We start from the raw sequence: 57671 nt of genomic DNA, 5'->3' as shown, positions 1-57671 counted from the left end.
CCGCGCGCACCGCCGCGGCTGTTGCCACCGCATCGGCATCAGCCGCCGCAATATAGGGCAGGCCGGGGGTCGGGGCCGTGCGCTCCAGCACCCGCAGGTCACCCGCGAAAGCGTCATGGCTTTCGATCAGCCGCCAAGACACCGCATCCAGCGCCGCGATATCCGCGCGCCCCTCGGCCACGGCTAGGGCCGAGGCGCGGTGACCGTGGCTTTGGCTACGCTCTGCAAACCAAAAGCCCCGCGCCCGGCAATGCGCGTAGGGGGCGGCATAGCCTGATTGCGAGAACGTCTGGTTGTAGGTGAAGCGCGCCGCGTGGAAATCGGAAATTGTTTCACGGGGATCATTGGCGCGAACCACGAAAACGCTGTTGTAATACCCCGGCGGGCAGCCTGCGACGCCAAAGTCCGGCGTGCCGATCAGCGTGACACGGTCGTGCAGCCACAGGCGGTAAGGCATCCCGCAGGTCTGGGAGAGGGTGAGGTCCGGCGCGGTCCAGACGGCGAATTCCTCGGCATCATTGCTCAGCCTTTCCGGGGCCGGGGTGCCCTGCGCGCGCAGGGCGTCACGGATCATGGCCCAGAAGCGCCCTGTCGCCTCGGCGGTCTCTGGGCGCAGGTACATCATCAGGCTGGCGATCATCGGCGGCTCCGCTTGGGGTGTCCCTGTTTAGGCCGCGCCGCCGCGCGGTGGCAAGCGTCGGTTCCCCGCCGATCCTCCGCCGCGCGGGGAAAATCCGGTGACTCATTGTGGGGCCGCGGTTATGCTGCCGCCAAACGCCAGCAGAGCGTCAGGGGCAGCTTGATATGATTAATCTTTCCAGCGTCATGGCCCGCAGGGCGCGGTTTCTGAACCGCTGGCACGCTTGGCGTGCGACCCGGGGCCGGGGGCGGGTCGTCGCGTTCACCTCCTCGCCCGAGCCGCGCACCATCGGCTCTTTCGCGCGGGGGCGGCAGTTGATGGCGGGCAATTACCTCTTTGCCGGCAGCCTGCTGACCGCGCCGCAAACCGCCATGTGGGACCTGACCCCGCCTGACCCCGCCTTTGCCGCGGAGCTGCACGGTTTTGCGTGGCTCGATGACCTCGCTGCCGTGGGCGATGCGCGGGCGCGGGGGGCGGCGCAGGCGTGGCTTTGGGGCTGGATCGACCGTTTCGGGCGCGGGCAGGGGCCGGGCTGGACTCCGGCGCTGACCGGGCGGCGGCTGATCCGTTGGATCAACCACGCGCTTTTCCTGTTGCGCGGGACCGAGGCCGAGCAGAGCGACGCCTTCTACCGATCCCTCGAACGGCAGACCCGGTTCCTGTCGAAACGATGGCGCGGGGCGGCCCCCGGCCTGCCGCGTTTTGAGGCGCTGGCCGGGCTGATCTATGCCAGCCTGTCGCTTGAGGGGCTGGCCGAACTGGCCGATCCGGCGGTCAAGGCCCTCGCCCGGGAATGCGCCAGCCAGATCGATGCCGAGGGGGGGCTGCCCACGCGCAATCCCGAGGAACTGCTGGCCGTCTTCACCCTGCTGACATGGGCCGCCGCCGCGCTGAGCGATGCGGGCCGCAGCACGCCCAAGGAGCATCTGACCGCGATCGAGCGGATCGCGCCGACCCTGCGCAGCCTGCGCCATGCGGATGGAGCGTTGGCGCGGTTTCACGGCGGCGGGCGCGGCATGGAGGGCTGGCTGGACCACGCGCTGGCGGCGGCCAAGGTCAAGACACGGCAGCCCGATGGGCTGGCCATGGGCTTTGCAAGACTGTCCGCAGGCCGCACCAGCGTGATCGTCGATGCGGCAGCCCCGCCAAGCGGTGCGGCCTCGACCAACGCCCATGCCTCGACATTGGCATTCGAGCTGACCTCGGGGCGGCGGCCCTTGGTGGTGAATTGCGGCTCCGGCGCGTCTTTCGGGCTGGAGTGGCGGCGGGCGGGGCGCGCCACGCCGTCGCATTCGGCCCTGTCGCTCGTCGGCCATTCCAGCGCGCGACTGGCGGAGCCTGATCCGCATAGCGGGGCGGAGGCGTTGATCGCGGGCCCGCGCCACGTGCCCGTCGAGATCGGTGAGGCGGCGGATGGGCTGCGTTTCGAAGGCGCGCATGACGCCTATCTGCGCAGCCACGGTCTGACCCATGCGCGGCGGCTGGAGCTGACCGCAGACGGGCGCGGCCTTTCGGGGGAGGATATGTTGCTGGCGATAGAGGGGGCGGAGAAGCGGCGCTTTGACAAAGTGCTGAACGCGGCCCAGTCAAAGGGGGTCGCCTTCGACATCCGGTTTCACCTGCACCCGGATGTGGATGCCACGCTGGACCTTGGCGGGGCTGCGATCTCAATGGCGCTGAAAAGCGGGGAGATTTGGGTGTTTCGCCATGACGGCACGCATAATCTGTCTTTGGAACCGGGGGTTTACCTTGAGACAACCCGCCTGAAACCACGCGCCGCGCAGCAGATCGTGCTCTCGGGCTATGCCATGAACTATGCCACGCGGGTGCGCTGGTCGTTGTCAAAAGCGCAGGAAACTGCGATTGGCGTGCGAGATTTGTCGATCGACGATCCCTATGCTGATGAAGACTGACCAAGGAACCAGCCCCATGCCCGACCTCTATCCCATCAAACGCGCCCTGCTTTCCGTATCCGACAAGACCGGTCTTTTGGACCTTGGCAAAGCTTTGGCGGCGCGGGGCGTGGAACTGCTCAGCACCGGCGGCACCGCGAAAGCGCTGCGCGACGCGGGGCTGGAGGTTCTGGATGTGGCCGATGTGACCGGCTTTCCCGAGATGATGGACGGGCGCGTGAAAACGCTGCACCCGGTCGTGCATGGCGGTCTGCTGGCCCTGCGCGACAATGACGAACACGTCGCCGCGATGAACGAGCACAACATCGGCGCGATCGATCTGGTGGTGGTGAACCTCTACCCCTTCGAGGAAACCGTAGCCAAGGGCGCGGAATATGCCGAGGTGATCGAGAACATCGACATCGGCGGCCCGGCGATGATCCGCTCGGCGGCCAAGAACCACGGTTTTGTCAACGTGGTGGTGGATGTGGAGGATTACGCCGAGGTCATCGCGGAGCTGGAGGCCAACGACGGCCAGACCACTTACGCCCTGCGCCAGCGTCTGGCCCAGACCGCCTATGCCCGCACCGCCGCCTATGACACCGCCGTCAGCACATGGATGGCGGCGCAGGTCGCGGCCACGCCGCGCCGTCGCACCTTCGGCGGCACGCTGGCCCAGACCCTGCGTTATGGCGAGAACCCGCATCAGCAGGCGGCCTTCTACACCGATGGCTCGAACGCCCCCGGTCTGGCCAACGCGGTGCAGCATCAGGGCAAGGAACTGTCCTATAACAACATCAACGACACCGACGCGGCCTTCGCGCTGGTTAGCGAATTCGACCCCAAGGACGGCCCCGCCTGCGCCATCATCAAACATGCCAACCCCTGTGGCGTGGCGCGCGGAGAGACCCTGCTCGAGGCCTATAAACGGGCCTTCGACTGTGACCGCACCTCGGCCTTCGGCGGCATCATCGCGTTGAACCAGCCGCTGGACGGGCCAACGGCAGAGGCCATCGCCGCGATCTTTACCGAAGTCGTCATCGCGCCGGGTGCGGACGAGGATGCCAAGCGCATCTTCGCCGCCAAGAAAAACCTGCGCCTGCTGACCACCGAAGGCCTCGCCGATCCGACCGCCGCCGAACTGGCGGTGCGTCAGGTCTCGGGCGGCTTCCTTGTGCAGGACAAGGACGTGGGCCGCATCACGCGCGATGATCTGAAAGTCGTGACCAAGCGCAAGCCCTCTGACCAGGAACTGGACGACATGCTCTTTGCCTGGACCGTGGCCAAACACGTCAAGTCCAACGCCATCATCTACGTCAAGGACGGCGCCACCGTGGGCGTCGGCGCGGGCCAGATGAGCCGCGTGGACAGCACCCGCATCGCCGCGCGCAAGGCCCAAGACATGGCCGAGGTGATGGAGATCGACGCCCCCCTGACGCAAGGCTCGGTCGTGGCCTCCGATGCTTTCTTCCCCTTCGCGGACGGCCTGATCACCGCCGCCGAGGCCGGTGCCACGGCGCTGATCCAGCCCGGCGGCTCGATGCGGGACGACGAGGTGATCGCGGCGGCGGATGAGGCGGGGCTTGCCATGGTCTTCACCGGCATGCGCCACTTCCGGCACTAAACGAAGGGGAGCCCCATGCGGACATTCGGCATCGCGGCCTTCGTGGCCTTTCTGATCGACCAGATCAGCAAATATGTGGTCATTCACATGATGGAACTGGCGCGTGTCCGCTCCATCGACGTGCTGCCGCCGGTGCTGAATTTCCGCTACGGGGAAAACCGGGGCATCAACTTTGGCCTTGGCGGCGACATGAGCCAATGGGTGCTGATCGTGGTGGCGCTGGTGATCTGCGCGGGCGTCACCCTATGGCTCTGGCGCAGCCCGCATGGGCGTTGGGCGCAGCTGAGCGGTGGCCTGCTGGTCGGCGGGGCGCTGGCGAATGTGGCGGACCGGTTGATCTACGGCTATGTGCTCGATTTCCTGAACAACTCCTGCTGCGGCATCAACAACCCTTTCGTCTACAACTTGGCGGATGTCTTTATCTTTGCCGGGGCCGTGGGGCTGATCCTCTTTACCGGAGAGCCGAAAAGCGCGCCCAAACGCCGGGGCAAAAAAGGTCAGTGACATTGCCCGCTTGCCTGCGATATTGAACAAGCAGACCCCGAAAGGAGACACCATGCGCCGCATTGCCCTCATCAGCTTGATCCCGCTGGCCCTCGCCGCCTGCAGCAATCAGGGCCTTCGCGATTTGCATCCGACTTCTGAAGGGCCTGATGAGTTCCTGATCCAACCGGTCAAGCCGCTGGAGCGTCCCGACAACCTGAACACCCTACCCACGCCGGCGCCGGGGCAGGCGAACCTGACCGACCGCTCGGCGGTGGCCGAAGGGGTGGCGGCATTCGGCGGGCGTTTGGATACCTCTGCTGGCATCCCGGCGGGGGATGCAGCACTGGTTCAACATGCAAGCCGGATGGGCGTGCAGCCCGGCATCCGCGCCAGCTTGGCCGAGGCCGACGCGGAATTCCGCAAGCGCAAGGGCCGTTTCACCCAATTCCGTATCGTGCCGGTTGATCGCTACGGCCAAGCCTACAAGCGCATGATCCTCGACGCCCATAGCGAGGCGGAGCGCTGGCGCAGGGCAGGCGGGCGCACGCCGTCCTACCCGCCGCAGGACACACGTTTTCGCTAGGCTTCTTGAAAGTAGCGCCAGACCGCGTAGGTAATGCGAAAGGCGATATATTTCGAGGTAAGCAATGATCCGACTGCCTATGATGGCGGCCCTGGTGGCAACGCTTTTCACAGCCCCCGCCGCGCAGGCGGGGCAGACCGAGAACGAAGCGGTCACCCATTTCACCCTTGATAACGGCATGGAGGTCGTGGTCGTCGAAGACCACCGCGCCCCGGTCGTGCAGCAGATGGTCTGGTACCGCGCAGGTTCGGCGGATGAGCCCAAAGGCGCCTCCGGCGTGGCGCATTTCCTTGAGCATTTGCTGTTCAAGGCCACCGATAAGCTGGAAGCGGGCGAATTTTCCGCCACGGTGGCGGCCAACGGCGGGCGCGACAACGCTTTCACCAGCTACGATTACACCGCCTATTACCAGCGCGTCGCGGCGGACCGCCTTGGCCTGATGATGGAGATGGAGGCCGACCGGATGAAGAACATCCGTTTGACCCCCGAAAACATCGAAACCGAACGCGATGTGATCCTCGAAGAACGCAACCAGCGGACCGAGAATAACCCCGCCGCGCTGTTCAGCGAACAAATCAACGCCGCGCAATATCTCAACCACCGCTACGGCGTGCCGATCATCGGCTGGAAACATGAGATGGAGGAGTTGGACCTCGAAGATGCGCTGTCGTTCTATGAACTCTACTACTCGCCCAATAACGCGATCCTCGTGGTCTCGGGCGATGTGTTGCCCGAAGAAGTGCGCGAACTGGCCGAGGCCACTTATGGCCAAATCCCCGCCAACCCCGCCTTGCCGGAACGTCTGCGCACCGAAGAGCCGCCCCAGATCGCCGAGCGTCGGTTGATCTACAAAGACGCTCGCGTGGCCCAGCCCTATGTCCGCCGCTCCTACCTTGCGCAGGAACGCGACAGCGGCGAACAGGAGGAAGCGGCGGCGCTCTTGCTGCTTAGCGAATTGCTGGGCGGCGGCACCACGTCCTACCTTGCCGAGAAACTGCAATTCGACACGCCAATCGCCAATTACACCGGCGCCTTCTACAAGGCCGACACGCTGGACGACACGACCTTTGACCTTGTCGTGCTGCCCGTGCCCGGCGTCAGCCTGCAACAGGCCGAAGAGGCGCTGGACGAGGCGCTCGCGCAGTTTATGGAGACCGGTGTCGACCCGGAACACCTCGAACGTCTCAAGGCGCAGTTGCGTGCCGATCAAATCTACGCCCGCGACGACGCGGACCGCGTGGCGCACCGCTATGGTTCGGCCCTCGCCATCGGCCTCACGGTCGAAGACGTGCAGGCATGGCCCGATGTGCTCCAGGCCGTCACCGCCGAGGACATCATGCAGGCCGCCCGCGACCTGTTCGACAAACGCGCATCGGTCACCGGCTGGCTGATGAAGGAGGACGCGCAATGAGACTGATCTACGCCCTGATCCTGACGGTAATTGCCGCACTCCCCGCCCGTGCCGAGGTCGATATTCAAGAGGTGACCAGCCCCGGCGGCATCACCGCTTGGTTGGTTGAGGAGCCTTCGATCCCCTTCGTGGCATTGGAAATCCGTTTCCGTGGCGGCGCGTCTCTCGATGCCCCCGGCAAACGCGGCGCGATCAACCTGATGACCGGCCTCTTGGAAGAAGGGGCAGGCGAGATGGACGCCCGCGCCTTCAGCCGCGCGACCGAAGTACTGGCCACGAACCTCAGCTTTGATGTCTCGGACGATGCGCTTTCCGTGTCCGCACGTTTCCTGACCGAGAACCGCGCGCCCTCGATCGACCTTCTGCGCGCAGCCCTTCAGGAGCCGCGTTTTGACGAAGATGCCATTGAGCGGGTGCGCGGCCAAGTGATTTCGAACATCCAGTCGAACCAGAAAGACCCCAACAAAATCGCCCAACAGACCTTTGACCGGATCGCCTTTGGGGATCACCCCTATGGCAGTTCGCTGAATGGCACGTTGGAAAGCGTCGCGGGCCTGACCCGTGACGATCTGCTCGCCGCGCATCGCGCGGTGCTGGCGCGGGACCGCATCATCGTCGGCGCGGTGGGCGACATCACGCCCGAGGAATTGGGCCAGATGCTCGACAAGCTCTTGGGGGGGCTGCCCGCCGAAGGTGCGCCGATGCCGCCCCGGGCCGAGGTCGATATCCCCAGTGGCACCACGGTGGTCGATTTCGCGACGCCGCAGTCCGTCGCGCTCTTTGGTCAGCCCGGCCTCGCGCAGGACGATCCCGATTGGTTCACCGCGACGGTGCTGAACCATGTCCTCGGCGGCGGCGGTTTCGAATCCCGGCTGATGACCGAGGTGCGCGAGAAACGTGGCCTGACCTACGGCGTCTATTCCTACCTCGCCCCGCGTGATCTGGCCGAGACCTATCTCGGCTCCGTCAGCTCGTCCAATGACCGCATCGCCGAAGCGATTGAGGTGATCCGCGCCGAATGGGCCAAGGCCGCCGCCGAAGGCATCACGCAAGAGGAACTGGAGGCCGCCAAAACCTATATCACCGGCGCCTATCCGCTGCGCTTCGATGGGAATACGCCCATCGCCAACATCCTCGTCGGGATGCAGATGCTGGGCCTGCCGACCGACTATATCGCCACCCGCAACGACAGGGTCGAGGCGGTCACGCTCGAAGACGTCAAACGCGTCGCCGCCGAGCTGTTGGAGCCCGAGAACCTGCATTTCGTTGTCGTCGGCCAGCCCGAAGGGCTAGAGGCCGCAGACACAGCGCAGGAATGAAAAAAGCGCCGCTCCCGAAAGGGGGCGGCGCTTCTGCATAGGCCGGGCGGTGGGCGTTATTCGCCGTAAGGCACCCAGATGTTCTTGACCTCGGTCGCGGCCTGCAGGAAGTCGCGCCCCGCGCCCTCGGCCCCGAACCAATCCCGCGCCGTGCCGTGGTTGACCCAGCTGCGTTTGATGTTGCTCGCGGCCCCTTTCTCCACAATGCCGGAAAGCGCCGCGGCGCCGAAGGACCAGACCGCATCCACATCCATATGACGCGCCATCGCCTCGGCCAAATCCGCCTGCGGCCCGGTCAGGATATTCACCACGCCCGCGGGCACGTCCGATGTCTCAAGCACCTGAACGAAGTCCGTCGCCGCCAGCGGGAAGGGTTCGGAGGCCGAAAGGATCACCCGGTTGCCCATGGCGATGGCGGGGGCCATGCAAGAGATCAGTCCCAGCAAAGGCGCCTCGGCAGGACAAAGCGCGCCGATCACACCCACGGGTTCCTTCATCGCCAGCGCCACGCCACGGATCGGCACGCCGTGCACCTGACCGTCGTATTTGTCGGCCCAAGCGGCATAGGTGAAAAGCCGGTCAATGGCCGCATCGACCTCCCTATGGCCCGTCTTTGTGCCCTGCATCGCATCGAGACGTGCTGCGAATTCATCGCCCCGTGCCGAAAGGTTCTCGGCAATGTAGTACAGGATCTGCGCCCGCAGATGGCCGGTGGTTTTCGACCAGCCCTTCGCCGCATGCGCCGCCTCGACTGCATTGCGCAGGTCCTTGCGATTGGCGAGGCTCACATGCCCCAACAGCCCGCCGGATTTGCCCCAGACCGGCGCGGAATAGCCCCCATCGGGCCGCGCCTGCTTGCCACCGATATAGAGCTTCGCAGTCCGGTCGATCCCGTCCTCCGGCGCGCCCTCACCTGAGAAAGCTTCGATCTCCTTCAAAGGCTTCCGCGCCGTCTTGGGCTTGGTATAGCCCGCCAGACCTTCCCAACCGCCCTCGCGGCCAAAGCCGCTTTCGCGCTTGCCGCCGAAACCGGCTGCGGCATCCATCATATTGGTGCCATTGACCCAAACGATCCCGGTCTCCAGCTTCGGTGCGATGTCGAGGGCGAGGTTCACATTCTCGGTCCAGACCGTCGCCGCCAGACCGTAGCGCGTGTTGTTGGCCAGCTGCACCGCCTCGCCGGGCGTGCGGAAGGTGGTGGAGACCAGCACAGGCCCAAAAATCTCTTCCTGCATCAGCCGATCCGCAGGGTTCAGCCCGGTGATCAGGGTGGGCGGATAGAAACAGCCATTCTCAGGCATCGCCCCCGGCGCCATGAAACGCTCACCGGCGGTATTGGCCTCGACCATCTCGCTCACGCGCTTGTATTGCACCGGGTCGACCAGCGCGCCCACGTCGATGCTTTTGTCCAAGGGATCGCCGATGCGCAGCTTCTCCATCCGCGCGCGCAGCTTGGCATAGAACCGATCCGCGACCGGCTCATGCACCAGCAAGCGCGACCCGGCACAGCAGACCTGACCCTGATTGAACCAGATCGCATCGACCAGCCCTTCGACGGCGCTGTCCAGATCGGCATCATCGAAAACGATGTAAGGCGATTTGCCACCCAGCTCCAAGGTCAGCGCCTTGCCGGACCCCGCCGTCACCTCGCGAATGCGGCGGCCTACGGCGGTGGAGCCGGTAAAGGCGATCTTGTCGATATCGTCATGGCCGACGATCATCTCGCCCACGGTACCATCGCCCGTCACGATGTTGACCACACCCTTGGGCAGCCCGGCCTGACGGCAGATATCGGCAAACAAAAGCGCGGTCAGCGAGGTGTATTCCGCAGGTTTCAATACCACGGTATTTCCCATCGCCAGCGCGGGCGCGATCTTCCACGCCAGCATCAGCAGGGGGAAGTTCCACGGGATGATCTGCCCGCAAACCCCAAGCGCCTGCACATCGGGCAGTTCGCTCTCCATTAACTGCGCCATGCCCGCGTGATAATAGAAATGCCGCTGCGCCAAGGGCACGTCGATATCGCGCGCCTCGCGAATGGGCTTGCCGTTGTCCAAAACCTCCAAGACCGCAAACAGCCGCGCGTGTTTTTGCAACAAACGCGCCAGCGCATAGATATGCCGCGCCCGGCCATGGCCGCCCAGCTTCTCCCACTTGGGCTGCGCTTTGCGCGCCGCCTTTACGGCGGCATCCACATCGCCCTGCGACGCCTGCGTGAGACTGGCCAAGACCTCACCCGTCGCCGGGTTCGTGCTGTCAAACCCCGCCCCCGGCGCGGTGAAGGCGCCATCGATGAAATGGCCAAACCGCCCGCCCTGATCGACGATCCACGCCAGCGCATCTGCCGCCGATTCCGGGGCTGGCCCGTATTCCATGCTTTCGAATATGTCGGACACGCTCATGCCTTCATCCTTTTCCAAATACCTTCCCGCAGCCTGCAACGGGCTCAGGCGGTCGCGTGGCGGTAAGCCGCCGAATAGTTGCCGGTCACATGATGCTCCAATTGCCGCTCGATATCGCCCAAGAGCGAGGACGCCCCAAAGCGGAACAGGTCAGGCTGCAACCAACGGTCGCCCAGCTCTTCCTTCATCAGCGCCAGATAGGTGATCGCATCCTTGGCCTTCGAGATGCCGCCCGCGGGCTTATAGCCTACCCGCACCCCGGTGCGCGCGTAATACTCACGGATCGCGCGGATCATCACGAGGCTGACGGGCAGGGTGGCGTTGACGCTTTCCTTGCCGGTCGAGGTTTTGATGAAATCGGCCCCGGCCATCATGCAAACCAGCGACGCGCGCGCCACATTGCGCAGCGATCCCAATTCGCCGGTGGCGAGGATCGCCTTCACATGGGCCTCGCCGCAGGCTTCGCGGAAGGCGCGCATTTCATCGTAAAGCGCCTGCCAGTCGCCCGAGAGCACATGACGGCGCGAGATCACGATGTCGATCTCGCTCGCACCGGCCTCGACGCTCATTTCGATCTCGCGAATGCGCAGTTCCAAGGGCGACAGCCCCGCCGGGAAGCCGGTTGAGACGGCGGCGATGGGGATGTTCGTCCCCTCCAGCGCGCGGCGCGCGGCAGGGATCATCTCGTGATAGACGCAGACCGCGCCGGTGGTGATCGGCGCCATGCCAAGCGCCTCGAGCAGATCGGGCGCAATCGGTTGCCGCGCCTTGGCGCAAAGCCGCTCGACCCGGCGTGCGGTGTCGTCGCCCGAAAGGGTCGTCAGGTCGATACAGGTCACCGCGCGCAGCAGCCACGCGGCTTGGTGGTCCTTTTTCAGCGAACGCCGCGCGGGCAGGGCTGCGGCGCGGCGCTCGATCGCCGAGGTATTCGCCTGCACCGAGCGCAGCCAATCCATATCGAGCGGCATCGGTTCGACGCGGGGTTCGGTGACCTGGGGCAGATGGCCCGGCGCGTCGGTCTCTGTCTCACGGTGCTGCGGGGTCGTCTGGCGGGCCATCGGGGTCTCTCCGGTTTGGTCAGGCGCGCAAAATGGCATGGGGCAGGGGCCAAAGCAAGCGACGCTAACCCCGCGTCACCGGTCGGATGCCTGAAAAACAGGCGAAATGTGGAAATTGTTAATGAGAACCATTCTCAACTGTTGACTTAATTGAGAATCGTTCTCACTAATACCCCCATGACACATGCATCTGATCCGTTTCGCCCGTCGCGCCGCACCGCTTTGATCGGCAGCCTGAGCGCTTTTGCCCTGCTCGGGGCCGCGCCCGCTGCCTTTGCCGCGCCAAAGCTCAACGTCGTTGCGACCACCGGCATGATCGCTGACGCCGCCCGGCGGATCGGTGGCGATCTGGTGGAGGTCCGCTCGCTCATGGGGTCGGGCGTCGATCCGCACAGCTACCGCCAGACACGCAGCGACATCGTGGCGCTGACCCGGGCCGATCTGGTGCTCTGGCACGGCCTTTACCTTGAGGCGCAGATGGAGCGGTTCTTTGAAGATCTGGGCCGCAAACGCGCCGTGATCGCCGTGGCCGATGCGCTGCCCAAGGATGGTTTGCTCAGCCACCCGGATTACGAGGGCCGCTATGACCCGCATGTCTGGATGGACCCCAACACATGGATCGCCGTCGTCGATGAAGTCACCCGCGCATTGACCAAGGCGCACCCGGCGGGGGCCGAGACCTTTGCCGCGAATGCCAAGACCTACCGCGCGGAACTGGACCAACTCGCCGCCTATGCCGCCGAGACCGTGGCGCAGGTGCCCGAAGGCCAGCGTGTCTTGGTCACGGCGCATGATGCCTTTAGCTACTTCGGGCGCGCCTTTGGGTTCGAAGTGATCGGCATTCAAGGCATCTCGACCAACAGCGAGGCAGGGCTCAACCGCATCTCTTCGCTGGTCGATGAGCTGGTCGAACGCGAGATTGGCGCGGTTTTCGTCGAAACCTCGGTGTCCGACCGTAACATGCGCGCACTGGTCGAAGGCGCGGCGGCGCGCGGCCATGAGGTCGTGATCGGCGGGTCGCTCTATAGTGACGCCATGGGGGAACCCGGCAGCTATGAGGGCACTTATATCGGTATGATCGATCACAACGTCACCACCATCGCCCGCGCGCTTGGCGCGCCGGTGGATGCGGGCGGGATGAACGGCAAGCTGGTACAGGGAAGCTGATCTATGACACTCGAACTCGCCAGTAGTCGCGAAACCGCGCCGACATCGCGCGCCGACAGCCCGCTTGCGGTGCGGGGCATGACTGTCTCCTACGGGCAGAAGCCTGCGGTCTTTTCGGTCGATATGACCGTCGAGCCGGGCAAGATGACCGCGATCATCGGGCCGAACGGGGCGGGGAAATCGACGCTGCTCAAGGCCGCTTTGGGCATCCTTACCCCGCTGGCGGGCACCGCCACCGTCTATGGCAAGCCGGTGGCCGAGCAGCGCCACCGCATCGCCTATGTGCCGCAGCGCGCGAGCGTGGATTGGGACTTCCCGACCCGCGTGATCGACGTGGTGCTGATGGGGCTTTACCCGCAACTGGGCCTTCTGGGCCGCATCCGCCCCGTGCACCGCGCCCGCGCCGCCGATTGTCTGGCCCGCGTCGGGATGGAGGATTTCGCCACCCGCCAGATCGGCCAACTCTCGGGCGGCCAGCAGCAGCGGGTGTTCCTTGCGCGGGCCTTGGCGCAGGATGCGGATCTCTACCTGCTCGACGAACCCTTTGCCGGGGTCGATGCGGCGACGGAAAAGGCGATCATCGCTGTGCTGAAATCCCTGCGGGATGCGGGCAAGACGGTCGTCGCCGTGCATCATGATCTGTCCACGGTGCCTGAGTATTTCGACAATGTCTTCCTGATCAACACCCACCGCGTGGCCGAAGGCAGTGTCGCTGAGGTCTTCAAGTCCAACCATCTGCAAGACGCCTATGGCGGGCGTTTGGCGGGCGCGCAGATGGATGCTTTGCAACTGTCATGATCTGGGACGCGCTGACACTGCAATTGGGCTACAACGCCACGCTGGTAACGCTGGGGGCCACGCTTTTGGGCATGGCGGCAGGCGTTGGTGGCACCTTCTTGTTTCTGCGCAAACGGGCGTTGGTGAGCGATGCGATCTCGCATGCGACCCTGCCCGGCGTGGCGCTGGCCTTTATGGTGATGGTCGCGCTTGGCGGTGACGGGCGCAATTTGATCGGTCTGCTGCTGGGGGCCGCGCTGTCGGCGGGGGTGGGGCTGCTCTTGGTCTCATGGCTCAGCAACCGCACGCGATTGGCCGAGGATGCGGCGATCGGCTCGGTCCTGTCGGTTTTCTTTGGCCTTGGCATCGTGCTGCTCACGGTGATCCAGACCATGAGCGCAGGGCGACAGGCGGGGTTGGAAGATTTTTTGCTCGGCTCCACCGCCGGGATGCTGCGCAGCGATGCGCTGATCATCGCCGTGGCGGCGGCGCTGACGCTGGCGCTGGTGCTGCTCTTGCGCCGCCCGCTGACGCTGGCCTCTTTCGATCCCGAATATGGCACCGCCATCGGGCAGAACGTGCCGCGCACGGATCTGGCGATGATGGGGCTGGTGCTGGCCGTGACGGTGGTCGGGCTCAAGATCGTGGGGCTGATCCTGATCGTAGCGCTGCTGATCATCCCGCCCGTGACAGCCCGGTTCTGGAGCGAGCGGACCGACCATGTGGTACTGATCTCGGGCGCGCTCGGCGGCATTGCGGCCTATATCGGCGCGGCGCTGTCAGCGGCGCAGCCGAACCTGCCGACGGGGCCGATCATTGTTCTGGTGGGCTTCGCGCTCTTTGCGCTGTCGCTGCTGTTGGCACCGGGGCGCGGGGCGCTGTCGGCGCTACTGCGGCACCGGCGCTATCAGCGTCGGGTCCATCTGCGGCAGGGGCTCTTGGCGTTGGCTCATGGGCAGCCGATCTACGAACAACTCACCCTGCGCCTGCTGCGGGCCGAGGGCTACGCCCTGCCCGATGGGGTCGCCACCAAGGCGGGCCGGGGCCGCGCGGCCAAGGCGCTGCGCGATGAAACCCGCTGGCAACTGATCCGCCGCGATCCGGCTTACGAGGCGGCGGCCCAGCAATATGACGGTCTGACCCCCATCGAGACAGTGCTGACCGCCGACCAAATCCGCGAAATCGACAGCCGCATCGACATGCGCGGCGGGGTGATGGCATGAACGGTTCCGAATTTGTCCCCCTGTCTTTGGTGCCGATGCTGACGGGCATCTTCGTGGCGGTGGCCTGCGCCTTGCCGGGGAACTTCCTTGTCCTGCGCCGCCAAGCGTTGATCGGCGATGCGATCAGCCATGTGGTGCTGCCGGGGATCGTCGTGGCGTTCCTGCTGACCGGTGTGGTCAGCACTTGGCCGATGCTGCTGGGCGCGGCGGGCGCAGCGCTGGTTGCCGTGCTGGCCATCGAAGGCGTGCGGCGTTTGGGCAAGATCGAATCCGGCGCGGCCATGGGCGTTGTCTTTACCGCGATGTTCGCGGGCGGCGTGCTGCTGCTGGAACAATCCGACACCAGCAATGTGCACCTCGACGTGGAACATGCGCTTTATGGCAACCTCGAAAGCCTGATCTGGCTGGATGCGACCGGCTGGGGGTCGCTGCTCGACCCTGAGGCGCTGGCGACCATCCCGGTGGAGCTGCCGCGCATGGCGATTACGTTTCTTTTCGTTGCGCTTTTCACGGCGGTGTTCTGGCGTCCGCTCAAGATCAGCACATTCGACGAAGGCTTTGCCCGCACCATCGGGATGAAGACCGGGCCTTTGGGCCTTGGGCTGGTGATCGTCGCCGCCATTGCCGCCGTGGCTGCCTTTGACGCGGTGGGCAGCATCATCGTGATCGCCATGTTCATCTGCCCGCCCGCTGCCGCGCGGATGATGACCAACCGCCTGGAGCATCAGATCGCATGGTCGGTGGGTTTTGCCACCGTGGCCGCGATTTTAGGCTATGTCTTGGCAGGTTACGGGCCGCTGTGGATCGGGCTGCGGGATTCGGTCTCGGCGGCGGGGATGATCGCGACCGTCTCGGGGCTGATCCTTGGCGCCGCGGCAGTGATGGGGCCGCATCGGCATAGAGGGGCCGCCGCGCCTACCGCTTAACCGAATCGCAACGATTCGTTTTATCGGCGACTGATTCGCTTTTGCTTTGACCTGTGATTCGTCCTGCGTCTATACAGGTGGCAAGCTCCGCCGGAGACGACTTGTACCCGGGTCGCCCGCCGCTCTGATAAGACCGGAATAACAAAAGCACCAGTGCGCCGAGTAGCCGACCCAGCAGCGGATCGCCCCACCTTTGGCGGCGGTCCGCTGACTTTGCCCAGAACCTCTGATACCCGGCTCTCATAGACGCATTCACATCTGGCAGAATCAAAAGCCGCCATGCTAGGTCTTGCGGTATGCCCAGCCCGACCCCCAATATAAGCGAAGTTCGCCCCGTCATCCGTCAATTGGACGATTCCGCGATCAACCGCATCGCCGCTGGCGAGGTGGTCGAACGGCCCGCTTCGGCGGTCAAGGAATTGGTCGAGAACGCCATCGACGCGGGCGCGCGGCGGATCACCGTGGAATATGCCGATGGCGGCAAGACGATGATCCGGGTGACGGACGATGGCTGCGGCATCGCGCCCGAAGATTTGCCGCTGGCCCTATCGCGTCATGCGACCTCTAAAATCGACGGCTCCGACCTGCTGGATATTCACACTTTCGGTTTTCGCGGCGAGGCGCTGCCGTCGCTCGGAGCCGTCGGGCGTTTGACCATCACCAGTCGTGCGTCTGGGTTTGACGGGGCCGAGATCACCGTCGACGGGGGCCGCATGGGGGAGGTGCGCCCCGCCGCACTTAACAGCGGCACGATCGTCACCCTGCGCGATCTGTTCTTCGCCACGCCCGCGCGGCTCAAGTTTCTGCGCACCGACCGGGCCGAGGCGCAGGCGATTGGCGATGTCATCAAACGGCTCGCCATGGCCGAGCCCTTTGTGCGTTTCGTGCTGCGTGATGTGTCGGGTGACGGCAAGGGCCGCGATGTGTTCCGCGCCGAGGCCGAGCAGGGCGATCTTTTCGACGCGCTGCATGGGCGTCTGGCGCAGGTGCTGGGCCGGGAGTTTGCCGAGAATGCCCTGCCTATTGATGCGATGCGCGAGGGGCTGCATCTGACCGGTTTCGCTGCCCTGCCGACCTACTCGCGCGGCTCTGCCGTGGCGCAATATCTCTTCGTGAATGGCCGCCCGGTGCGGGACAAGCTGCTGACGGGCGCCCTGCGCGGCGCCTATTTCGATTTCCTCAGCCGCGACCGTCACCCGGCGGCGGCGCTTTTCGTGGAATGCCCGCCAACGCTGGTCGATGTAAACGTGCATCCCGCGAAATCCGAAGTGCGCTTTCGCGATCCGGGGTTGGCGCGCGGGCTGATCGTCTCGGCACTGCGCCACGCGCTGGCCGAAGCGGGCCACCGCGCCTCGACCACCGTGGCGCAGGCCACCTTGGGCGCGATGCAGCCCGAGCCGCAGGGCGCGTGGGTCTACCAGATGGACCGCGCCGGCATGGACCGCCCCAGCCCCGCCGCACGGGAGGCCGCCTATCAGGCGCAGGCCCCCGGCTTTGCCGAGACCGCAGGCGTTTGGGGCCGGGTGGAGGGCACGCCGCTGCCCGAGACCCCCGCGCCGAGCCACGCCGCCGCCCCCGAAGCGGAAGAGGCCGCGCCCGCCCCCGATTACCCCTTGGGCACCGCGCGCGGGCAGGTGCACGAAAATTACATCATCGCCCAGACCGCCAATGGCATGGTCATCGTCGATCAGCATGCGGCGCATGAGCGGCTGGTCTATGAGAAACTCAAACGGCAGATGAACGAGAACGGCGTCGCGGCCCAAGCGTTGCTGATCCCCGAGATCGTCGAACTTTCCGCCAATGACTGCGCGCGGCTGCTGGAACTGGCGGAGGAACTGGCGAAACTCGGCCTTGGCATCGAAGCCTTCGGCGGCAGCGCCATCGCGGTGCGCGAGACGCCTGCGATCCTCGGCACCGTCAACGCGCGTGCGCTCATCCTCGACGTGCTCGATGAATTGGCCGAGGGCGAGAGCAGCAACATCGTTCAGGCCAAGATCGAAGCAATCCTGAGCCGGGTGGCTTGTCACGGCTCGATCCGCTCGGGCCGCTGGATGCGTGCCGAAGAGATGAACGCGCTTTTGCGCGAGATGGAGGCGACGCCGCATTCGGGCCAGTGCAACCACGGGCGGCCCACCTATGTCGAACTCAAACTCGCCGATATCGAACGGCTCTTCGGGCGCACTTGATGGAGCTTGGCGGCACGACGTTGAACCTGTCTGACCCTGTGACGCTCTTGGCCCTTGCGGGCGCGGGGCTGCTCTTGCTCATCGTCATCCTGCTCATCATGGCGGTCCGTGCCGCAGGCCGTTCGGCCCGTGTGGCCGCCCCCCTGGCGCAGCAGATGCGCGTGCTTGGCGGCCATGTGCAGCAATTGGGGCAAGGGCAGGAGCAGCTGCGCGGCGGGTTGCAAATGGTCTCGGACACGCAAAGCAACACCCAAGCGCAGATGATGCAGACGATGGAAGCGCGGCTGGCCTATGTGCAGCAGCAGATGCAGGACCGGCTGGCCGACAACGCCGCCCGCTCGGCCCGTTCGCTGGGTGAGATGCAGCAGCGCATGACCGAGACGCTGCACGGCTCGTCGAAACGCACCACCTCCAGTCTTGCGCAGTTGCAGGAGCGTCTGGCCTCGATCGACAAGGCGCAGGATAATATCACCAAACTGTCGGGCGACGTGCTGTCGCTCCAAGACATCCTCAGCAACAAGCAAACGCGCGGATCCTTCGGTGAAATCCAGTTGCAGGATATCGTGTCGAAAGCCCTGCCAAGCGACAGCTATTCGCTGCAAGCCACGCTCAGCAACGGCAAGCGGCCCGATTGCCTGATCCATCTGCCCAACCCGCCCGGGCCGATCGTGATCGACAGTAAATTCCCGTTGGAAGCCTATGAGGCCCTGCGCCGCGCCAAGACCGAAGCCGAGACCCGCGCCGCCGCCCAACAGATGAAGACCGCCGTGCGGGTGCACCTCAATGCCATCGCCGACAAATACATTCTGGAGGGGGAGACGGCGGAAGGCGCCTTGATGTTCCTGCCCTCCGAGGCGGTCTATGCCGAGTTGCACGCGAATTTTTCCGAACTCGTGCGCGAAGGCTTTGAGAAACGCGTCTGGATCGTCAGCCCGACCACCTGCATGGCCACGCTCAACACCATGCGCGCGATCCTGAAGGACGCGCGGATGCGCGAACAGGCAGGCGCGATCCGCAAAGAGTTGGGCAATCTGAACAAGGATGTAGAACGTCTGGCGACCCGGGTGGGCAACCTCGACCGGCATTTCACCCAAGCGCGGCGGGACGTGGAAGAGATCAAAGTCAGCAGCGAAAAAGCCGCCAAACGCGCGGGGCGCTTGCATAATTTCGACTTCGAAGAACTGGCAGAAGCCAAAACCGAGGCTATTGTTCCCCTAAGGACACCCGAAGGGAACGGCTGAATGAACGACGTGGACATTACCGGGATGACGCTGGAGGCGATGCAGACGCGGGCCGCCGCGTTGCGGGGCGATATCGTGCAAACACCGGTGGTGACGCTCTCCTCTCCCATGGTCGACGAGGTGCTGGGCGGCGCGCGGGTCGCGCTCAAACTGGAGTGTTTCCAGCATACCGGCACCTTCAAGGCCCGCGGCGCGCTGTCGGTGGCGCGACAGCTTGACGATGACACCCGCGGGCGCGGGATCACCGCGGCCAGCGCGGGCAACCACGCCATTGCCGCAGGCTGGGCCGCGGCCAAGCTTGCCATCAGCGCCAAGGTGGTGATGCAGGACAATGCCAACCCCTTTCGCGTCGCCCTCGCCCGTGCCACCGGGGCCGAGGTCATCCTGAAACCCGCCGGGCAAGAGACCTTTGCCGAGGCCGAGCGGTTGGTGCGCGAAGAGGGGCGGTTCTTTATCCATCCTTTCGAGGGGCTGCACACCTCGCTCGGCACCGCCGGGGTGGGGCTGGAACTGATGGCGCAGGTGGCGGATTTGGACGCGGTCGTCGTCTCGGTCGGCGGTGGCGGGCTGATCAGCGGTGTCGCCGCCGCGGTCAAGGCGATCAACCCCGCTTGTCGGGTCTATGGCGTGGAGCCCGAGGGCGCCGACAGCATGTCGCAAAGCCTCGCCTCCGGCGCGCCGGTGACGATCCCTCAGGTCAACACAATCGCCGACAGCCTTGCCCCGCCGATGGCGCTGCCTTTCGGCCATGCGCTTTGCGCGGTCTATGTCGATGACGTGGTGACGGTCAGCGACGATGCGATCTGCGCCGGGATGGTGGTGTTGCAACAGGCGGCAAAACTGGCGGTGGAACCTGCCGCCGGGGCCGCGATGGCGGGCGCGCTCGGCCCCCTGCGCGGGCAATTGGCCGGGCGGCGCGTTGGCGTGATCGTCTGCGGTGCCAATATCGACACCGACAGCTATTTGGGCCAGCTCAGCCGCGGGCAAGCGGCGCTCGACAGCCTGCTGTCCTAGTGCCCTCCAAGGGCTTTGCACGCGGTCGCGGTGCTGCGTGCATTCTTCCTAGAAAATCTATCGGGCGCTGCAACTTTAACTCCCCTTTACCCGTGGGTGCCCCATATCCAAAGTTCCGGACCAAAGCAGGACGCCTATGCCTTTCGAAGCTCTGAACGATAGTACCCTCCCTCATCAGCCGCTTCGTCGGCGTGTCGCCGTGATTGGCGGCGGGATTTCCGGCATGGGGGCGGCGCATATGCTGGCACCTGCGGACCGCGTCACGCTCTATGAGGCGGGGGCCAAGATCGGCGGCCATGCGCGGACGGTGATCGCGGGCAAGAATGGCGATCAGCCGGTCGATACCGGGTTCATCGTGTTCAACTATGCCAACTACCCGCATCTTGCGGCGCTCTTTGCGGAATTGGACGTGCCGGTCGTGCCCTCGAACATGAGCTTTGGCGCGTCGATCGATGGCGGGCGGCTGGAATATGCGCTGACCAATTTCAACGCGGTCTTCGCCCAGAAACGCAATATGTTCAGCCCGCCTTTCCTGCGGATGCTGCGGGACATTCTGCATTTCAACAAGAACGCGCTGGCGGTGTCGCGCGACCCGTCGATGACCATCGCGGAGTTTCTCGACCAGCTGGGCACCGGGCCATATTTCCGCGACTTCTACCTGTCGCCCCTGTCGGGCGCGATCTGGTCCACCCCGACGGAAAAGATCATGGATTTCCCCGCCCATGCCATGGTCAATTTCTTCGAGAACCACGCGCTGTTGAACTATTCCGGCCAGCATCAGTGGTACACGGTAAAGGGCGGCTCGCGCCAGTATGTCGACCGGTTGGAGAGTGCCCTGCGCGCCAAAGGTGTCGACCTGCGCACCGACAGCCCTGTGCAGGCGGTGCGCCGCACGGCGCAGGGGGCCGAGGTCCGCGCCTATGGCGGGGAGTGGGAGGCGTTCGACGAGGTGATCTTTGCCACCCATTCCGATGACACGCTGGCGATGCTGGCCGATCCGACGGAGGCTGAGCAACGCGCCCTCGGGGCAATCCGCTACCAACCCAATGACATCGTGCTACACGCTGACGCCAGCATCATGCCCAAGCGGCGCTCTACTTGGGCGTCGTGGGTCTATACCGAGGACCGCGAGCAGAAGTCCGACCGGATCGACCTGACCTATTGGATGAACTCGCTCCAGCCGATCCCGCAGGACGATCCGCATTTTGTCACGCTCAACACCAAACGCACCATCCGCGAAGAACTGATCTATGACCAAGTGACCCTGCGCCATCCGGTCTATGACCTTGCCGCCTTGGCCGCGCAGGATGAGGTGCGGGCCTTTAACGGCAGCCATAATACATGGTTCTGCGGGGCGTGGCTGCGCAATGGCTTTCACGAAGACGGGCTGGCCAGCGCGGTGGATGTGGTCGAACGGATGCAAGCCGCGCGGGCGGCGCCCTTGGCGGCGGAGTGACGGCGCAGGTCGATCATATCCGCGGTCAGACCTTCCATGGCCGCAAGGGCGCGGTCGAGAACCGTTTCCGCTATTCGGTCGACTATGTGATCTGCGACGCCGAGGCGGAGGCGCTGGCGGCGCCTGCGCTTTTCGCCCGCAATGGTGCGAATGTGACCAGCCTGCACGACAGCGACCACGGCGGCGCGCCGGGGCAGGGGCGCGGCGCCCCTTGGGTGCGCGCGGTTTTGGCGGCGCATGACATCACCGGGGTCGCACGGATCGAACTGTTGGCACAGCCGCGGGTGCTGGGCCATGTCTTCAACCCGGTCAGCTTTTGGCTCTGCCGTCGGGCCGATGATGCGCTGATCGCCGTGATCGCCGAGGTCACGAATACCTATGGCGACCGGCATTCCTATCTTTGCCATTACCCCGATCTGCGCCCCATCGCGCCCGAGGATCGCTTGCGGGCCGCGAAACTCATGCATGTCTCGCCCTTTCAGGACATCTCGGGCGGCTATGTCTTTCGCTTTGACATCAGCGCTGAGCGGATCGGCATCTGGATCGATTTCTCGGATGGGGAGAACGGGTTGATCGCCACCTTGACCGGGCCGCGTGCGCCGCTGACGAATGGCCGTATCCTCTGGTCGCTGCTGCGCCGCCCCTTTGGGGCGCGACGGGTGCTGGCGCTGATCCATTGGCAGGCGCTGAAGCTCTGGCTCAAGGGGGCCGGGTTCCGCAACCGCCCCGAGGCGCCTGAGGTCGAGGTTTCCCGCGATGCGGCCCATGGCGCGGGCGGGCGATGAGGGCGCGCGCGGCCCGGCTGGCAGCCTACGCGCTTTTCGCCGCATTGCTCGCCGCGGCGGGGCTGCCAATCTACATTCACGCGCCGAAGTTCTATGTCGATGAATACGGGGTTTCGCTGACGGCGCTTGGCTCTGTGCTTTTTGGATTGCGGCTGTTGGACGTGGTGCAAGACCCGGCACTCGGGTGGCTGGCGCAAGCGCTGCGCCACAAACGCGGGCTGGCGGTGACGGTGGCGGGGGCGGTGATGGCGCTGGCGATGCTGGGGCTTTTCGCGGTGCCCGCGCCGATGGCGCCCGTGCTGTGGTTTGCCCTGATGCTGACGCTGGTCTTCTCGGCCTTCAGCTTTCTGACAATCTGTTTCTATGCCCAAGGGGTGGCCAAGGCCGACAGCCTGCCGGGGGCCGGGCATCTGACCCTCGCCCGCTGGCGCGAGACCGGGGCGCTTTTGGGCGTCTGTCTCGCCTCTGTTGCGCCCCTGCTGCTGGGCATGGCGCTGGACCGGCCCTTTGCCGGATTTGCGGTGGGCTTCGCGGTTCTGGCGCTCTGGGCCGTGGTCGCGATGCGCAAGGAGTGGCGGGCGACAGGGCTGCCGGGCGCGGGCGGTTTTGGCACCGTCTTGCGCGACGGGCAGGCGCGGCGGCTGTTGCTGATCGCTTTGGTCAATGCCGCCCCGGTGGCCGTGACCTCGACCCTGTTTCTCTTCTACGTCGAACTGGCGCTTGAGGCACCGGGATGGGAGGGGCCGCTCTTGCTGCTGTTTTTCATCGCGGCGGCGGCGGCAGCCCCGCTTTGGGGGATGCTGGCCGAACGCCACGGCCCGCGCCGGGTGCTCTTGGCGGCGATGGCCTTGGGCATCGCCGCTTTCGGCGGGGCGCTGTTTCTGGGTCCGGGGGATGTGGTGCTGTTCGCCTTGGTCTGCCTGGCTTCCGGCGCGGTCTTGGGGGCCGACCTCACCCTATTGCCTGCCATGTTCGCCAGCCGCATGGCGCAGATCTCTCCCTCGGCGGCCGAGGGCTTTGGCCTTTGGTCTTTCGTGTCCAAACTGACCTTGGCTTTCGCGGCGGCGGCCCTACTTCCCGCCCTAGAAGGTGCAGGGTTGCAGACCGCAACGGGAACCAGTTCCGACACATCCATCTCCCTGTTGATCTGGTTCTATGCCGGTGTACCTTGCGCCCTGAAATTGCTGGCGATCGCTCTTCTCGCCGGTGCAAAAGACGTGGAGACATCGTGACAGAGCCGCTAATCTTTATCGCTGTCGGGCTGGGCCTTGGTCTATTGCTCACCTTCCTGCGCCGCCGGTTGGGGGAGTTTCACGGCCAATCGCCCAGCGACTATGTGGATTCCTTCCCCGTCTTCGACCTGCGTTTGCATCTGCGCGATGAGATGATCTGCGAGGGCGTGATTTTCGGCCCCCTTGGTCGGGTCACCAGCAGTTTCACGGCCAAGTTCGACGTGTCTTGGGAGGGCGATGTCGCCACCGTGGCCGAGAGTTTTCGCTATAACGATGGCTCGCGTCAGCAGCGCGAATGGACTGTGACACTGGGCGAGAATGGCCGTTTCACCAGCACCGCGCCGGATGTGATCGGGGTGGGGCAGGGCGTTCAGGCTGGTCCGACATTGCAGTTGCGCTATCGTATCCAACTGCCCGAGGAACTGGGCAGCCATGTGCTGAAAACCGTCGATTGGATGTATCTCACCCCCGATGGCACCATCGTCAATCGCAGCCAGTTTCGGAAGTTCGGGATCAAAGTAGCAGAATTGGTCGCCACCCTGCGACCGACGGAGGAAAGATGAAAGACTGGCAAGGCAAGACCTATTGGCTGGTGGGCGCGAGCGACGGGCTTGGCGCGGCGCTGGCGCATCAGCTAAGCCGCACCGGGGCCGAGGTGATCCTCTCTGCCCGGTCCGAAGACAAGCTGACCGAACTCGCGCAGGCGCTGCCGGGGCGGGCACGGGTGCGGGTCATGGATGTGACCGATGACGAAGACGTTGCACAGGCCGCCAAGGATGTGGGGCCGATCGACGGGCTGGTCTATCTGGCGGGGGCCTATTGGCCCTTTGGCGCGCAGGAGTGGGACGCGAAACATGGGGTGACCATGGCCGATGTGAACTTCACCGGCTTGATGCGCGTCTTGGGGCAGGTGGTGCCGCGGATGGTCGCCCGCGATCATGGGCATATCGTCATCACCTCCAGCCTGACCGCCTATCGCGGGCTGCCCGGCTCCATCGGCTATACGGCCTCCAAGGCGGCGACGCTGTCGCTGGCGGAATGCATGCATGCCGATCTGCGCAAGACCGGCGTGCAGGTGCAGGCGATCAACCCGGGCTTCATCAAGACCCAGTTGACCGACAAGAACGATTTCAAAATGCCCTTTTTGATGGAGCCGCAAGACGCCGCGCGCCGTGTCTTCGAGCATATGAACAGGGACAGTTTCAAACTGGATTTCCCTTACGGCTTCTCACTGCTGTTCCGTTTGGGGCGCTTTCTGCCGGACTGGCTGTACTACCGGTTCTTTTCCTGAAGGTCAGACCTCGGCGACATGCTGATCGAACAGATCTCGCGCGCGTTGCCAGACGGCATGATCCGTCTCCGGCAGCGCCTGCAGGGTCGGCAGCAACTGGCCCGCGAAATCCTCTGAGCTTTCGCGCGGCAGCATGGATGGCAGGTTGTCGATGGCCATGACATCCAGCGGCGGCGCGTCATGTACGCGCAGCGCTGGCTCCGCCCAAGTGGTCGCGCGGTCATAGACCTGCACCGGGTTGAAAGCGCTGTCGGGGTCGCAGGCGATGTCGCCAATCACGCGCAGGGCGCGCTCGGCCTGAGGGGCATCGGGGCGAACGAAGGCGGGGGTGTCCGGCCCCGCAAGGATGCAGTTGAAAAAATAGGCGTGGTCGAGGATCTCGGGGAAGGGTCCGCCGTGGGCTGTCTCTGCCATGTCCCAGCCGGTGACGGGGATGCCAAGTGCCGCGCAAAGATCGCTCGCCCCGCGGCCCACCCGGCCCAAGGCCCCGATGACCAGCGCGCGGTCGCCGCTCGCGTCGACTTGGGCAAGTTCTTCGGTCAAGGCGGCTTTCAGCGCTTCGGCGTCAGAGTAGGGCGCAACCGGCCCGCAAATCTCCCCGCGCAGCTGCGCGACGCGGCATTTGACAGAAACGGCTGCCCCCGCGAAACCCGCCCAATAGCCAAAGGCGGCAACGCGGCGGCCAGTGTCATCGGTCAGGTACTCCAAATCCAGCAGCGTGCCGCCGCCCGCCTTGAACCGCTGCAACAGTTTGTGGCCCGAGGATTGGCCCTTGTAGGCATGGCCGAACATGATGTGCGTATGCGGCAGGGGCGTGCCGTCTTCGGGCAGTTCCTTCAGGCCAAAGATCACCGCATCGCGCGGGGCGTCGGGCCAGCTATGGGCCGGAACAATCTCACAGCCCGCCTGCGCATAGGCGGCGGTGGGGATCACGCGGCTGTCGCTGTCTTCGACGCTCACCTTCATGCCGGATGCGATCAGCGCGGCGGCCCCTTCGGGCGTCAGCCCGGTGCGGGTCTCATTGTCGCGCTGCTCGGCGCGGAGCCATAGGTGGGTCATGCCAAGAATCCTTTCGCGCGCATGGCCTTGACGCTGCCGCGGTCTTCCATCCGGGCGGCGAAGGCGTCGAGCCGTGGGTAGGCCGCACGGTCGACCCCGTCACCGGCCAGCCACCCCGAGACGACAAAGAGATAGGGATCGGCCAGCGTTAGGGCATCGCCCGCCACGAAGTCACCCCTAAAGGCGTGGTTCTCGATATAGGCGGCGCAATCGGCCATGGTTTGTGGCACCTTGGCTTTCATATCGTCAAAGCTGGATTGCTGATCGGCCCAGCGGTGGCCGCGCATTTTATGCGCGTGGGCCACATGCATGGTCGAGGCGAGGTAGTACATCACCCCGCGCATATGCGCCGCGCGTTCAGGGTCGGCAGGGACCAGCCCCGCATCGGGCGCGCGGGCGGCGACATAGTCCAAAAGCGCGCCGGTCTCGGTCAGGGCGGTGCCCGCATCGGTCACGAGGGTCGGCACCCGGCCCTTGGGGTTCAGCGCCAGATAGGGTGCGGCGGTCTGTTCGGCGCTGGCGAAATCGACCTTCACCGGCTCATAGGCCAGTCCCGCTTCTTCGAGGGCGATGGCAACGGCGACCGAGATCGTGCCGGGGGCGTAGTGAAGTTTCAGCATGGGTCAGCCTTTCGCGGGCGAGGGGTTACATATGCGTTTGTGCAAGGCGGCGGTCGGGCCGGTCAAGATGCGGCACCGCGTTGAACAGCACCGGCGACCAATGCCCGCCGATGGGAAAGAGCCGGTGCATCGAAGTATGCATGATCGCCAGCGCCAGCCGTGCCATCGCCGGAATCCCGACGCCCATCGCCTGCGCCATCGCCAGAGAGATCAGCCCGCCCGAGGTCACCACCAGCGCCGGGCCTTCGCCCTCGGCGATCTCGGCGAGGACGGATTGCACCCGCGTCTCGAAACTCTCATAGGTTTCAGGCGTATCGGCAAGTTTGCCCGCTTTCCAATAGTCAAAGACCTGCGGCAGGTGGTGTACGAACTCGCCCTCGCGGGGGAAGGGCACCTTGTGCTGCTGCTCCATCAGATTGGCGAGGGTGAAATACTCCAACTCGTTCAACCGCGCGTCGCGGATGGGCTCCAGCCCGGTGTTCATCCCCTCGGCAGTCTCGATATGGCGGGTCAACGTGCCGGTATAGAGCCTTGTGTGATAGGTCTCGCTCTGGCGCAGATGGTCGCCCAGCCACGCGGCTTGCTCATGGCCAAGCGGGCTGAGTTGATCATAGCTCAGCTCGTCCTTGGCGGTGGAATTGGCTTGGCCGTGGCGGATCAGCGTAATGTGGGACATCAAATGGCTTTCACTGTTCGCCCAAGTGATAGGGCAGCTTGTCGGGCCATACAATGCAATGCGCCGCAATGCACTGGCGCGGCGTTTATCCGTGACGGGGTGTCGGGATTGGCCCCTGACAAGCGCCGGATTTTGCCTATAGTTTGGGCAATAGCCAAGGGGAGGGGGCAGCCATGGCCGAGAGGATCACATTCACGCTTGATGGGCAGACCGTCGAGGCCGAGGCCGGCATGACCATTTGGGAAGTGGCCAACGGTCGGGGTTTGAAAATCCCGCATCTGTGCCACAAACCCGCCCCCGGCTACCGCCCCGATGGCAATTGCCGCGCCTGTATGGTTGAGATCGAGGGCGAGCGTGTGCTGGCGGCGTCGTGCATCCGCGAACCTGCCGAGGGGATGGTCGTCACCACCAACAACGCCCGGGCCGAGAATGCGCGCAAGATGGTGATGGAGCTGCTGCTGGCCGACCAGCCTGCGCAGGACGTGGCGCATGACAAGTCGAGCCACATGCGCGAGATGGCGGCGCTGAATGGCGTAGAGGAAAGCCGTTTTCCCAAGTTGGAGCGCGACCGCGTGCCGCTTTTGGACGACAGCCATGTCGCCATGCGCGTGAACCTCGACGCCTGTATCCAGTGCAACCTTTGCGTTCGCGCTTGCCGTGAGGTGCAGGTCAACGACGTGATCGGCATGGCGGGACGCGGCCATGACGCCTATCCGGTCTTCGACATCGACGATCCCATGGGTGCCTCGACCTGCGTGGCCTGCGGCGAATGCGTGCAGGCCTGTCCCACCGGCGCGCTGATGCCCGCCAGCGTGGTCGACGAGGCGCAGGTCGGTGACTCTGCCGACTTTGACAAGGAGGTCGCTAGCGTCTGCCCCTTCTGCGGTGTGGGCTGCCAGATCTCGCTGAAGGTGAAGGACAACAAGGTCAAATATGTCGAGGGGATCAATGGCCCGGCCAACGAGGGGCGGCTCTGCGTCAAGGGGCGCTTTGGCTTCGACTACATCCACCACGAGCACCGCCTGACCAAGCCGCTGATCCGCCGCGAAGATGCCCCCGCCAAGGGACTGAACGTCGATCCGGGCAACTGGGACGAGGTGTTCCGCGAGGTGACATGGGACGAGGCGCTGGATTTTGCCGCCAAGGGCCTGAAAGGGCGCGGGCGCGAAGTGGCGGGCTTCGGCAGTGCCAAATGCACCAATGAGGAAGCCTATCTGTTCCAGAAGATGATCCGGCAGGGGTTCGGGCACAACAACGTCGACCACTGCACGCGCCTGTGCCATGCCTCCTCGGTCGCGGCGCTGATGGAGAATGTCGGGAGCGGCGCGGTCACCGCCACCTTCAATGAGATCGAGAACGCCGATGTGGCCATCGTGATCGGTGCCAACCCGGTGGAGAACCACCCCGTCGCGGCGACCTATTTCAAACAGTTCACCAAGCGCGGCGGCAAGCTTATCATCATGGACCCGCGCGGGCAGGGGCTGCGGCGTTTCGCCAGTCATATGCTGCAATTCCGCCCCGGCACCGACGTAGCGATGCTGAACGCGATCATGCATGTGATCGTGGAGGAAGGTCTCTATGACGAACAATATATCAAAGCCTATACCGAGAATTGGGAGGCCGAGAAGGCGCATCTGAAGGACTTCCCCCCCGACGCCATGGCCGCCGTCTGCGGCATTGAGGTCGAGGTGTTGCGCGACGTCGCGCGGACCTTTGCCGGGGCCAAGGCGGGGATGATTTTCTGGGGCATGGGGGTGAGCCAACATATCCACGGCACCGACAATTCGCGCTGCCTGATTTCGCTGGCGCTGATGACCGGCCACGTCGGCCGCCCCGGCACCGGGCTGCATCCGCTGCGCGGACAGAACAACGTGCAGGGCGCCTCGGACGCGGGCCTCATCCCGATGTTCCTGCCCGATTACCAACCCGTGGACGACGACGGCGTGCGCTCGGCTTTTACGGAGGTTTGGGGCACAGGTGATTTCAGCGCCGAGAAGGGGCTGACGGTGACCGAGATCATGGATGCGGTGCACGAGGGCGACATCAAGGCGATGTATGTGCTGGGCGAGAACCCGGCGATGTCGGACCCGGATGTCGATCACGCGCGGGCGGCGCTCGCGAAGCTCGACCACCTCGTGGTGCAGGACATCTTCCTCACCGAGACGGCGAATTACGCCGACGTGATCCTCCCCGCCTCGGCCTTCGCCGAGAAGTCCGGCACGGTGACCAACACCAACCGGCAGGTGCAGATGGGCCGCCCGGCGGTGACGCCGCCCGGAGACGCGCGCGAGGATTGGTGGATCGAGGTGGAACTGGCCAAGCGGTTGGGGTTGGGTTGGGACTACGAAAGCCCGGTGGAGGTCTTTGCCGAGATGAAGCGCAACATGGCCTCACTCGACAATATCACATGGGACCGGCTGGCGAAGGAGAATGCGGTGACCTACCCGTCGCTCAGCGAAAACGATCCCGGGCAGGCCATTGTCTTTAGCGAGGGGTTTCCCCGGCCCGAAGGCCGCGCCAAATTCACCCTCGCCGCGATCGTGGCGCCGGATGACGCGCCGGATGACGCCTATCCGATGATCCTGACCACTGGGCGCCAGTTGGAACATTGGCACACCGGCTCGATGACCCGGCGCTCCAAGGTGCTAGATGGGCTGGAGCCCGAGGCGAATTGCTCGCTCCACCCGTCGACCCTGCGCCGCCTTGGTGTGACCCCGGGGGAGCATGTGCGGCTGTCGACCAAGCGCGGCAGTATCGAGATCATGGCCCGTGCGGATCGCGCCGTGGCGCCCGACATGGTTTTCCTGCCCTTCGCCTATGTCGAAGCGGCGGCGAATATCCTGACAAATCCAGCGGTTGACCCCTATGGCAAGATCCCGGAGTTTAAGTTCTCTGCCGTCAGGGTGGAGGCGGCGAAAGGGGCCGTCGCCGCCGAGTAAGGAAAGTTTGGAAGAATGAAGATTGATGCCGCCCGATTCTTGAAAGACCTGCACGATCTGCGCGCCATCGGCGCTGCGGGTGTCGGCAAGGGCGTGGTGCGCCCGGCCTATTCCGCCGCCGATGTGGAGGCGCGCGAATGGCTTGCCGGCCGGATGCGCGATGCGGGGCTGAAGGTCGAGGTCGACGCCATGGGCAACCTTTTTGGGCTTGCTGACGGCCCGTCGATCCTGCTGGGGTCGCATTCCGACAGCCAGCCCGAAGGCGGCTGGCTTGATGGGGCCTTGGGCGTGATCGCCGCGCTTGAAGTCGCCCGCGCGGCGGGTGAGGCCGGAGGGCCTGCGGTCTCGGTCGTGTCCTTTCAGGACGAAGAGGGGCGCTTTGGCGTGACCACCGGTTCGACGGTCTGGTCCGGCGCTTTGGATCAGGCCAAAGCCGATGGCTTTACGGATGACGCCGGGGTCAGCTTGGCCGAGGCGCGCCGCGCGATGGCGGATATGGTCACCGGCCCCGTCGATCCCGCGCAATTCACCGGCTATATCGAGTTGCACATCGAACAGGGGCCGACGCTGGATGACAGTGGTGAGCAGATCGGCGTGGTCAGCGACATCGTCGGCATCCGCGACATGAAGGTGACCTTTGAGGGCCAGCAGAACCACGCGGGCACCACCCCGATGGCGGTGCGGCGCGATGCTTTTCAGGCGGTGTCGGAGTTTAACAGTCTGCTGAACGACCGGCTGCGCAATGTGGTGACGCCGAGCACCGTCTGGACCATCGGCCATGTCAGCCTGCACCCCAATGCCTCGTCCATCGTGCCGGGCAAGGCCGTGTTCTCCATGCAATGGCGCGACGGCGATAGCGACCGTCTGGGGCGGATGGAGAAGATCATTCGCGAAACCGCCGAAGAGGTTGCCAAGGGCCGCGGGATGGATCTGTCCTTTGGCCCAATGCTAGGGCTGGAGCCTGTCGCAATGGACGCGCGGTTGCGCGATGCGCTGGCGGAGGCGGCTGAAGTGGTAGCCCCCGGTAAGTGGCGCAGGATGCCCTCTGGTGCTTTGCATGACGCGACCAATGTGGCGCGATTGATGCCGGTGGCGATGCTTTTTGCCCCTTCGATCAATGGCATCAGCCATGCCTTCGAGGAGGACACGGATGAGGCCGATCTGGTCGCAGCGGTTGAGGTGTTGGGGCGGGCCGTTTCGGCGCTCTAAACGCGCTCAGTCCCAGTCCACATCGCCGAGGAAGATATAGCCCGCGCCGTAGATCGTCTTGATCAACTGCGGGTTCTTCGGGTCTTCGCCAAGTTTCGTGCGCAGCCGCGAGATGCGCACGTCCATCGCCCGGTCGAAACTTTCAGAGGCGACGCCGCCGAGGCTTTCCTGCATCTGCGCGCGGCTAATCAGCCGTTTCGGGGCGTCGAGGAAAAGCCGCAGCACCTCGCCCTCAGCATGGGAAAAAGTCACCTCGGCGCCCGTGGCATCCTGCAGCACGTAGCGGTCGAAATGCGCGGTCCAGCCGTTGAACCGCGCCGTGGTTCCGGCCTGTGGCGTCGGCTTGGCGCTGCGCAGGCGGGCGCGGATGCGGGCCACGACCTCGGCCGGGTCGAAGGGTTTGATGATGTAGTCGTCGGCGCCAAGCTCCAGCCCCGTGACCCGATCCTGCACCTGCGCGCGGCCCGAGATGATGATCACGATGGCGCCCTGCTCAAGCGCCAGACGGTGCACCAGCGTCAGCCCGTCGGTGTCGGGCAGCGACAGATCGACGAGGCAGACATCGGGCGTATGGCTGGCCAATGCGGCCTCAAAGGCCCGCGCGCGGCCAAAGCTGAGCGTGTCAAAGCCCGCTTCCTCCAGCGTGTCCGACAGCATCTGCCGGATCTCGGGTTCGTCGTCGAGGATGGTGACCAGCGGGCGGGGGGCGGTATCACGGCTCATGGGGCGGAGGCTTTCAATGGGGCGATCAGCGCTTGCAGATCGTCTTTTTCAAAGGGTTTGCGCAGCACCGGCGCGAGGGTCTGGGCCTCAACGAAAAGCGGGTGATCGGGGGGCAGGGAGGTCATCAGCAAAAGCGGCAGGCTGCTGCCGACGCGGCGGGCAAGGTCGATCCCGGTGCCCTCGCCCGAAAGCTGAATGTCCGACAGCACCAGCGCGATGTCAGGCAGATCGGCGATGAGGGCGGTGGCCTCATCCGCGCTGGTCGCCTCGATCACCGAATGGCCCTGATCCATGAGCATGTCGCGCACCACGGCGCGGATATCGGTGGTGTCCTCGACCAGCAGCACCAGCCCGGTGGTGGCGGGCACGGCGGCGCGGTAGGGCAGGCGCAGGCTGATCTGCGCGCCGCCTTCGGGCGCATTGCTCAGCCGCAGATCGCCGCCTGAGGATTTGGTCATGTCATAGACCATCGACAGGCCCAGCCCTGACCCCTCGCTGCCCTTGGTGGTAAAGAACGGCTCGACCCCACGCTCCAGCGCCGAGGGCGCAAAGCCCGGCCCGGTGTCGTGGATCACCCATTCGATCCATGTGTCATGCACCAGCCGTTGGGTCAGCGTGATGGTGCCCCGCGCGCCGCAGGCGTCGCGGGCATTAAGGATGAGGTTCAACAGCGCATCCTGCACCCGGCCTTTGTCGAGCAGCACCGCGCCCTCGGGCACGTCATTGCGCACCTTTAGGGCGCAATTCGGCGGCAGGGTGGGGGCGGCGAGGGTCGAAAGTTCACTCAGCAAAGCGGCGGGGTCGGTGGCCACGGGGCGCAGGGCGCGGGGTTCGGTCACATCGGCGATAGAGCTCAGCAGCGTGCCGCCCCGCCGTGCGGCGGCCAAGGTGCCTTCGACCAATTCACCGGCTTGCGGCGGCATGTCGGGCAGCCGGGCGAGCTTCGATTGCATGCCGAGGATGATCGTCAAAAGGTTCGAGAAGTCATGCGCCAGCCCAGAGATCATCCGCGAGGCCAACTCGCGTTTCAGCGTCTGTTGCAGGGCGACACGGGTCTGGGTCTCTTCGGTGATGTCCATCGACAGGATATAGACCCCGCCGCGCCCATCGGGGGTAAAGGCACCGCGGATGCGGCGGGCGGATTCGTCATGGGTGAATTCGATCACCGCCGGGCTGCCGGCATAGGCTTGGGTCAGCGCAGGCTTGATCCGCGCATAGGCCGCCGCCCCAAGCGCATCACTGATATGCAGCCCGTAGATGTTGCTGGGCCGCCCCGGCATCACGCTGCTAAGGCGGCGGTTGGAGTAGATGTAATGTCCGCTCGCGTCGACATGGGCGATATGGGCGGGCATCATCTCGGTCGTCAGCCGGGTGCGTGCCTCGCTTTCGGTGACCTGTCGTTTGGCCTCCTCCAGCGCTGTGATCGTCGCCTCCAACTGGCGGTTCGTGGCGGCCAGTTGTTCGGCATGGGACAGCAGTTGATCGCTCAGCGCGTCTGAACGTGCGCGCAACAACGCCTCCTGCCGCTTGGTGTTGGTGATATCGGTATAGACGGTGACCCAGCCGCCCTGCGGCAGGGGCGAGCCTTCGACGCTGATGGTGCGCCCGTTCGAGCGGGTCCGCTCCATGTAATGCGGCACGAAGGCGCGGGCCTGTTCCACCCGTTCGGCCACGAAAGCGTCGACATCCCCCACCTCGCCATATTCGCCGGTGCCAGCCAGATGGCGGATCGTATCCTCGAAGGGCGCGCCGGGGGTCACCAGCCGGTCGGGCAGGTCGAACATGGATTGAAACGGGGCGTTGCAGACCGCGAGCCGAAGGTCGCTGTCATAGATGGTCAGCGCCTGAGCGATCAGGTTTAGACCGGCATTGGTCAGCGCTTTGGTTTGGTCGTCGGTGATCTGCATCGGCATCCTTTCGCATAGGGCTAGCACCGCGCGGGCGAAAGGCAAAGAGCCGGGCGTAGATCGCGCTTGACCTTCTTGCGCTGGAGGCCCCGAGAAGCGCGCCGAATGGAAACCGGAAAGGCAGAGCGTGAACAAGAAAATCGGAGCAGGCGCAGCGGCGGCGCTGGTCTTGGCAGGCGGGTATATTTGGTGGCAGACCGAAGAAGCCCCGGCCCCCGCTGTCCGCGGCGCGGCCATGGTGAACGTCACCGTGCCTGAGAGCCTGAGCGGCCCCGCGCAGATCGGCGCACGGGCGTTCGAAGCGAAATGTGCCGCCTGCCACGGGGGCAACGCCGCCGGGCGCGAGGGGGTTGGTCCGCCGCTGATCCATAAGATCTATGAGCCCAGCCATCACGGCGACGCATCCTTCATGGTCGCCGCCACCAATGGCGTGCGCCAGCATCACTGGTCTTTCGGCAATATGCCCCCGGTCGAAGGGATTACCCCGGCAGAGGTGAAATCCATCGTGACCTATGTGCGCGAAGTGCAGCGCGCCAATGGGATCGACTAGCGGAAAATGGGCCGCGGGGGCGCTGTAACAATTCGTTAGAATTCGGAAAAGATCAGGAAAAAGTTGACCTCCACAAAAAAGAGAACGTCACTTGTGGGATCATAGAATCGCACAAGCGATCGAACCCGCCGGGGAGGGCGGGCATGGGAGGAAGACAATTTGGCCAAGCCGCTGACGCGTGCCGACGGACCTCAGTCCGTGCCGGCGCTGTTGCACCGCAACGCAAGTGAATTCGCAAACGCCCCCGCTTACCGGGAGAAGGAATACGGGATCTGGCAAAGCTGGACCTGGTCGCAGACCCGCGACGAGGTCGAGGCGCTGGCCCTCGGGTTTCTGGAACTGGGGCTGAACGAGGGCGATTTCGTCGCCATCATTGGGCGCAACCGTCCCTATCTCTACTGGGCGATGATGGCAGCCCAAATGGCCGGGGCCGTGCCGGTGCCGCTCTATCAGGACGCCAATGCCGAAGAGATGGCCTATGTCATGGGCCACTGCGGCGCGCGCCTTGCCGTGGTGGGCGATCAGGAGCAGGTCGACAAGATCATCGAAGTGCAGGACCAGCTGCCCGACTTCGAGCGGATGATCTACCTCGACCCGCGCGGCCTGCGCAAATACGACCATTCCAAGCTCGACCAATATACCGCCGTGCAGGAAATGGGCCGCGCCAACCGCGAGAAGCATATCGCCGAGTTGGAAGCCCGTCAGGCCAAGCTGGATTACGATTCCACCGGCGTGATGCTCTATACTTCGGGCACCACCGGCAAGCCCAAGGGCGTGGTGCTGAGCAACCGCAACGTGATCGAGACGGCGAAATCGTCGTCGGAGTTCGACAACCTTAAACGCAATGACGAGATCCTCGCCTATCTGCCGATGGCATGGGTGGGGGACTTCATCTTCTCCGTAGGGCAGGCGCTTTGGACCGGCTTCTGCACCAACTGCCCCGAAAGCGCCGACACGATGCATGTCGACCTGCGCGAGATTGGGCCGACCTATTACTTCGCCCCGCCGCGTGTCTTCGAGACGCAGCTGACCTCCGTCATGATCCGCATGGAAGACGCAAGCCGGTTCAAGAAATGGCTCTTCGACACCTTCATGGCCCATGCCCGCAAGGTCGGTCCCGCCATTCTGGACGGCAAGAAAGTGTCCGCTTGGGACCGCGCGAAATACGCACTGGGCGAGCTGATGATCTATGGCCCGCTGAAGAACACCCTCGGCTTTAGCCGCGTGCGCGTGGGCTATACCGCCGGTGAGGCGATCGGCCCGGAGATCTTTGATTTTTACCGCTCGCTCGGCATCAACCTGAAGCAGCTCTACGGCCAGACCGAGGCAACGGTCTTCATCACCGCGCAGCCCGATGGCGAGGTGCGCAGCGATACCGTGGGCGTCACCTGCCCGGGCGTGGAGTTGAAGATCGCCGACAATGGCGAGGTCTTCTACCGCTCGCCGGGTGTTTTCGTGGAATACTACAAGAACCCCGAAAGCACCGCCGACACCAAGGACCCGGAGGGCTGGGTCGCCACCGGCGACGCGGGCTTCATCGAGGAAAGCTCGGGCCATCTGCGCATCATCGACCGCGCCAAGGACGTGGGCCAGATGGCCGACGGCAGCCTGTTCGCGCCGAAATACGTGGAGAACAAGCTCAAGTTCTTCCCCAACATCCTCGAGGCCGTGGTCTTCGGCAATCAGCGCAGCGAATGCACCGCCTTTATCAACATCGACCTGACGGCGGTCGGCAACTGGGCCGAGCGCAACAACATCGGCTACGCCTCCTATCAGGAACTGGCGCGGCATCCGCAGGTGATGGACACGATCCAGTCCCATGTGGAGGAGGTGAACCGTTCGGTCGCCGAGGACGAGATGCTCTCGGGCTGTCAGGTGCACCGCTTCGTGGTGCTGCACAAGGAGCTCGACGCTGACGACGGTGAGTTGACCCGCACCCGCAAGGTGCGCCGCAAGATCATCGAGGAGAAATACGCCGACATCATCGCCGCTCTCTACGACGGCTCCGATAAGGTCAGCACCGAGACGGAAGTGACCTACGAGGACGGCCGCAAGGGCTCGATCAAGGCGACGCTCGAAATTCGCGACGCCGCGGTGCAGCCGGTCAGCCGCCGGATGGCAGCGGAATGAGCGCGGCAAGCGTCAGTGCCGGGCAGGCGGGAACTATGGAAAGGGACAGCGTGAAAGATCAGGCTGACAGCTATGTCACCGACGACGGCCGCACCATCGGCCCGACGGTGATGGAGATGAAGAACATCACCCTGCGTTTCGGCGGTGTGGAAGCGATCAAGGATATCTCCTTTGATATCCGCGAGGGCGAAATCCGCGCGATCATCGGGCCGAACGGGGCGGGCAAGTCCTCAATGCTCAATGTTATCAGTGGCTTCTACGTCCCGCAGGAGGGTGAGGTCTGGTATAAGGGCGCCAAGCGGCCCCCGATGAAACCCTATCAGGTGGCCCAGCAGGGCATCGCCCGGACCTTCCAGAACATCGCGCTTTTCGAGGGCATGTCGGTGCTCGACAACGTGATGACGGGGCGTCTGACACAGATGAAGACCGGGATGCTGGCGCAGTCCTTCTGGAAAGGCGCAGCCGAGCGCGAAGAGATCGAGAACCGTGAAATCGCCGAGAAGGTCATCGACTTTCTGGAAATTCAGGCGATCCGCAAGACACCGGTGGCGCGTCTGCCCTACGGTCTGAAGAAACGGGTCGAACTGGCCCGCGCGCTGGCCGCCGAGCCTACGATCCTGCTGCTGGACGAGCCGATGGCGGGCATGAACGTCGAAGAGAAGGAGGACATGAGCCGCTTCATCCTCGACGTGAACGACGAGTTCGGCACCACCATCGCGCTGATTGAACACGACATGGGCGTGGTCATGGACCTGTCCGACCGCGTGGTCGTGATGGATTATGGCCGCAAGATCGGCGACGGCTCGCCCGACGAGGTGCGCAATAACCAAGAGGTGATCGACGCCTATCTGGGGGTGGCCCATGACTGAGGCCCGTTTGATCACCCGCAATGACACTGCCGTTCTGACTTTGGGGAGGGCCACTGATGCCTGAGCAACTGGCGTTTACGATCGAGGTCTTTCTCAACGGGCTGATGGCCGGGGTGCTTTACGCGCTCGTGGCGCTTGGCTTCGTGTTGATCTACAAGGCTTCGGGCATCTTCAACTACGCCCAAGGTGTCATGGCGCTTTTCGCCGCGCTGACGCTGGTGGGGATCATGGAAGGGCAGGTGCCTTTCGGCCATCTGATCAACGCGATCCTTGGCACCGAGGTGCATCACTTCGGCTGGCACATTCCGGCGTTCCTTGCCATCGTGCTGACCATGGTCGTGATGATCGTGCTGGCCTATTGCGTGCAGCGCTTCGTCTTCCGCTACCTCGTGGGGCAGGAGCCGATCATCCTTTTCATGGCGACCATCGGTCTGGCCTATTTCCTCGAAGGGGTCGGCGACCTGATGTGGGGGTCCGAGATCAAGACGCTCGACGTCGGCCTGCCGCAGGGCATCAACGTCTGGATCGACGAATTCACCTTCAACGCCACCGGCTACGGCTTTTTCATCGACAACCTCGATATCGTGGCCTCCATCGTCGCAGCGGTGCTCGTGATCGGGCTGGTGATGTTCGCGCAATACACCAAGCAGGGCCGCGCCATGCGCGCCGTGGCGGACGACCATCAGGCCGCGCTTTCGGTCGGTGTCTCGCTGAACTTCATCTGGATCCTGGTCTGGTCGCTCGCGGGTTTCGTGGCGCTGGTCGCGGGGATCATGTGGGGTGCCAAGTCGGGCGTGCAGTTCTCGCTCTCGCTCATCGCGCTGAAGGCGCTGCCGGTGCTGATGCTGGGCGGCTTCACCTCGATCCCCGGCGCCATCGTCGGCGGGCTGATCATCGGCGTGGGCGAAAAGCTCTTCGAGTTCCTGATCGGTGCCCCCTTCCTTGGCGGCGCGACCGAGAACTGGTTCGCCTATATGCTGGCGCTGGTCTTCCTCGTCTTCCGCCCGCAGGGCCTGTTCGGGGAGAAGATCATTGAACGGGTTTGATACAGGCTACCCGGAAACTGTCCGGGGGACAGTTTCGCCTGTTCAAAGGGCGAAGCCCCGGATTGATAACGGCTTGGTGCGCGGCGCGCGCGCACCCTATGGCACGGCATTGCAGGCAAGTGCAGTGCAAATGACTACCGCAGAAGGGAAAGCAGTCTAATGTTCTATCGTGAAGCGGGCGATTTCAACACATCCTACGCCCAGGACCAACAGACCTTCCCGATCAAGTTCGACCGGTACCGCTACTATCTGGTGCTCTTCGTCGCGGTCTTCGTCGTGCCCTTCGTGGTCAATGACTACTGGGTGAACTCGCTGTTCCTGCCCTTCCTGATCTACGCCATCGCGGCGATCGGGCTGAACATCCTCGTGGGCTATTGCGGGCAGGTGAGCCTCGGCACCGGGGGCTTCATGGCGGTGGGGGCTTATGCCTGCTACAAGCTGATGACGGCCATGCCCGAGGTCAGCATGTTCATCCACATCCTGCTGGCGGGCGGCATCACCGCCGCGGTGGGCGCGCTCTTCGGTCTGCCGAGCTTGCGGATCAAGGGGTTCTACCTTGCCGTGGCCACGCTGGCGGCGCAGTTCTTCCTCGTGTGGCTCTTCAACCGGGTGCCGTGGTTCTACAACTACTCCGCCTCCGGCCAAATCAGCGCGCCCGAGCGGGACACCTTCGGCATCCTGATCACCGGCCCCAATACCGAGGCTTGGGCGACCTATATGTTCTGCCTGATCTTCACCGTGGGCTCGGCCTTGGTGGCGCGCAACCTGACGCGCGGCTCGGTAGGTCGCAAGTGGATGGCGATCCGCGACATGGACATCGCCGCCGAGATCATCGGGGTGAACCCGCTGCGTGCCAAGCTTACGGCCTTTGCGGTCAGCTCCTTCTTCATCGGCATCTCCGGTGCGCTTTTCTTCTCGATCTATCTGGGCGCGGTCGAAGTGGGCGAAGCCTTTGGCATCAACAAATCGTTCCTCGTGCTCTTCATGATCATCATCGGCGGCTTGGGCAGCATCTTTGGCAGCTTCGCCGGGGCGGCGTTCCTTGTACTGTTGCCTGTCTTGCTCAAGATCGTCGGCGTGGACTGGCTGGGCTGGCCCACGGATATCGTGGCGCACCTGCAGTTGGTGATCGTGGGCGGGCTGATCGTGGTCTTCCTGATCGCAGAGCCGCACGGGCTGGCGCAGCTGTGGCGCGTGGCCAAGGAGAAATTGAGATTGTGGCCCTTCCCGCACTAAGCGGGAGCCATGAAAAGCAAGGCCGGAGGGAGGAAACCCGGCCCAAACACCCAAGTCGGACAATCCAAGGGAGGAAACACCGATGAAATACAAACTGGGAACACTGGCCGTAGCTGGCCTGATGGCCGCAAGCCCCGTGATGGCGGACCTTGTCTTTCCGTCGCTGAGCTATCGCACCGGGCCCTATGCCGCGGGCGGCATCCCCTTCGCCGACGGCTATGCCGATTACTTCACCCTGCTCAATGAGCGTGACGGCGGCATCGGTGGCGAGCCTATCCGCGTCCCGGAATGCGAGACCGCCTATAACACCGAGAAGGGCGTGGAATGCTACGAATCCACCAAGGGTGAAGGCGCGTTGGTGTACCAGCCGCTCTCGACCGGCATCACCTACCAGTTGATCCCCAAGGTCACCGCCGATGACATCTCGATGCTGACCTCCGGTTTGGGCCGTACCTCGGCCAAGAACGGTGATGTCTTCAGCCATGTCTTCAACTTCCCGGCCAACTATTGGGATGGCGCCTCGGTCGCGGTGAAACACATCATGGATCAGGAGGGCGGCAGCCTTGAGGGCAAGAAGATCGCGCTGGTCTATCACAACTCCGCCTATGGCAAGGAGCCGATCCGCACCCTGCAGGAACTGAGCAAGAAACATGGTTTCGAGCTGAAGGAAGTGCCCGTCGACCACCCCGGTCAGGAGCAGAAGTCCCAGTGGCTGCAAATCCGCCGTGACAAGCCCGACTACGTGATCATGTACGGCTGGGGCGTGATGAACCAGGTTGCCGTTCAGGAAGCCGCCAACATCCGCTTCCCAATGGACAAGTTCATCGGCATCTGGTGGTCCGGCTCCGAGAACGACGTGCTGGCCGCGGGCGCCAAGGCCGATGGCTACAAGGCGCTGACCTTCCACAACGTCGGCTCCGATTATCCGCTTTATGACGATCTGCAGAAGCACGTCGTCGATGCAGGTAAGGCTGCCGGTGCGGGCGATCAGGTCGGCTCCGTCCTCTACAACCGTGGCATCTACGCCGCGATGCTGGTGGCCGAGGCCGCGCGCACCGCGCAGGAAATCCACGGCGTGACCGACATCACCAGCGGCCAGATGCGCGACGGGATGGAGCAGCTTGAGATTACCGAAGAGAAGATGGCGGCGCTTGGCCTGCCGGACTTCGGGCCCGAGTTCAGCGTCTCTTGCGAGAACCACGGCGGCGAAGGTTTCGTGGCCGTGACGCAGTGGGATGCCGAGGCCAAGGAATGGAACCTCGTCTCGGACTTCATGCAGTCCGACCAAGACGTGATCCAGCCGCTGATCGATGCCGACAGCTCGGCCTATGCCGAGGAAAACGCCATCGAGGGCAACTGCTAAGAACCCTGCTTCCGGCCACCTATCGGGTGGCCGGGGACACCTTCGAACCCCAAGAAAGGTCATGCCCATGCTGGATGCCGCCAACACCAATGACGTCGCAGTCGACAACCTGCTCGAGGTCAACAATATCGAGGTGATCTACAACCACGTTATCCTCGTGCTGAAGGGCGTCAGCCTGAACGTGCCCAAGGGCGGCATCACCGCGCTTCTGGGCGGCAATGGCGCGGGCAAGACGACGACGCTCAAGGCGATCTCGGGGCTGCTGGCCTCGGAACGTGGCGAGGTTACCAAGGGCTCGATCAAGTACCGCGGCGGCGCAATCCAGCATCAAGACCCCGCCGAGATCGTGAAACAGGGGGTCGTGCAGGTCATGGAAGGCCGGCACTGTTTTGAGCACCTCACCATCGAGGAAAACCTGCTCACCGGCGCTTACACGCGCAGCGACGGCAATGCCGCGATCCAGCAGGACCTTGAGATGGTCTATAATTATTTCCCCCGTCTGAAGGAACGCCGCCGTTCGCAGGCCGGCTATACCTCGGGTGGCGAGCAGCAGATGTGCGCCATCGGCCGCGCGCTCATGTCGCGCCCCGAGACGATCCTTCTCGACGAGCCGTCGATGGGTCTGGCCCCGCAGCTGGTGGAGCAGATCTTCGAGATCGTGAAATCGGTGAACGAACAGGAGGGCGTGACCTTCCTTCTGGCCGAGCAGAACACCAACGTGGCCCTGCGCTTTGCGCATTACGGCTACATCCTCGAATCCGGGCGCGTGGTGATGGACGGTCCCGCGAAGGACCTGCGCGAGAACCAGGATGTGAAGGAATTCTACCTCGGCATGTCCGATGAAGGCCGCAAGAGCTTTCGCGACGTGCGCAGCTACCGCCGCCGCAAGCGCTGGCTTAGCTAACCGGCTCGCCCGGACCCGAAGAGAAGACCAAGACGAGACCTGAGCGGGCCTATGCCCTCTCCAGTGATGCCATAGCAGGAAAGTGACAGGGATGCTGACCAAGCCCCATTTCGACGATCTGGAAACCCGCAGCGCCAACCAACGGGCGGCTGATCTGGCGCAGGCCTTGCCGCAGCAGATCGCCCGCGCGCAGAGCTTGCCGGGCTATGGTGACACGCTAAAGGGGATTGATGCCGCGCAGATCACCTCCGCCGAAGCGCTGGCCGATCTGCCGGTTTTGCGCAAATCTGAACTGGGCAAGGCGCAGGCGGGCCAGCCGCCCTTCGGTGGTTTCACCACCAAGCCGGTGCATGACTTCTCCCATGTCTTCCAATCCCCCGGTCCGATTTATGAACCGTCGAGCAACGATCCCGACTGGTGGCGCATGGGGCGGTTCCTGCATGCCGCCGGGATCGGCGCGGGTGACGTGGTGCACAATTGCTTTGGTTACCACCTGACCCCCGCGGGCATGATCTTTGAAAGCGGCGCACGCGCCGTTGGCGCCACGGTGCTGCCCGCCGGGACCGGCCAGACTGAGCTTCAGGTCACCGCCGCGCGCGACGTGGGCTCTACCGCCTATGCCGGGACACCGGATTACCTGAAGGTGATTCTCGAAAAGGCCGATGCCATGGGGGTGACGCTGAACATCACCAAGGCGGCGGTCGGCGGCGGGGCCCTGTTCCCCAGCCTGCGCGCCTTTTATCAAGAGCGCGGCATCACCTGCCTGCAATCCTATGCCACGGCGGATCTGGGCAATATCGCCTATGAAAGCCCGGCGATGGAGGGGCTTATCGTCGATGAACAGGTCATCGTCGAGATCGTCACCCCCGGCACCGGAATCCCGGTGGCCCCGGGCGAGGTGGGCGAGGTCGTGGTCACCACGCTGAACCCCGACTACCCACTAATCCGCTTCGCCACTGGCGACCTCAGCGCCGTGCTGGAGGGTGAAAGCCCCTGTGGGCGCACCAATATGCGCATCAAGGGCTGGATGGGCCGCGCCGATCAGACCACGAAGATCAAGGGTATGTTCGTGCGGCCCGAACAGGTCGCCGCATTGGTCGCCCAGCACGACGAGATCGAGAAGGCCCGCGTCATCGCCACCCGCGAAGGCGAGGCTGACGTGATGACGGTGCAGATCGAGACCGCCGGAGAGGACAAGGAACGCTATGCCCAATCCGTGGCCGATCTGCTCAAGCTCAAGGGGCGTGTCGAACTGGTTGCCCCCGGCAGCCTGCCGCGCGACGGGCTGGTGATCGAGGATACCCGCAGCTACGATTGAGGCGCGGCGTCGCGCCCTCTGGCATTTCCGAGTGAAATCGTCGAAATAGGGCGCATGACGCTGAACCCCGCCTCCACCGAGACGCCCCACCTGCGCCGCGCCCGCGACGGGCTGCGCGCGCTATCGGGCGTTGCCCTGACCGTGGCCCTCTTCTGCGCGCTGCCGATGCTGGCGGTGCTGATTGCCGCCCTCAGCGGCGGGACGGAGACGGTGCAGCACCTGATCGACACGGTGCTGGGGCGCTACACGGTGACGACATTGCTCTTGGTGCTGCTGGTCTCTCTGGGCACCTTCGCCATCGGTGTGGGGGCCGCGTGGCTGGTCACGATGACGCGTTTTCCGGGGGCGAAGTTTCTGGAGATTGCGCTGGTGCTGCCGCTGGCTTTCCCGGCCTATGTGCTGGCCTACGCCTATACCCATGTGCTCGACCATCCCGGCATCGTGCAGACAGTGTTGCGCGACGTCACCGGCTGGGGGCCGCGCGATTACTGGTTCCCCGAAATCCGCTCGCTCGGCGGGGCGGCGGCGATGCTGGTGCTGGTACTCTACCCTTACGTCTACCTTCTGGCACGTGCGGCCTTCCTGCAGCAAAGCGGGACGACCTTTCTCGCCGCCCGCGCGCTCGGCTCCAGCGCATGGGCCGCGTTTTTCAAGGTCAGCCTGCCGCTGGCCCGACCCGCTATCGCGGGCGGCGTGCTGCTGGCGGTGATGGAGACCATCGCCGATTTCGGCACCGTCGCTTATTTCGGCGTACAGACCTTTGCCACAGGCATCTACACCAGCTGGTTTTCGATGTTCGACCGCGCCGCGGCGGCGCAATTGGCGCTTTGCCTGCTGAGCTTCGCCCTGCTGCTGGCGATGCTGGAGCGCGCACAGCGGGGCAAGGCCAAGTATCACGACCCCGCGCGCCGGACCCAGTCCGCGCCGCCGGCCGAGTTGAAGGGCTGGCAGGCCGCGGCGGCGATCGTGCTTTGCGGGGTGCCGGTGCTCTTCGGGGCGGTGCTGCCGGTGGTGATCCTCGTGACCATGGGGCTCGACAGTGAGCAAAGCCTGTTCAGCCCGCGCTACCTCGGTTTCATGCGCAATTCGGTGACGCTTGCGGGGGTCGCGGCGGTGCTGACGGTGCTGGCGGCGATCAGCGTGGGGTTCTACCGGCGGCTGCGCCCGGGACGGGTCTCGCAGGGTGCGGCCTATGTGGCGCGGCTTGGCTACGCGGTGCCGGGCGGGGTGATCGCGGTGGGTCTGCTGGTGCCTTTCGCGGCCTTCGACAATGCGCTCGACGCCTGGATGCGCGAGACCTTCGACATTTCCACCGGGCTTCTGATCACCGGGTCGATCTGGCTGTTGGTGCTGGCCTATCTGGTGCGCTTCCTCGCTGCGGCGCTTGGCGCCTACGAGGGCGGGCAGTCCATGGTGCATGCCAATATGGATGCCGCTGCGCGCTCGCTGGGGCAGACGCCTCTGGGTACGTTGCGCCGGGTGCATCTGCCGATCCTCGCGCCGAGCCTGTTGACCGCGCTGTTGATCGTCTTCGTCGACGTGATGAAGGAACTGCCCGCGACGCTGATCATGCGGCCGTTCAACTATGACACGCTGGCGGTGCAGGCGTATCGCTTGGCCAGTGATGAGCGGCTCAATGGGGCCGCGGTGCCGAGCTTGGTGATCGTGGCGATGGGGTTGCTGCCGGTGATCCTGATCTGCCGACAGGTGGGGCGTCAGCGGTAGATAGCGAGGGCCAGCGCCTGCCCGTGGGGTGGCGATGCAGACGTGGCTTCGTGCCACTTTATGGCTCAACCGTGATGTGCGTTCGCGAGGTTGCACTTAGCCTCACCAAATCGCCTCCCCGTCGCACCAGAGGTGCGCCGTTATTGATCGGCACGCCTTTGGCGTGACGGGACGGGCAGGCGATGGCCCGGCGCCTGCGGCTTGATTCCGGGCCGTCTGGCGATGAGGGCAGCGCCCTCCCTGGGGGGCGATGATCGGCCTGCTTTCTGCATTGTCATTGCCAAGGGCGCAGGCGCTGCGTCATGGGCCAGCGTTGCAAAATCGCCCTCCGGGGGGAGGGAGGGCGATGCCCGGCGTGCCGCCGGGCGGGGCGTTCGATGCAGGCTTTGTCCAACAAAAAAAGGCGGGCCCGAAAGCCCGCCTCCTGCGCGATGTCGTGCTGATTATTCCCAGCCGACCGAGTTAAAGATCTTCTGCGCGGTGCCGATGTTCTCGGCCACGTCCGACAGGTTCACGTCGTCGGCCTTGAACTCACCCAACTGCTTCACGCTATCGGCCAGTTCCACGCCTTCCACGGTGGGGAACTCGTCGTTGCCCGCCGAGAAGTAGACCTGCGCCTGATCCGAGGCGAGATACTCAAGGAATTTCACTGCGTTCTCACGGTTCGGCGCGTTCTTGGCCACACCGCCGCCCGAGAGGTTCATATGCGCGCCGTTGCCTTCCTGATCCGGCCAGATCACGCCGATCTTGCCGATATCGGCGCTGACGCCATCGACATCGGTGCGGATCGCACGGGCGAAGTAGTAGCTGTTGGAGACCGCGATGTCGCACTCACCAGAAACGATGCCGCGCAGCTGGTCGGTGTCGCCGCCCTGCGGTGCACGCGCCATGTTGTCGACCACGCCCTGCGCCCATTCGGTCGCGGCTTCTTCGCCCTCATGGGTCACGATGGAGGCCAGCAGGGTCTGGTTGTAGGTGTTGGTCGAGGACCGGATGCAGACCTGACCTTTGTACGCCGGATCGGCAAGGTCCATGTAGGTCTCGGGCGGGTTGTCCATCGTCTCTTTGTTGAAGAAGATGATCCGCGCGCGCTGCGACAGGCCGAACCACTGGTTGTCGTCGTCTTGCAGGTTCGAGGGGATGCGCTCTTCCAGCGTCTCGCTCTCAACAGCTTGCAGCAGGCCCAAGTCCTTGGCGCGCTTGAGGCGGCTTGTGTCCACGGTCAGCAGGACGTCGGCGGGGGAATTCGCGCCTTCGGCTTCCATGCGGGCCAGCAGTTCGTCGGCCTTGCCTTCGATGCGGTTGATGGTGATGCCGGTCGCTTCGGTAAAGTCGGAGTAGAGCCGCTCATCGGTGTCGTAGTGACGCGAAGAGTAGAGGTTCAACTCGCCATCGGCCAGCGCAGGAAGGGCCAGCGCCATCAGCGCGGCGGCGGCAGTCGATGTTTTGCAGAAGGTCATATCAGGGTCCTGTTCCATTGGGATAACTTGACTGAAACAGTAAGAAACAGATTTCACCTCTTCCTGCAACCAATTCCGAGAGATTTGGTCGGAAAGCCCCCGGCCAAGCCGGGCCGGGGGCTGCGCGGTCAGTCTTTGCTGCCGATCTTGTCTTGGGTCTTGGTGTCGAAATCGCTGGCGTCGTGACGCTCATGCAATTGCAACGACAGGTCATCGCCGAAGGCGCGGTTGACCATACGGCCTCGGGTCACGGCAGGGCGCGCGTCGATGGCCTCAGCCCAACGCATCACGTTCTTGTAAGAGGTCACATCGAGGAATTCCGCCGCGGAGTAGAGCCTGCCGAGAACCAACTGCCCATACCAGCTCCAGATCGCCATATCGGCGATGGAGTATTCATCTGCGAAATATTCGTGCTCGGCCAGATGTTTGTCCATCACGTCAAGTTGGCGCTTGGTCTCCATCGCGAAACGGTTGATGGGGTATTCGAACTTCTCGGGCGCATAGGCATAGAAATGGCCGAAGCCGCCGCCGAGGTAGGGCGCGCTGCCCATCTGCCAGAAGAGCCACGACAGCGCCTCGGTCCGGCGGGCGGGGTCTTGGGGCAGGAAGGCGCCGAACTTCTCGGCAAGATAAAGCAGGATCGCGCCCGATTCGAAGACCCGCTGTGGCGTGTCGCCGGAACGGTCCATCAACGCGGGGATTTTCGAATTGGGGTTCACCTCGACAAAGCCGGAGCCGAACTGATCGCCCTCGGAAATATCGATCAACCACGCGTCATATTCCGCCGCTTTGTGGCCCGCCGCCAGCAGCTCTTCGAACATCACCGTGACTTTGACCCCGTTGGGCGTGGCGAGGGAGTAAAGCTGAAAGGGATGCTCTCCAACGGGCAGTTCCTTGTCATGGGTCGCACCAGCGATGGGCCGGTTGGTGCTGGCGAATTTGCCGCCGCTCTCTGATTCCCATTTCCAAACCTTGGGGGGCGTATATTCGGGGGTGTCCGACATGATGGTCTTCCTTGTTATTCAAGCCTGCCTTGAAGGTGGGGTTTTGCGCCGGGGTTGCAAGCAGATAGGCGCAACGAAAAAAGCCGCCCCCGAAGGAGCGGCCTTTAAATCGAATAGCTGCGAAGCTCAGCCCTGACGGGCTTTGAACCGGCGCTGCGTCTTGTTGATGACGTAAACGCGGCCTTTGCGACGCACAACACGGCAATCGCGATGCCGATTCTTGAGCGAGCGGAGCGAATTGCGAACCTTCATGGTCGTCTCCTCATGTCGTGGCGCGGGCCAGCGCCTGGGTTGCGGGCAACCCGCCAAGGGCGGGTCGATGAATAAATGGTGGGCGATACTGGGATCGAACCAGTGACCCCTTCGATGTCAACGAAGTGCTCTACCGCTGAGCTAATCACCCACTTTTCAGCGTTTCCGTATCGGCCCCAAAACTAAATGGGGCGCGAAATTTCGCGCCGTTGGGGTCCTATAAAAGGAGTCGGCGGCGGGATCAAGGGCTTTTGGCGCGGAATAAACACGCTATGTTCGACTTAGAGGAATTTATTATGCCGATGACCGCTTACGAAGTACTGCATCCGGACCGAAACCGCTCTTGCGTGGTTTTTGCATCGCCCCATTCGGGGCGGGATTATGCGGCGTCTTTCCTGCGGCGGTCGGTTTTGGACGAACATGCGATCCGTTCGTCCGAAGATGCCTTTGTTGATCTCTTGTTCGACTGCGCACCGCTGCATGGCGCTTCTTTTATCAAAGCCGGGGCCCCGCGGGCCTATATCGACCTCAATCGCGCGCCGGAGGAGTTGGATCCGTCGGTCATCGAAGGCATTCCGCGGCAGGGGCATAACCCGCGCGTGGCCTCGGGGCTGGGGGTGATTCCCCGCGTGGTGGCCAATGGCCGGGCGATTTATCGCGGCAAACTGACCCAAGAAGAGGCGCAGTTGCGAATCGACAGCTACTGGCGGCCCTATCACGCGAAATTGCAGGAGTTGCTGAGCGGGGCGCATCGCCGCCATGGCCAAGCGGTGCTGGTCGATTGCCATTCCATGCCGCATGAGGCGATGGACGGCGTGGCGCGCGGTGGGATGCGTCGGCCAGATGTCGTGCTGGGGGATCGTTTTGGCGCGGCAGCGGGGGGCGAGGTGGTCGACCGGATCGAAGCGGCCTTCGTCGACGCGGGGTTCGTGGTGACGCGCAATTCGCCCTTCGCGGGGGCCTATATCACTCAAGCCTATGGCCGCCCGTCCCGGGGGCAGCATGCGGTGCAGGTGGAAATCGACCGCGCGCTTTACATGAACGAGCGGTTGATTCGCCCCAATGGCGCTTTCGAGGCGGTACAGGCGGCGTTGCAACGCGTCGTGGCCGAGGTGGCGCAGATCGGGCAGGAGCGGCTTCCGCTCGCCGCGGAGTAGGCTCAGCGCAGCGCGCGGCCTTTGACGATGGCCTTTTCACCAAAACGGCTGCGGATGCTATCGGCGGCGCGTTCCGCGCGGCTGCGTTGTGCCGCGCCGGGGTCGAGCAGATCGCCCGCCATATCCGCCCCCTCGGCGCCCGACAGTTCGGAGAGGCCCACGCCAATCAGCCGGTAGGCGCTTTGGTGATCGACCTGATCAAAGAGGGCGCGGGCGGTGCGGTAAATCCGGTCGGCCAATTGGGTCGGATCATGCAGCGACAGGCGGCGTGACAGCACAGTGTGATCGGCGCGTTTGAGCTTGAGCGTCACCACCCGGCCCGCCATCTCTTTCGCCTTGGCGCGGTCCGCCACCTTTTCCGCCAAGCGCCAGATATGGCCGTCCAGTATCTCCGCGTCGCCCGTATCGTCAGAGAATGTCGTCTCGTTGCTGATCGACTTCACCGGGCGGTGGCGCGAGACGCGGCGGGTGTCTTGGCCCCGCGCCAGATGCCACAGCCGATCCCCCATACTGCCAAAGCGCGCGATGAGGTCGGTCTGCTCCCACCGCAAGAGATCAGAAAAGCTGCGGATGCCGGCCTTTTCCAGCGCGGTCTGGGTGGCGGCACCGACGCCCCAGATCATGCCCACGGGTTTGTCGCGCAGAAAGTCCGCCGTTTCCCCCGCGCCGATGACGGAAAACCCATGCGGTTTGTCGAGGTCCGAGGCGACTTTGGCCAGAAACTTGTTGTGGCTCAGCCCGATGGAGCCGGTCAGCCCCAGTTCGGTTTTCATCCGCCGCACCAGCCGCGCCAGCATCATCGCCGGGGGCTGGCCGTGCAGCCGCGCGGTGCCGGTCATGTCCAGAAAGGCTTCGTCCAGCGACAGCGGCTCGATGGCCGGGGTTATCTCTTCCATCATGGCACGGATCGCACGGGAGGCTTCGACATAGACCTCCATCCGCGGCTTGATGATCACCGCCTCGGGGCAGAGCTTGAGCGCCTGAAACATCGGCATGGCCGAGCGCACGCCGCGAATGCGCGCGACATAGCAAGCGGTCGACACGACCCCGCGCCGTCCCCCGCCGATGATGACGGGTTTGCCCGCGAGTTCGGGATTGTCCCGTTTTTCGACCGAGGCATAGAAGGCGTCGCAATCCATATGGGCGATGGAAAGGTCAAAGAGTTCCGGGTGGGACAGCACGCGCGGGCTGCCGCAGCGCGGACAGCGCCGCGCCGGCGGGATTTCAGTCAGACAATCGCGACAGAGGGTAGCCATGGGTACACCGGGAGGGCAGGGTTCGGGCGACGATTCTAAACAGATCGCGAGGGATTGAACATGGTCTTTGATGGCGCAAAGCTCGCGCTCTACCTTGGGGAGAAGCTGGCCGTGATCCTGCGCGACGATCTGCCGGGCCTGCTCTTTGCCGATCACTGGGATTTGCCCGGCGGGGGCCGCGAGGGGGATGAGACCCCGCTGGCCTGCGCGCTGCGCGAATGCCGCGAAGAACTGGGGATCGTGGTACCTGAAGATGCCGTGATCTGGGAGGGCAGCTTTGACGAGAGCGGGCGGATCAAATGGTTCTTCGTCGCGCGCTTGCCTGCGGAGGCAGAGGCCCAGATTGTCTTTGGCGACGAGGGGCAGCGCTGGCGCTTGATGACCGTGGCGGAGTTTCTCAACCATCCCCGCGCGGTGCCCGCCTTTCAGGACCGCTTGCGGGTCTATCTTGCGGACACGAAGGTTTCGGGCAAATAAAGGCCCCCCGCCTGCGTGAGCGGGGGGAGGTGACGAACATCAGGAAGAACCAGTTCGTCGGGGAGTATCACCTGGGTTCAACATAACATATGGGGCCGTTTTCGCCTAACGTTGATGAAAGCGCTCGCGCGCATGTTAGCGCGCTGTGGTCGATTTGCTACAGGCGGGGGCGAGCCCGTTGTTAACCTTCGGAAATTTCTTGGAGCACGGCGCGGGCGGCGGCGGCGGGGTCTTCAGCCTGCCAGATCGGGCGGCCTACCACGATGTGATCGGCCCCGTCCGTGATGGCCTGCCACGGAGTGGCGACGCGTTTCTGGTCGCCCAATGCGGCCCCTTGGGGGCGCACGCCGGGGGTGACGATCAGTTTGCCGCCCGCTTCGGGCAGGGCGCGGATCGCGGCGGCTTCTTGGGGGGAGGCGATGACCCCATCCGCGCCCGCGTCCAGCGCCCGGCCCGCCCGGGTCAGCACCAGATCACCCAGATCGCCCGGCTGGATGAGCGCGGCGTCAAGATCGGCACGGTCCAGTGAGGTGAGGATGGTGACGGCGAGGATTTTCATATCGGTGCCCGCGGCCCCCTGTTTGGCCGCGGCCACCACATGCGGGTCGCCGTGGACGGTCAGGAAATCCAGATCGAACTGCGCAAGGCCCCGCACCGCCGCCTCGACGGTGGCGCCGATGTCGAAAAGTTTCATATCAAGGAAGATGCGCTTGCCATGCTCTTTCTTCAGCTCATTGGCCAAGGCCAAGCCGCCGCCGGTCAGCATCCCCAGACCGATTTTGTAAAAGCCCACGGCATCACCGAGCTTTTCGGCCAGTTCCAGCCCCGCGACCGCATGGGGAACATCAAGGGCGACAATCAGACGGTCATCAGACATGCGAGGGCTCCTGCCAAATTTCAAACCGCTTTGACCTACGCCGCGGCGCGGGGCAAGTCCATCATTCATGCGGGGAGGGCGCAAAAAAGAGGCCCGAACGCCGCTGAGCGGGTCCGGGCCAAGTGATCAGAGACTTAGCAGGCAGGCACTGGTCTCTGGTTTGCGGAACGCCACATCGGGACAGATGAGGTGGCGGCAGGTCCGCGGGCAGCCGCGCGGCAGGCAGGCGCCGCGCGGAAGGGGGTCAAGCCGCGTCGCGACCGGGGAGGTGCATGACCTCTTCCAGCCAACGCAGTGGGTCGAAGCTGCGGCGTCCGGCCCGCTGTGCGGGGACGTGGCGCAGAACTTCGGAACTCAGGCCACGCTTTTGTGCGTGGCGACGAAGCGCCTGACGGGACAGCCCGTCGGCGGCATCGTGGTATGACATGGTGATCGGGGCATCAATGGCGCAGGCGTAACGGCGCAGCTGCTCCCCGTCTTGGACGGTCACCAGCGCTTCGAAACACTGAGTGGCCGCATTATAGGTGACATCTGTCAACTGGATCGGGCGCGTCTGCATCGTTTCACCTCTTGCGTTCTTCTGAACCTTGGCAGGCTGCTTTGTCCTGCTCTCCTCTGCTGGGTAAACGCGAGAGGTGGCAAAATGGTTTCATTATGGTTACAGCTTCTGTGGATAAAGGTTAACAATGTATTTATATCAGTAACATAGGGATGTATTTTATGTCTCAAAGTTGCCGTATTTTTGCCTTATTGGCTGATTTTTTCCTATTGGCGGCGCCGCTCTCGGCGGTATTTTGCATCTGGATGGTCTTGAACCGGCAACACCGCTTCCCAAATTGATACCGAGGCTCAGACCGCCGCGTGCCACATATCGGGCGCGGCATTTTGGAGCGCTTGTAGAAAAGGAGAGACCCATGGACTTGAGCAAGTTCACGGAAAGATCGCGCGGCTTCATTCAGGCGGCGCAAACCATTGCAACACGGGAAAGCCACCAACGGTTGGCCCCGGAACATGTCCTCAAGGCACTGTTGGACGACGACCAAGGACTTGCGCGGAATCTGATCGCCGCGTCGGGCGGCGACGGTGCGCGCGTGGTGCAGGCGCTTGACCTGGCGCTTGGCAAGATCCCTAAAGTCACCGGCGATGCAGGGCAGGTCTATCTGGACGGCACCACCGCCAAGGTGCTGGCCGAGGCTGAAGCGATTGCCAAGAAAGCAGGCGATAGTTTCGTCACTGTCGAGCGCATTCTGACCGCGCTGTGCATGGTGAAATCCGGCGCGAAGACGGCGCTGGAAGCGGGGCAGGTGACCGCCCAAAGGCTGAACGCCGCCATCAATGATGTGCGCAAGGGCCGCAAGGCCGACAGCGCCACTGCCGAAGACAACTATGAGGCGCTGGAGAAGTACAGCCTCGACCTGACCGCGCGGGCCGAAGAGGGCAAGATCGACCCGATCATTGGCCGGGACGAAGAGATCCGCCGCGCCATGCAGGTGCTGAGCCGCCGCACCAAGAACAACCCGGTGCTCATTGGTGAGCCGGGGGTTGGTAAGACCGCCATCGCCGAAGGTTTGGCGTTGCGCATCGTGCATGGTGACGTGCCTGAATCCCTGCGCAACAAGCGTCTGCTCGCGCTCGACATGGGGGCGCTGATCGCTGGCGCGAAATACCGGGGTGAGTTCGAAGAGCGTTTGAAAGCCGTGCTGACCGAGGTGACCGAAGCCGCGGGCGAGGTGATCCTCTTCATCGACGAGATGCACACGCTGGTCGGTGCCGGTAAGGCCGATGGCGCGATGGATGCGTCGAACCTGCTGAAGCCTGCGCTGGCGCGGGGTGAGCTGCACTGTGTCGGTGCCACCACGCTCGAAGAGTACCGCAAATATGTCGAGAAGGACGCGGCGCTTGCGCGGCGGTTCCAGCCGGTGATCGTACAGGAGCCGACGGTCGAAGATACCGTGTCGATCCTGCGCGGCATTAAAGAGAAGTATGAGCTGCATCACGGCGTGCGCATCAGCGACACCGCGCTGGTCGCGGCGGCGACGCTCAGCCATCGCTACATCACCGACCGTTTCCTGCCCGACAAGGCGATCGACCTGATGGATGAGGCGGCGAGCCGTCTGCGGATGGAGGTCGACAGCAAGCCTGAAGAACTGGATGCGCTGGACCGTCAGATCCTTCAGCTTCAGATCGAGGCGGAGGCGCTGAAGAAGGAAGACGATGCCGCGTCCAAGGATCGGCTGGAGGCTTTGCAAAAAGACCTCAGCGATCTGCAGGACCGCAGCGCCGAGATGACGGCGCAGTGGCAGGCCGAGCGTGACAAGCTGGCCGGGGCGCGTGATATCAAGGAGAAGCTCGACCAAGCGCGGGCCGAACTCGATATCGCGAAACGCGAAGGCAATCTCGCGCGCGCGGGCGAGCTATCCTATGGCGTGATCCCGCAGTTGGAACGCGACCTTGAAGCCGCCGAAGGCCGTGAGGATGACATGATGGTCGAAGAGGCCGTGCGCCCCGACCAGATCGCCTCCGTCGTCGAGCGTTGGACAGGCATCCCGGCGGGCAAGATGCTTGAGGGTGAGCGCGACAAGCTGCTGCGGATGGAAGGGCAGTTGCATGACCGCGTGATCGGGCAGAACGCTGCCGTGAAGGCCGTGGCCAATGCCGTGCGCCGGGCGCGTGCGGGGCTCAACGATGAGAACCGACCCTTGGGCAGCTTCCTCTTCCTCGGGCCGACCGGTGTGGGCAAGACCGAGCTGACCAAGGCTGTGGCCGAGTTCCTCTTTGACGATGACAATGCGATGGTGCGCATCGACATGTCCGAGTTCATGGAGAAACACGCCGTGGCCCGTCTGATCGGTGCCCCTCCGGGCTATGTCGGTTACGACGAGGGCGGTGTGCTGACCGAAGCGGTGCGGCGTCGGCCCTATCAGGTCGTGCTCTTCGATGAGGTCGAAAAGGCGCATCCCGATGTCTTCAACGTGCTTTTGCAGGTGCTCGACGATGGTGTGCTGACAGATGGTCAGGGCCGCACGGTTGACTTTAAACAGACGCTGATCGTGCTGACTTCCAACCTCGGGGCGCAGGCGCTGAGCCAACTGCCCGAGGGCGGCGATATGGCGGCGGCCAAGCGTGACGTGATGGATGCGGTCCGGGCGCATTTCCGGCCCGAGTTCCTGAACCGTCTAGACGAGACGATCATCTTTGACCGTCTGGGCCGCAAGGACATGGACGGGATCGTCGATATTCAGATGGCGCGGCTGCTCAAGCGACTTGCGGGGCGGAAGATCACGCTCGATCTGGATGAGGCCGCGCGCAAGTGGTTGGCGGATGAGGGCTATGACCCGGTCTTCGGGGCGCGCCCCTTGAAGCGGGTGATCCAGCGTACCGTGCAGGACCCACTGGCCGAGATGCTCTTGGCCGGGGATGTGAGGGACGGCGACACCGTGACCGTCCGCGCCGGGGCCGATGGCTTGATCATCGGCGATCAGGTGGCCGCGTCGAACCGGCCCAAGCCGGATGACGCTACGGTGCACTAAACCTTAAGAGATGAAGAGAAGGGCCGGGTTTTCCGGCCCTTCTTGCGACCGGAGACAGAAACCTTTCGCCCGTTGGCAGGCCGGGCATCGCCCTCTCTCCCGCCCGAGGGCGATGCCCTTTTCACTCTTCCCCAATCGCTTCCTTCACAATCTCATCGAGCAGGCTCTGCACCCCCTGCATCGCGCCATCGGGAAAGGCGCGGTAGCCGATGGTCACCTCTTCACTCTCGGGCAGTTGCATGACGAATATGTCGTAGGGGCAAAAGCCGATGTTCATAACGTCCGCCTCCATCACCTTGCGCGACAGCGCGGCCGAGCAAAAGCTGAACACCTCCGCCGCCTCGAACAGCACCACGTCAGAGCCGACATCGGCGCGGGTGCGGTCGAGCATCTCACCGACGTGGCTGACGTTCTCGGGGATGAGCCCTTGGTTCAGGATCGCGTTCTCCACCCCGAAAGTCACATCGCCAAAGCTCTGGTCGGTGGTATAGGTGACCATCTCACCCGCTTGGGCGGCGCTGGCCCAGATCAGACCGGCGGCGAAAAGAAAACGGATCATGGCGGCACTCCTTTGAATAACGGCGCCTGACATTCCGGTGTGCTGGCTGAAATCCGGGCGAAAGGATTTGGTATGGCTTCCGGCGGGCGCTAACTTTGCATGAGTATAGTAGGGAGCGCTGAAATGGCCAATCGCTGGATCAATCGACTGACGGACCGTGACGTGACCGATGAGGCGCAATACCTCAACCGGCGGCAGATCATGGGCGGTGCGATGGCGGGGCTGGGTCTTGCCGGGCTGGGGCAGGGGGCCGCGGCCCAAGAGGGGCTGACCCCGAATGACTACGAAGACATCACCCAATACAACAATTACTACGAGTTCGGCACCGGCAAGGACGATCCCGCGAAATACGCAGGCGCGCTGACGACCGCCCCTTGGACCGTGACCATCGCGGGCATGGTCGACAAGCCCGGCGACTACGCTTTCGAGGATATCATGAAGGCGATGACCATCGAAGAGCGCATTTACCGGCTGCGCTGTGTCGAGGCGTGGTCGATGGTGGTGCCGTGGAATGGGTTCGAACTGGCCGATCTGCTCAATATGGCCGGGGTGCAATCCGGCGCGAAATACGTGGCCTTCGAGACCGCCTACCGCCCCGAAGAGATGCCGGGCCTGCGTTTCCCCGTGCTCGACTGGCCCTATGTCGAAGGGCTGCGGCTGGATGAGGCGATGCACCCGCTGACGATCATGGCCATCGGCATCTATGGCAAGGACATCCCAAACCAGAACGGCGCACCGCTGCGGTTGGTCGTGCCGTGGAAATACGGGTATAAATCCATCAAATCCGTGGTGCGGATCACCCTGATAGACAAGCAGCCGCCCACCAGTTGGAACAAGGCCGCGCCGCGAGAATATGGTTTTTACAGCAACGTGAACCCCAAGGTCAGCCATCCGCGTTGGTCGCAGGCCGATGAGCGCCCCATCGGCGGCGGGCTCTTCGCACGGCGCCAGCCGACGCTGATGTTCAACGGCTACGAAGAAGAGGTGGCGTCGCTTTACGAGGGTATGGACCTGACGGCGAACTTCTGATGTCTGCCGCGATATATATGCCCCGTCCTTTGGCTCAAGCACCGTTCTCTGGCGTGGCCGCAACATGGCGCGCCTGACCGATGCCCTGAACAGGGCCGCCCGCCGCACCCCGGTCTGGGCAGTTTATCTCCTGCTGGCCCTGGCCATCCCGTGGTTCTTTTACCAAGGACTCACCGGCGGGCTGGGGCGCGATCCGGTAAAGGGGCTCGAACACCTCTATGGTCTCTGGGCGCTGCGCCTGCTGATCGCCGGTCTGGCGATCACCCCGCTGCGCCGGGTATTTGGGGTGAACCTGCTGCGCTTTCGCCGGGCGATCGGTGTGATGACCTTCGTCTATGCGCTGGCGCATCTGGCGGTCTGGGCGCTGCTCGACGTGCAAGGGCTGTCGCGTATCTGGGCGGATGTTCTCAAACGGCCCTATATCACCATCGGCATGGCTGGGTTCCTCTGCCTTGTGCCGCTGGCGGCCACATCCAACAATTGGTCGCTGCGGAAGCTGGGGGCGCGTTGGCGCAAGCTCCACCGGCTGACCTATGTGGCAGCGCTCTTGGCAGCCCTACATTTCCTATGGCTGGCGAAAGGGTTTCAGCTGGAGCCGTTGGTCTATGCCGGCCTTGTCGCGGGGCTTTTGATCTATCGGCTGCCGTTAAGGGGCCTTTGGCAGAAAGGCCCGCGGGGATGGGCGACTCGGAAGGGGCAACAGGGGTCATGATTCACGCGTCTGAAACGCGCGATTCCGGGCTGTGGCATGTGGATAACTGATGGCGTTAACATAACGGCGGCAGATCACGGGGGTTTAGGTTAACCTCTGCAGTGTCTCGCATGCCATAAATCACTGTTTTGAAGGGCTTTTATAAGGCTTTCACAAAAACTGCACAAAACTTCAAAAAACGGCTTGCGGCTTTGCCCCACTAACCTTAGAACCCCCTCTACCGGCGGCGCTGAGACGCACCGCTGGGGCGCCAGACGGGGCGGACGGCAGCGGATACGCGGTGGTTCGGATCACGAGGCGGATAAGAATTCGAGGTATTAGAGGCGGGGCGCGCCAAGAAGTTAGGGCGCATCTCAGTTTCTTTTGTCTCA

Annotated in this window: 49 protein-coding genes and 1 tRNA gene (1 of these 50 running past the window's edge); 34 read left to right on the top strand and 16 right to left on the bottom strand. The window is 64.0% G+C overall.

Going from position 1 to position 57671, the window contains the following annotated elements; all coding sequences use genetic code 11:
- Positions 1-640, bottom strand: partial view of a phosphate/phosphite/phosphonate ABC transporter substrate-binding protein gene (locus ACGYKA_RS05160; RefSeq protein ID WP_394408670.1) — the 5' portion only. Its footprint begins 110 nt before the window's first position; the window shows 640 of its 750 coding nt (coding positions 1-640); its start codon is at positions 638-640; its stop codon lies off the left edge, out of view.
- Between the two features lie 164 nt (positions 641-804).
- Between ACGYKA_RS05160 and ACGYKA_RS05155 the strand changes: the two genes are divergently transcribed.
- From ACGYKA_RS05155 to ACGYKA_RS05130, 6 genes are all read left to right on the top strand, one after another.
- On the top strand, positions 805-2553 hold the full coding sequence (locus ACGYKA_RS05155) for a heparinase II/III family protein (RefSeq protein WP_394408673.1): 1749 nt from the start codon (positions 805-807) through the stop codon (positions 2551-2553).
- Positions 2554-2569: 16 nt separating this feature from the next.
- Positions 2570-4156: a bifunctional phosphoribosylaminoimidazolecarboxamide formyltransferase/IMP cyclohydrolase gene (purH, locus tag ACGYKA_RS05150; protein WP_394408676.1), complete on the top strand. Its 1587-nt coding sequence runs from the start codon at positions 2570-2572 to the stop codon at positions 4154-4156.
- A gap of 15 nt (positions 4157-4171) precedes the next feature.
- Positions 4172-4660 carry a signal peptidase II gene (gene lspA / locus ACGYKA_RS05145; RefSeq protein WP_394408679.1) on the top strand — a complete coding sequence of 163 codons (489 nt, stop codon included), beginning with the start codon at positions 4172-4174 and terminating at the stop codon, positions 4658-4660.
- 52 nt (positions 4661-4712) lie between these two features.
- Positions 4713-5225, top strand: coding sequence for a DUF3035 domain-containing protein (locus ACGYKA_RS05140; RefSeq protein ID WP_394438126.1), 513 nt, complete (start codon positions 4713-4715; stop codon positions 5223-5225).
- Between the two features lie 82 nt (positions 5226-5307).
- On the top strand, positions 5308-6636 hold the full coding sequence (locus ACGYKA_RS05135; RefSeq protein WP_394408810.1) for a M16 family metallopeptidase: 1329 nt from the start codon (positions 5308-5310) through the stop codon (positions 6634-6636).
- The gene (locus ACGYKA_RS05130) at positions 6633-7955 is read left to right on the top strand and encodes a M16 family metallopeptidase (protein WP_394408685.1); all 1323 of its coding nucleotides are present in this window, start codon (positions 6633-6635) and stop codon (positions 7953-7955) included. Before ACGYKA_RS05135 ends, ACGYKA_RS05130 begins: the two co-directional genes overlap by 4 nt.
- A 56-nt stretch (positions 7956-8011) precedes the next feature.
- Here ACGYKA_RS05130 and ACGYKA_RS05125 read toward each other — a convergent pair whose 3' ends face one another.
- Entirely contained in the window at positions 8012-10357 is a 2346-nt protein-coding gene (locus ACGYKA_RS05125; protein WP_394408688.1) for an aldehyde dehydrogenase family protein, read from the bottom strand.
- Between the two features lie 44 nt (positions 10358-10401).
- Positions 10402-11415 carry a deoxyribose-phosphate aldolase gene (gene deoC / locus ACGYKA_RS05120; RefSeq protein ID WP_394408690.1) on the bottom strand — a complete coding sequence of 338 codons (1014 nt, stop codon included), beginning with the start codon at positions 11413-11415 and terminating at the stop codon, positions 10402-10404.
- A 177-nt stretch (positions 11416-11592) separates the two neighbouring features.
- On the opposite strand from deoC, the gene ACGYKA_RS05115 reads away from it, so the two are divergent.
- From ACGYKA_RS05115 to ACGYKA_RS05060, 12 genes are all read left to right on the top strand, one after another.
- Complete coding sequence (locus ACGYKA_RS05115; protein WP_394408693.1) at positions 11593-12582, top strand: metal ABC transporter solute-binding protein, Zn/Mn family; 990 nt, start codon at positions 11593-11595, stop codon at positions 12580-12582.
- Positions 12583-12585: 3 nt separating this feature from the next.
- Positions 12586-13380, top strand: a complete 795-nt coding sequence (locus ACGYKA_RS05110; protein ID WP_394408696.1) for a metal ABC transporter ATP-binding protein — start codon at positions 12586-12588, stop codon at positions 13378-13380.
- Complete coding sequence (locus ACGYKA_RS05105) at positions 13377-14582, top strand: metal ABC transporter permease (protein ID WP_067266713.1); 1206 nt, start codon at positions 13377-13379, stop codon at positions 14580-14582. Before ACGYKA_RS05110 ends, ACGYKA_RS05105 begins: the two co-directional genes overlap by 4 nt.
- On the top strand, positions 14579-15508 hold the full coding sequence (locus tag ACGYKA_RS05100) for a metal ABC transporter permease (protein ID WP_394408699.1): 930 nt from the start codon (positions 14579-14581) through the stop codon (positions 15506-15508). Before ACGYKA_RS05105 ends, ACGYKA_RS05100 begins: the two co-directional genes overlap by 4 nt.
- 296 nt (positions 15509-15804) lie before the next feature.
- Positions 15805-17694 carry a DNA mismatch repair endonuclease MutL gene (mutL, locus tag ACGYKA_RS05095; RefSeq protein ID WP_394408701.1) on the top strand — a complete coding sequence of 630 codons (1890 nt, stop codon included), beginning with the start codon at positions 15805-15807 and terminating at the stop codon, positions 17692-17694.
- Positions 17691-18935: a DNA recombination protein RmuC gene (locus tag ACGYKA_RS05090; protein WP_394408704.1), complete on the top strand. Its 1245-nt coding sequence runs from the start codon at positions 17691-17693 to the stop codon at positions 18933-18935. The genes mutL and ACGYKA_RS05090 overlap by 4 nt, the downstream gene beginning before the upstream one ends.
- Positions 18936-19949, top strand: coding sequence for a pyridoxal-phosphate dependent enzyme (locus ACGYKA_RS05085; RefSeq protein ID WP_394408707.1), 1014 nt, complete (start codon positions 18936-18938; stop codon positions 19947-19949).
- A 136-nt stretch (positions 19950-20085) separates the two neighbouring features.
- Positions 20086-21405, top strand: coding sequence for an NAD(P)/FAD-dependent oxidoreductase (locus tag ACGYKA_RS05080; RefSeq protein ID WP_394408710.1), 1320 nt, complete (start codon positions 20086-20088; stop codon positions 21403-21405).
- Positions 21402-22190: a DUF1365 domain-containing protein gene (locus tag ACGYKA_RS05075; RefSeq protein ID WP_394408713.1), complete on the top strand. Its 789-nt coding sequence runs from the start codon at positions 21402-21404 to the stop codon at positions 22188-22190. Before ACGYKA_RS05080 ends, ACGYKA_RS05075 begins: the two co-directional genes overlap by 4 nt.
- Positions 22187-23422 carry an MFS transporter gene (locus ACGYKA_RS05070; protein ID WP_394408716.1) on the top strand — a complete coding sequence of 412 codons (1236 nt, stop codon included), beginning with the start codon at positions 22187-22189 and terminating at the stop codon, positions 23420-23422. The genes ACGYKA_RS05075 and ACGYKA_RS05070 overlap by 4 nt, the downstream gene beginning before the upstream one ends.
- Positions 23419-23985: a DUF3833 family protein gene (locus ACGYKA_RS05065; protein WP_067267771.1), complete on the top strand. Its 567-nt coding sequence runs from the start codon at positions 23419-23421 to the stop codon at positions 23983-23985. Before ACGYKA_RS05070 ends, ACGYKA_RS05065 begins: the two co-directional genes overlap by 4 nt.
- Positions 23982-24713 carry an SDR family NAD(P)-dependent oxidoreductase gene (locus ACGYKA_RS05060; protein ID WP_394408719.1) on the top strand — a complete coding sequence of 244 codons (732 nt, stop codon included), beginning with the start codon at positions 23982-23984 and terminating at the stop codon, positions 24711-24713. The genes ACGYKA_RS05065 and ACGYKA_RS05060 overlap by 4 nt, the downstream gene beginning before the upstream one ends.
- Positions 24714-24716: 3 nt before the next feature.
- On the opposite strand, the gene ACGYKA_RS05055 is transcribed toward ACGYKA_RS05060, so the two are convergent.
- Genes ACGYKA_RS05055 through ACGYKA_RS05045 form a run of 3 tightly spaced genes read right to left on the bottom strand, consistent with a single transcriptional unit; the run spans position 24717 to position 27068 of the window.
- Positions 24717-25772 (bottom strand): saccharopine dehydrogenase, encoded by a 1056-nt coding sequence (locus tag ACGYKA_RS05055; RefSeq protein WP_394408722.1) that lies wholly within the window; start codon positions 25770-25772, stop codon positions 24717-24719.
- Positions 25769-26392, bottom strand: a complete 624-nt coding sequence (locus ACGYKA_RS05050; protein ID WP_394408725.1) for a glutathione S-transferase family protein — start codon at positions 26390-26392, stop codon at positions 25769-25771. Before ACGYKA_RS05050 ends, ACGYKA_RS05055 begins: the two co-directional genes overlap by 4 nt.
- A 25-nt stretch (positions 26393-26417) precedes the next feature.
- Positions 26418-27068 carry a histidine phosphatase family protein gene (locus tag ACGYKA_RS05045; protein WP_209218422.1) on the bottom strand — a complete coding sequence of 217 codons (651 nt, stop codon included), beginning with the start codon at positions 27066-27068 and terminating at the stop codon, positions 26418-26420.
- 173 nt (positions 27069-27241) lie between these two features.
- Between ACGYKA_RS05045 and fdhF the strand changes: the two genes are divergently transcribed.
- Together fdhF and ACGYKA_RS05035 are read left to right on the top strand one after the other, a co-directional pair.
- Complete coding sequence (fdhF, locus tag ACGYKA_RS05040; protein WP_394408728.1) at positions 27242-30007, top strand: formate dehydrogenase subunit alpha; 2766 nt, start codon at positions 27242-27244, stop codon at positions 30005-30007.
- 15 nt (positions 30008-30022) lie between these two features.
- The gene (locus ACGYKA_RS05035; RefSeq protein WP_394408731.1) at positions 30023-31216 is read left to right on the top strand and encodes a Zn-dependent hydrolase; all 1194 of its coding nucleotides are present in this window, start codon (positions 30023-30025) and stop codon (positions 31214-31216) included.
- A 6-nt stretch (positions 31217-31222) separates the two neighbouring features.
- On the opposite strand, the gene ACGYKA_RS05030 is transcribed toward ACGYKA_RS05035, so the two are convergent.
- Together ACGYKA_RS05030 and ACGYKA_RS05025 are read right to left on the bottom strand one after the other, a co-directional pair.
- Positions 31223-31939 (bottom strand): response regulator transcription factor, encoded by a 717-nt coding sequence (locus ACGYKA_RS05030; protein WP_209218419.1) that lies wholly within the window; start codon positions 31937-31939, stop codon positions 31223-31225.
- Positions 31936-33846 (bottom strand): PAS-domain containing protein, encoded by a 1911-nt coding sequence (locus ACGYKA_RS05025; protein WP_394408735.1) that lies wholly within the window; start codon positions 33844-33846, stop codon positions 31936-31938. Before ACGYKA_RS05025 ends, ACGYKA_RS05030 begins: the two co-directional genes overlap by 4 nt.
- 127 nt (positions 33847-33973) lie before the next feature.
- Here ACGYKA_RS05025 and ACGYKA_RS05020 point away from each other — a divergent pair, with 127 nt between their 5' ends.
- The 9 genes from ACGYKA_RS05020 to ACGYKA_RS04980 all read left to right on the top strand — a co-directional run bounded on the left by ACGYKA_RS05020 (position 33974) and on the right by ACGYKA_RS04980 (position 44987).
- Entirely contained in the window at positions 33974-34396 is a 423-nt protein-coding gene (locus tag ACGYKA_RS05020; protein WP_394408738.1) for a c-type cytochrome, read from the top strand.
- A gap of 159 nt (positions 34397-34555) precedes the next feature.
- Positions 34556-36526, top strand: coding sequence for an AMP-binding protein (locus ACGYKA_RS05015; protein WP_394408741.1), 1971 nt, complete (start codon positions 34556-34558; stop codon positions 36524-36526).
- Positions 36527-36576: 50 nt separating this feature from the next.
- Positions 36577-37395 (top strand): ABC transporter ATP-binding protein, encoded by an 819-nt coding sequence (locus tag ACGYKA_RS05010; protein ID WP_209218595.1) that lies wholly within the window; start codon positions 36577-36579, stop codon positions 37393-37395.
- Positions 37396-37451: 56 nt separating this feature from the next.
- Positions 37452-38441, top strand: coding sequence for a branched-chain amino acid ABC transporter permease (locus ACGYKA_RS05005; protein WP_209218415.1), 990 nt, complete (start codon positions 37452-37454; stop codon positions 38439-38441).
- Positions 38442-38600: 159 nt separating this feature from the next.
- Complete coding sequence (locus tag ACGYKA_RS05000) at positions 38601-39677, top strand: branched-chain amino acid ABC transporter permease (RefSeq protein ID WP_394408744.1); 1077 nt, start codon at positions 38601-38603, stop codon at positions 39675-39677.
- A gap of 82 nt (positions 39678-39759) precedes the next feature.
- Positions 39760-41040: an ABC transporter substrate-binding protein gene (locus tag ACGYKA_RS04995; protein ID WP_394408747.1), complete on the top strand. Its 1281-nt coding sequence runs from the start codon at positions 39760-39762 to the stop codon at positions 41038-41040.
- A 67-nt stretch (positions 41041-41107) separates the two neighbouring features.
- Positions 41108-41944, top strand: a complete 837-nt coding sequence (locus tag ACGYKA_RS04990) for an ABC transporter ATP-binding protein (protein ID WP_067267747.1) — start codon at positions 41108-41110, stop codon at positions 41942-41944.
- Between the two features lie 91 nt (positions 41945-42035).
- Positions 42036-43262 (top strand): phenylacetate--CoA ligase family protein, encoded by a 1227-nt coding sequence (locus ACGYKA_RS04985; protein WP_394408750.1) that lies wholly within the window; start codon positions 42036-42038, stop codon positions 43260-43262.
- Positions 43263-43316: 54 nt separating this feature from the next.
- Complete coding sequence (locus ACGYKA_RS04980) at positions 43317-44987, top strand: iron ABC transporter permease (RefSeq protein WP_136720266.1); 1671 nt, start codon at positions 43317-43319, stop codon at positions 44985-44987.
- 443 nt (positions 44988-45430) lie between these two features.
- Here ACGYKA_RS04980 and ACGYKA_RS04975 read toward each other — a convergent pair whose 3' ends face one another.
- From ACGYKA_RS04975 to ACGYKA_RS04960, 4 genes are all read right to left on the bottom strand, one after another.
- Positions 45431-46447 carry a Fe(3+) ABC transporter substrate-binding protein gene (locus tag ACGYKA_RS04975; protein WP_067264182.1) on the bottom strand — a complete coding sequence of 339 codons (1017 nt, stop codon included), beginning with the start codon at positions 46445-46447 and terminating at the stop codon, positions 45431-45433.
- Positions 46448-46575: 128 nt separating this feature from the next.
- Complete coding sequence (yghU, locus tag ACGYKA_RS04970; RefSeq protein WP_394408753.1) at positions 46576-47451, bottom strand: glutathione-dependent disulfide-bond oxidoreductase; 876 nt, start codon at positions 47449-47451, stop codon at positions 46576-46578.
- 126 nt (positions 47452-47577) lie between these two features.
- Positions 47578-47703 (bottom strand): type B 50S ribosomal protein L36, encoded by a 126-nt coding sequence (gene ykgO / locus ACGYKA_RS04965; RefSeq protein WP_005850168.1) that lies wholly within the window; start codon positions 47701-47703, stop codon positions 47578-47580.
- Positions 47704-47779: 76 nt separating this feature from the next.
- Positions 47780-47854: transfer RNA gene (locus ACGYKA_RS04960), tRNA-Val, on the bottom strand.
- 145 nt (positions 47855-47999) lie between these two features.
- Between ACGYKA_RS04960 and ACGYKA_RS04955 the strand changes: the two genes are divergently transcribed.
- Positions 48000-48860 (top strand): N-formylglutamate amidohydrolase, encoded by an 861-nt coding sequence (locus tag ACGYKA_RS04955; protein WP_209218410.1) that lies wholly within the window; start codon positions 48000-48002, stop codon positions 48858-48860.
- 2 nt (positions 48861-48862) lie between these two features.
- Here the strand turns inward: ACGYKA_RS04955 and ACGYKA_RS04950 are convergent, their stop codons facing one another.
- Positions 48863-50116 carry a DNA polymerase IV gene (locus ACGYKA_RS04950; protein WP_394408756.1) on the bottom strand — a complete coding sequence of 418 codons (1254 nt, stop codon included), beginning with the start codon at positions 50114-50116 and terminating at the stop codon, positions 48863-48865.
- A gap of 60 nt (positions 50117-50176) precedes the next feature.
- Between ACGYKA_RS04950 and ACGYKA_RS04945 the strand changes: the two genes are divergently transcribed.
- A complete protein-coding gene (locus ACGYKA_RS04945; RefSeq protein WP_394408759.1) occupies positions 50177-50593 on the top strand; it encodes an NUDIX hydrolase in 417 nt (138 codons plus the stop codon).
- 181 nt (positions 50594-50774) lie between these two features.
- On the opposite strand, the gene pyrF is transcribed toward ACGYKA_RS04945, so the two are convergent.
- Both pyrF and ACGYKA_RS04935 read right to left on the bottom strand, forming a co-directional pair.
- The gene (gene pyrF, locus ACGYKA_RS04940; RefSeq protein ID WP_394408762.1) at positions 50775-51470 is read right to left on the bottom strand and encodes an orotidine-5'-phosphate decarboxylase; all 696 of its coding nucleotides are present in this window, start codon (positions 51468-51470) and stop codon (positions 50775-50777) included.
- Positions 51471-51714: 244 nt separating this feature from the next.
- Positions 51715-52029 carry an orotidine 5-phosphate decarboxylase gene (locus ACGYKA_RS04935; RefSeq protein ID WP_067265831.1) on the bottom strand — a complete coding sequence of 105 codons (315 nt, stop codon included), beginning with the start codon at positions 52027-52029 and terminating at the stop codon, positions 51715-51717.
- Between the two features lie 355 nt (positions 52030-52384).
- Here ACGYKA_RS04935 and clpB point away from each other — a divergent pair, with 355 nt between their 5' ends.
- Positions 52385-55000: an ATP-dependent chaperone ClpB gene (gene clpB / locus ACGYKA_RS04930; protein WP_394408765.1), complete on the top strand. Its 2616-nt coding sequence runs from the start codon at positions 52385-52387 to the stop codon at positions 54998-55000.
- 121 nt (positions 55001-55121) lie between these two features.
- On the opposite strand, the gene ACGYKA_RS04925 is transcribed toward clpB, so the two are convergent.
- Entirely contained in the window at positions 55122-55559 is a 438-nt protein-coding gene (locus ACGYKA_RS04925) for a DUF302 domain-containing protein (RefSeq protein ID WP_394408768.1), read from the bottom strand.
- Positions 55560-55682: 123 nt separating this feature from the next.
- Here ACGYKA_RS04925 and msrP point away from each other — a divergent pair, with 123 nt between their 5' ends.
- The gene (gene msrP / locus ACGYKA_RS04920) at positions 55683-56588 is read left to right on the top strand and encodes a protein-methionine-sulfoxide reductase catalytic subunit MsrP (RefSeq protein WP_394408771.1); all 906 of its coding nucleotides are present in this window, start codon (positions 55683-55685) and stop codon (positions 56586-56588) included.
- A gap of 64 nt (positions 56589-56652) precedes the next feature.
- A complete protein-coding gene (gene msrQ, locus ACGYKA_RS04915) occupies positions 56653-57300 on the top strand; it encodes a protein-methionine-sulfoxide reductase heme-binding subunit MsrQ (RefSeq protein WP_394408773.1) in 648 nt (215 codons plus the stop codon).
- Positions 57301-57671: the final 371 nt, after the last annotated feature.

Origin of the sequence: Sulfitobacter sp. 1A15106 (assembly GCF_043556995.1) — a bacterium.
In the GTDB taxonomy this organism is placed as follows: domain Bacteria; phylum Pseudomonadota; class Alphaproteobacteria; order Rhodobacterales; family Rhodobacteraceae; genus Sulfitobacter; species Sulfitobacter faviae.
The sequence above is the reverse complement of the archived record's forward strand: the minus strand, read 5'-3'. Positions and strand labels throughout refer to the sequence as shown.

Coding starts and splice junctions, on each gene's coding strand:
- yghU (WP_394408753.1), bottom strand. CDS start 47,451: ATGTCGGACACCCCCGAATATACGCCCCCCAAGGTTTGGAAATGGGAA.
- ACGYKA_RS05045 (WP_209218422.1), bottom strand. CDS start 27,068: ATGTCCCACATTACGCTGATCCGCCACGGCCAAGCCAATTCCACCGCC.
- ACGYKA_RS04995 (WP_394408747.1), top strand. CDS start 39,760: ATGAAATACAAACTGGGAACACTGGCCGTAGCTGGCCTGATGGCCGCA.
- ACGYKA_RS05155 (WP_394408673.1), top strand. CDS start 805: ATGATTAATCTTTCCAGCGTCATGGCCCGCAGGGCGCGGTTTCTGAAC.
- ACGYKA_RS05030 (WP_209218419.1), bottom strand. CDS start 31,939: ATGAGCCGTGATACCGCCCCCCGCCCGCTGGTCACCATCCTCGACGAC.
- ACGYKA_RS04925 (WP_394408768.1), bottom strand. CDS start 55,559: ATGATCCGTTTTCTTTTCGCCGCCGGTCTGATCTGGGCCAGCGCCGCC.
- ACGYKA_RS05105 (WP_067266713.1), top strand. CDS start 13,377: ATGATCTGGGACGCGCTGACACTGCAATTGGGCTACAACGCCACGCTG.
- ACGYKA_RS05085 (WP_394408707.1), top strand. CDS start 18,936: ATGAACGACGTGGACATTACCGGGATGACGCTGGAGGCGATGCAGACG.
- ACGYKA_RS04950 (WP_394408756.1), bottom strand. CDS start 50,116: ATGGCTACCCTCTGTCGCGATTGTCTGACTGAAATCCCGCCGGCGCGG.
- ACGYKA_RS04985 (WP_394408750.1), top strand. CDS start 42,036: ATGCTGACCAAGCCCCATTTCGACGATCTGGAAACCCGCAGCGCCAAC.
- ACGYKA_RS05100 (WP_394408699.1), top strand. CDS start 14,579: ATGAACGGTTCCGAATTTGTCCCCCTGTCTTTGGTGCCGATGCTGACG.
- msrP (WP_394408771.1), top strand. CDS start 55,683: ATGGCCAATCGCTGGATCAATCGACTGACGGACCGTGACGTGACCGAT.
- ACGYKA_RS05080 (WP_394408710.1), top strand. CDS start 20,086: ATGCCTTTCGAAGCTCTGAACGATAGTACCCTCCCTCATCAGCCGCTT.
- ACGYKA_RS04945 (WP_394408759.1), top strand. CDS start 50,177: ATGGTCTTTGATGGCGCAAAGCTCGCGCTCTACCTTGGGGAGAAGCTG.
- ACGYKA_RS05035 (WP_394408731.1), top strand. CDS start 30,023: ATGAAGATTGATGCCGCCCGATTCTTGAAAGACCTGCACGATCTGCGC.
- ACGYKA_RS05125 (WP_394408688.1), bottom strand. CDS start 10,357: ATGAGCGTGTCCGACATATTCGAAAGCATGGAATACGGGCCAGCCCCG.
- ACGYKA_RS04975 (WP_067264182.1), bottom strand. CDS start 46,447: ATGACCTTCTGCAAAACATCGACTGCCGCCGCCGCGCTGATGGCGCTG.
- ykgO (WP_005850168.1), bottom strand. CDS start 47,703: ATGAAGGTTCGCAATTCGCTCCGCTCGCTCAAGAATCGGCATCGCGAT.
- ACGYKA_RS05130 (WP_394408685.1), top strand. CDS start 6,633: ATGAGACTGATCTACGCCCTGATCCTGACGGTAATTGCCGCACTCCCC.
- ACGYKA_RS05055 (WP_394408722.1), bottom strand. CDS start 25,772: ATGACCCACCTATGGCTCCGCGCCGAGCAGCGCGACAATGAGACCCGC.
- ACGYKA_RS04990 (WP_067267747.1), top strand. CDS start 41,108: ATGCTGGATGCCGCCAACACCAATGACGTCGCAGTCGACAACCTGCTC.
- ACGYKA_RS04980 (WP_136720266.1), top strand. CDS start 43,317: ATGACGCTGAACCCCGCCTCCACCGAGACGCCCCACCTGCGCCGCGCC.
- ACGYKA_RS04935 (WP_067265831.1), bottom strand. CDS start 52,029: ATGCAGACGCGCCCGATCCAGTTGACAGATGTCACCTATAATGCGGCC.
- mutL (WP_394408701.1), top strand. CDS start 15,805: ATGCCCAGCCCGACCCCCAATATAAGCGAAGTTCGCCCCGTCATCCGT.
- ACGYKA_RS05000 (WP_394408744.1), top strand. CDS start 38,601: ATGTTCTATCGTGAAGCGGGCGATTTCAACACATCCTACGCCCAGGAC.
- ACGYKA_RS05135 (WP_394408810.1), top strand. CDS start 5,308: ATGGCGGCCCTGGTGGCAACGCTTTTCACAGCCCCCGCCGCGCAGGCG.
- ACGYKA_RS05070 (WP_394408716.1), top strand. CDS start 22,187: ATGAGGGCGCGCGCGGCCCGGCTGGCAGCCTACGCGCTTTTCGCCGCA.
- msrQ (WP_394408773.1), top strand. CDS start 56,653: ATGGCGCGCCTGACCGATGCCCTGAACAGGGCCGCCCGCCGCACCCCG.
- clpB (WP_394408765.1), top strand. CDS start 52,385: ATGGACTTGAGCAAGTTCACGGAAAGATCGCGCGGCTTCATTCAGGCG.
- ACGYKA_RS05025 (WP_394408735.1), bottom strand. CDS start 33,846: ATGCAGATCACCGACGACCAAACCAAAGCGCTGACCAATGCCGGTCTA.
- ACGYKA_RS05050 (WP_394408725.1), bottom strand. CDS start 26,392: ATGCTGAAACTTCACTACGCCCCCGGCACGATCTCGGTCGCCGTTGCC.
- ACGYKA_RS05110 (WP_394408696.1), top strand. CDS start 12,586: ATGACACTCGAACTCGCCAGTAGTCGCGAAACCGCGCCGACATCGCGC.
- ACGYKA_RS05140 (WP_394438126.1), top strand. CDS start 4,713: ATGCGCCGCATTGCCCTCATCAGCTTGATCCCGCTGGCCCTCGCCGCC.
- ACGYKA_RS05115 (WP_394408693.1), top strand. CDS start 11,593: ATGACACATGCATCTGATCCGTTTCGCCCGTCGCGCCGCACCGCTTTG.
- deoC (WP_394408690.1), bottom strand. CDS start 11,415: ATGGCCCGCCAGACGACCCCGCAGCACCGTGAGACAGAGACCGACGCG.
- ACGYKA_RS05005 (WP_209218415.1), top strand. CDS start 37,452: ATGCCTGAGCAACTGGCGTTTACGATCGAGGTCTTTCTCAACGGGCTG.
- pyrF (WP_394408762.1), bottom strand. CDS start 51,470: ATGTCTGATGACCGTCTGATTGTCGCCCTTGATGTTCCCCATGCGGTC.
- lspA (WP_394408679.1), top strand. CDS start 4,172: ATGCGGACATTCGGCATCGCGGCCTTCGTGGCCTTTCTGATCGACCAG.
- fdhF (WP_394408728.1), top strand. CDS start 27,242: ATGGCCGAGAGGATCACATTCACGCTTGATGGGCAGACCGTCGAGGCC.
- ACGYKA_RS04955 (WP_209218410.1), top strand. CDS start 48,000: ATGCCGATGACCGCTTACGAAGTACTGCATCCGGACCGAAACCGCTCT.
- ACGYKA_RS05060 (WP_394408719.1), top strand. CDS start 23,982: ATGAAAGACTGGCAAGGCAAGACCTATTGGCTGGTGGGCGCGAGCGAC.
- purH (WP_394408676.1), top strand. CDS start 2,570: ATGCCCGACCTCTATCCCATCAAACGCGCCCTGCTTTCCGTATCCGAC.